Source organism: Myxococcus eversor, assembly GCF_010894455.1.
GTDB classification, from domain to species: Bacteria; Myxococcota; Myxococcia; order Myxococcales; family Myxococcaceae; genus Myxococcus; species Myxococcus eversor.
In genome coordinates this window covers 1-55,905 of the sequence record NZ_JAAIXY010000036.1, presented here as the reverse complement: position 1 = coordinate 55,905, position 55,905 = coordinate 1, and the positions used below count along the sequence as shown (strand labels likewise).

Annotated in this window: 50 protein-coding genes (1 of these 50 only partly in view); 26 read left to right on the top strand and 24 right to left on the bottom strand. The window is 69.1% G+C overall.

Features of this window, described 5'->3' with window-relative positions; translation table 11 throughout:
* Positions 1–592, bottom strand: partial view of an SDR family NAD(P)-dependent oxidoreductase gene (locus tag G4D83_RS43790; protein WP_163870915.1) — the 5' portion only. It extends 170 nt beyond the left edge of the window; the window shows 592 of its 762 coding nt (coding positions 1–592); its start codon is at positions 590–592; its stop codon lies beyond the left edge, outside the window.
* 218 nt (positions 593–810) lie between these two features.
* Between G4D83_RS43790 and G4D83_RS43785 the strand changes: the two genes are divergently transcribed.
* Positions 811–1,206 (top strand): response regulator, encoded by a 396-nt coding sequence (locus tag G4D83_RS43785; protein WP_163870914.1) that lies wholly within the window; start codon positions 811–813, stop codon positions 1,204–1,206.
* A 50-nt stretch (positions 1,207–1,256) separates the two neighbouring features.
* Here G4D83_RS43785 and G4D83_RS43780 read toward each other — a convergent pair whose 3' ends face one another.
* On the bottom strand, positions 1,257–2,759 hold the full coding sequence (locus G4D83_RS43780) for an arylsulfatase (RefSeq protein ID WP_163870913.1): 1,503 nt from the start codon (positions 2,757–2,759) through the stop codon (positions 1,257–1,259).
* A gap of 202 nt (positions 2,760–2,961) precedes the next feature.
* Here G4D83_RS43780 and G4D83_RS43775 point away from each other — a divergent pair, with 202 nt between their 5' ends.
* Both G4D83_RS43775 and G4D83_RS43770 read left to right on the top strand, forming a co-directional pair.
* Positions 2,962–4,386: a hypothetical protein gene (locus G4D83_RS43775; RefSeq protein WP_163870912.1), complete on the top strand. Its 1,425-nt coding sequence runs from the start codon at positions 2,962–2,964 to the stop codon at positions 4,384–4,386.
* Between the two features lie 148 nt (positions 4,387–4,534).
* Complete coding sequence (locus tag G4D83_RS43770; RefSeq protein ID WP_163870911.1) at positions 4,535–5,839, top strand: threonine/serine exporter family protein; 1,305 nt, start codon at positions 4,535–4,537, stop codon at positions 5,837–5,839.
* Positions 5,840–5,882: 43 nt separating this feature from the next.
* Here the strand turns inward: G4D83_RS43770 and G4D83_RS43765 are convergent, their stop codons facing one another.
* The 3 genes from G4D83_RS43765 to G4D83_RS46690 form a co-directional block, all read right to left on the bottom strand.
* Positions 5,883–7,712, bottom strand: coding sequence for a hypothetical protein (locus G4D83_RS43765; protein WP_163870910.1), 1,830 nt, complete (start codon positions 7,710–7,712; stop codon positions 5,883–5,885).
* Positions 7,713–7,808: 96 nt separating this feature from the next.
* A complete protein-coding gene (locus tag G4D83_RS46695; protein WP_240357158.1) occupies positions 7,809–8,108 on the bottom strand; it encodes a universal stress protein in 300 nt (99 codons plus the stop codon).
* Between the two features lie 26 nt (positions 8,109–8,134).
* On the bottom strand, positions 8,135–8,692 hold the full coding sequence (locus G4D83_RS46690; RefSeq protein WP_240357156.1) for a universal stress protein: 558 nt from the start codon (positions 8,690–8,692) through the stop codon (positions 8,135–8,137).
* Between the two features lie 324 nt (positions 8,693–9,016).
* Between G4D83_RS46690 and G4D83_RS43755 the strand changes: the two genes are divergently transcribed.
* Positions 9,017–11,302, top strand: a complete 2,286-nt coding sequence (locus G4D83_RS43755) for a heavy metal translocating P-type ATPase (protein WP_163870909.1) — start codon at positions 9,017–9,019, stop codon at positions 11,300–11,302.
* Positions 11,303–11,334: 32 nt separating this feature from the next.
* On the opposite strand, the gene G4D83_RS43750 is transcribed toward G4D83_RS43755, so the two are convergent.
* Entirely contained in the window at positions 11,335–12,390 is a 1,056-nt protein-coding gene (locus tag G4D83_RS43750; protein ID WP_163870908.1) for a zinc-binding dehydrogenase, read from the bottom strand.
* Between the two features lie 160 nt (positions 12,391–12,550).
* Positions 12,551–13,579 carry a histone deacetylase family protein gene (locus G4D83_RS43745; protein ID WP_163870907.1) on the bottom strand — a complete coding sequence of 343 codons (1,029 nt, stop codon included), beginning with the start codon at positions 13,577–13,579 and terminating at the stop codon, positions 12,551–12,553.
* A gap of 120 nt (positions 13,580–13,699) precedes the next feature.
* On the opposite strand from G4D83_RS43745, the gene G4D83_RS43740 reads away from it, so the two are divergent.
* From G4D83_RS43740 to G4D83_RS43720, 5 genes are all read left to right on the top strand, one after another.
* Positions 13,700–15,757 (top strand): methyl-accepting chemotaxis protein, encoded by a 2,058-nt coding sequence (locus G4D83_RS43740; protein ID WP_163870906.1) that lies wholly within the window; start codon positions 13,700–13,702, stop codon positions 15,755–15,757.
* 43 nt (positions 15,758–15,800) lie between these two features.
* Positions 15,801–17,084 (top strand): MFS transporter, encoded by a 1,284-nt coding sequence (locus tag G4D83_RS43735; RefSeq protein WP_163870905.1) that lies wholly within the window; start codon positions 15,801–15,803, stop codon positions 17,082–17,084.
* A 130-nt stretch (positions 17,085–17,214) separates the two neighbouring features.
* Entirely contained in the window at positions 17,215–17,772 is a 558-nt protein-coding gene (locus G4D83_RS43730; protein WP_163870904.1) for a Sec-independent protein translocase subunit TatA/TatB, read from the top strand.
* Positions 17,773–17,811: 39 nt separating this feature from the next.
* Entirely contained in the window at positions 17,812–19,017 is a 1,206-nt protein-coding gene (gene tatC, locus G4D83_RS43725) for a twin-arginine translocase subunit TatC (RefSeq protein ID WP_163870903.1), read from the top strand.
* A 14-nt stretch (positions 19,018–19,031) separates the two neighbouring features.
* The gene (locus G4D83_RS43720) at positions 19,032–20,123 is read left to right on the top strand and encodes a potassium channel family protein (protein WP_163870902.1); all 1,092 of its coding nucleotides are present in this window, start codon (positions 19,032–19,034) and stop codon (positions 20,121–20,123) included.
* A 206-nt stretch (positions 20,124–20,329) separates the two neighbouring features.
* Here G4D83_RS43720 and G4D83_RS43715 read toward each other — a convergent pair whose 3' ends face one another.
* Together G4D83_RS43715 and G4D83_RS43710 are read right to left on the bottom strand one after the other, a co-directional pair.
* Positions 20,330–21,643, bottom strand: a complete 1,314-nt coding sequence (locus G4D83_RS43715) for an alpha/beta fold hydrolase (protein WP_240357155.1) — start codon at positions 21,641–21,643, stop codon at positions 20,330–20,332.
* A gap of 397 nt (positions 21,644–22,040) precedes the next feature.
* Complete coding sequence (locus tag G4D83_RS43710) at positions 22,041–22,673, bottom strand: glutathione S-transferase family protein (protein WP_163870900.1); 633 nt, start codon at positions 22,671–22,673, stop codon at positions 22,041–22,043.
* Positions 22,674–22,838: 165 nt separating this feature from the next.
* Here G4D83_RS43710 and G4D83_RS43705 point away from each other — a divergent pair, with 165 nt between their 5' ends.
* Complete coding sequence (locus G4D83_RS43705) at positions 22,839–23,723, top strand: bifunctional transcriptional activator/DNA repair enzyme AdaA (protein WP_163870899.1); 885 nt, start codon at positions 22,839–22,841, stop codon at positions 23,721–23,723.
* Between the two features lie 13 nt (positions 23,724–23,736).
* On the opposite strand, the gene G4D83_RS43700 is transcribed toward G4D83_RS43705, so the two are convergent.
* The 10 genes from G4D83_RS43700 to G4D83_RS43655 all read right to left on the bottom strand — a co-directional run bounded on the left by G4D83_RS43700 (position 23,737) and on the right by G4D83_RS43655 (position 32,908).
* Entirely contained in the window at positions 23,737–24,849 is a 1,113-nt protein-coding gene (locus G4D83_RS43700; RefSeq protein ID WP_163870898.1) for a hypothetical protein, read from the bottom strand.
* A 7-nt stretch (positions 24,850–24,856) separates the two neighbouring features.
* Positions 24,857–25,642 (bottom strand): Imm49 family immunity protein, encoded by a 786-nt coding sequence (locus G4D83_RS43695; protein ID WP_163870897.1) that lies wholly within the window; start codon positions 25,640–25,642, stop codon positions 24,857–24,859.
* Complete coding sequence (locus G4D83_RS43690) at positions 25,639–26,238, bottom strand: imm11 family protein (protein ID WP_163870896.1); 600 nt, start codon at positions 26,236–26,238, stop codon at positions 25,639–25,641. The genes G4D83_RS43695 and G4D83_RS43690 overlap by 4 nt, the downstream gene beginning before the upstream one ends.
* Positions 26,235–27,164 carry an AHH domain-containing protein gene (locus tag G4D83_RS43685; RefSeq protein ID WP_163870895.1) on the bottom strand — a complete coding sequence of 310 codons (930 nt, stop codon included), beginning with the start codon at positions 27,162–27,164 and terminating at the stop codon, positions 26,235–26,237. The genes G4D83_RS43690 and G4D83_RS43685 overlap by 4 nt, the downstream gene beginning before the upstream one ends.
* A gap of 36 nt (positions 27,165–27,200) precedes the next feature.
* Positions 27,201–27,665: a DUF4150 domain-containing protein gene (locus G4D83_RS43680; protein WP_163870894.1), complete on the bottom strand. Its 465-nt coding sequence runs from the start codon at positions 27,663–27,665 to the stop codon at positions 27,201–27,203.
* 16 nt (positions 27,666–27,681) lie between these two features.
* Entirely contained in the window at positions 27,682–28,980 is a 1,299-nt protein-coding gene (locus tag G4D83_RS43675) for a TIGR02270 family protein (RefSeq protein ID WP_163870893.1), read from the bottom strand.
* 150 nt (positions 28,981–29,130) lie between these two features.
* Positions 29,131–29,877, bottom strand: a complete 747-nt coding sequence (locus tag G4D83_RS43670) for an SDR family oxidoreductase (RefSeq protein ID WP_163870892.1) — start codon at positions 29,875–29,877, stop codon at positions 29,131–29,133.
* A gap of 11 nt (positions 29,878–29,888) precedes the next feature.
* Positions 29,889–30,581: a histidine phosphatase family protein gene (locus G4D83_RS43665; protein ID WP_163870891.1), complete on the bottom strand. Its 693-nt coding sequence runs from the start codon at positions 30,579–30,581 to the stop codon at positions 29,889–29,891.
* Entirely contained in the window at positions 30,581–31,666 is a 1,086-nt protein-coding gene (locus G4D83_RS43660) for a phosphotransferase family protein (protein ID WP_163870890.1), read from the bottom strand. Before G4D83_RS43660 ends, G4D83_RS43665 begins: the two co-directional genes overlap by 1 nt.
* Positions 31,667–31,672: 6 nt before the next feature.
* Positions 31,673–32,908 carry an acyl-CoA dehydrogenase family protein gene (locus G4D83_RS43655; protein ID WP_163870924.1) on the bottom strand — a complete coding sequence of 412 codons (1,236 nt, stop codon included), beginning with the start codon at positions 32,906–32,908 and terminating at the stop codon, positions 31,673–31,675.
* A gap of 81 nt (positions 32,909–32,989) precedes the next feature.
* Between G4D83_RS43655 and G4D83_RS43650 the strand changes: the two genes are divergently transcribed.
* Entirely contained in the window at positions 32,990–33,922 is a 933-nt protein-coding gene (locus G4D83_RS43650) for a LysR substrate-binding domain-containing protein (RefSeq protein ID WP_163870889.1), read from the top strand.
* Positions 33,923–33,968: 46 nt separating this feature from the next.
* On the top strand, positions 33,969–34,814 hold the full coding sequence (locus G4D83_RS43645) for an alpha/beta fold hydrolase (RefSeq protein ID WP_163870888.1): 846 nt from the start codon (positions 33,969–33,971) through the stop codon (positions 34,812–34,814).
* Positions 34,815–34,835: 21 nt separating this feature from the next.
* On the opposite strand, the gene G4D83_RS43640 is transcribed toward G4D83_RS43645, so the two are convergent.
* Positions 34,836–35,684, bottom strand: coding sequence for an aldose epimerase family protein (locus G4D83_RS43640; RefSeq protein WP_163870887.1), 849 nt, complete (start codon positions 35,682–35,684; stop codon positions 34,836–34,838).
* Positions 35,685–35,690: 6 nt separating this feature from the next.
* Positions 35,691–37,346 (bottom strand): L-glutamate gamma-semialdehyde dehydrogenase, encoded by a 1,656-nt coding sequence (gene pruA, locus G4D83_RS43635; RefSeq protein ID WP_163870886.1) that lies wholly within the window; start codon positions 37,344–37,346, stop codon positions 35,691–35,693.
* Between the two features lie 210 nt (positions 37,347–37,556).
* Here pruA and G4D83_RS43630 point away from each other — a divergent pair, with 210 nt between their 5' ends.
* Genes G4D83_RS43630 through uraH form a run of 5 tightly spaced genes read left to right on the top strand, consistent with a single transcriptional unit; the run spans position 37,557 to position 42,257 of the window.
* Entirely contained in the window at positions 37,557–39,002 is a 1,446-nt protein-coding gene (locus G4D83_RS43630; RefSeq protein ID WP_163870885.1) for an FAD/NAD(P)-binding protein, read from the top strand.
* Complete coding sequence (gene allB, locus G4D83_RS43625) at positions 38,999–40,366, top strand: allantoinase AllB (protein ID WP_163870884.1); 1,368 nt, start codon at positions 38,999–39,001, stop codon at positions 40,364–40,366. Before G4D83_RS43630 ends, allB begins: the two co-directional genes overlap by 4 nt.
* Positions 40,367–40,387: 21 nt before the next feature.
* Positions 40,388–41,410, top strand: a complete 1,023-nt coding sequence (gene alc, locus G4D83_RS43620; protein ID WP_163870883.1) for an allantoicase — start codon at positions 40,388–40,390, stop codon at positions 41,408–41,410.
* On the top strand, positions 41,407–41,916 hold the full coding sequence (uraD, locus tag G4D83_RS43615) for a 2-oxo-4-hydroxy-4-carboxy-5-ureidoimidazoline decarboxylase (protein ID WP_163870882.1): 510 nt from the start codon (positions 41,407–41,409) through the stop codon (positions 41,914–41,916). Before alc ends, uraD begins: the two co-directional genes overlap by 4 nt.
* The gene (uraH, locus tag G4D83_RS43610) at positions 41,913–42,257 is read left to right on the top strand and encodes a hydroxyisourate hydrolase (RefSeq protein ID WP_163870881.1); all 345 of its coding nucleotides are present in this window, start codon (positions 41,913–41,915) and stop codon (positions 42,255–42,257) included. Before uraD ends, uraH begins: the two co-directional genes overlap by 4 nt.
* 10 nt (positions 42,258–42,267) lie before the next feature.
* Here the strand turns inward: uraH and G4D83_RS43605 are convergent, their stop codons facing one another.
* Positions 42,268–42,684 (bottom strand): response regulator, encoded by a 417-nt coding sequence (locus G4D83_RS43605; RefSeq protein WP_163870880.1) that lies wholly within the window; start codon positions 42,682–42,684, stop codon positions 42,268–42,270.
* A 531-nt stretch (positions 42,685–43,215) separates the two neighbouring features.
* Here G4D83_RS43605 and G4D83_RS43600 point away from each other — a divergent pair.
* The 7 genes from G4D83_RS43600 to G4D83_RS43570 all read left to right on the top strand — a co-directional run bounded on the left by G4D83_RS43600 (position 43,216) and on the right by G4D83_RS43570 (position 51,140).
* A complete protein-coding gene (locus tag G4D83_RS43600; protein WP_240357157.1) occupies positions 43,216–46,791 on the top strand; it encodes a protein kinase domain-containing protein in 3,576 nt (1,191 codons plus the stop codon).
* A gap of 142 nt (positions 46,792–46,933) precedes the next feature.
* Positions 46,934–47,590 carry a 2-hydroxychromene-2-carboxylate isomerase gene (locus tag G4D83_RS43595; protein WP_163870879.1) on the top strand — a complete coding sequence of 219 codons (657 nt, stop codon included), beginning with the start codon at positions 46,934–46,936 and terminating at the stop codon, positions 47,588–47,590.
* An 87-nt stretch (positions 47,591–47,677) separates the two neighbouring features.
* Entirely contained in the window at positions 47,678–48,325 is a 648-nt protein-coding gene (locus G4D83_RS43590; RefSeq protein ID WP_163870878.1) for a hypothetical protein, read from the top strand.
* 65 nt (positions 48,326–48,390) lie between these two features.
* The gene (locus G4D83_RS43585) at positions 48,391–49,587 is read left to right on the top strand and encodes an acetyl-CoA C-acetyltransferase (protein ID WP_163870877.1); all 1,197 of its coding nucleotides are present in this window, start codon (positions 48,391–48,393) and stop codon (positions 49,585–49,587) included.
* A gap of 32 nt (positions 49,588–49,619) precedes the next feature.
* A complete protein-coding gene (locus G4D83_RS43580; protein WP_141640758.1) occupies positions 49,620–49,835 on the top strand; it encodes a hypothetical protein in 216 nt (71 codons plus the stop codon).
* 218 nt (positions 49,836–50,053) lie between these two features.
* Positions 50,054–50,257: a hypothetical protein gene (locus G4D83_RS43575; RefSeq protein WP_163870876.1), complete on the top strand. Its 204-nt coding sequence runs from the start codon at positions 50,054–50,056 to the stop codon at positions 50,255–50,257.
* Positions 50,258–50,399: 142 nt separating this feature from the next.
* Entirely contained in the window at positions 50,400–51,140 is a 741-nt protein-coding gene (locus tag G4D83_RS43570; protein WP_163870875.1) for a DUF1751 domain-containing protein, read from the top strand.
* 15 nt (positions 51,141–51,155) lie between these two features.
* On the opposite strand, the gene G4D83_RS43565 is transcribed toward G4D83_RS43570, so the two are convergent.
* The gene (locus G4D83_RS43565) at positions 51,156–52,796 is read right to left on the bottom strand and encodes a sigma-54-dependent Fis family transcriptional regulator (protein ID WP_163870874.1); all 1,641 of its coding nucleotides are present in this window, start codon (positions 52,794–52,796) and stop codon (positions 51,156–51,158) included.
* Positions 52,797–52,939: 143 nt separating this feature from the next.
* On the opposite strand from G4D83_RS43565, the gene G4D83_RS43560 reads away from it, so the two are divergent.
* A complete protein-coding gene (locus G4D83_RS43560) occupies positions 52,940–53,809 on the top strand; it encodes a dioxygenase family protein (protein ID WP_163870873.1) in 870 nt (289 codons plus the stop codon).
* 29 nt (positions 53,810–53,838) lie between these two features.
* Complete coding sequence (locus tag G4D83_RS43555; protein WP_163870872.1) at positions 53,839–54,459, top strand: YceI family protein; 621 nt, start codon at positions 53,839–53,841, stop codon at positions 54,457–54,459.
* A 99-nt stretch (positions 54,460–54,558) separates the two neighbouring features.
* Here G4D83_RS43555 and G4D83_RS43550 read toward each other — a convergent pair.
* Positions 54,559–55,905: DUF6982 domain-containing protein (locus tag G4D83_RS43550; RefSeq protein ID WP_420826707.1), on the bottom strand; the 1,347-nt coding region annotated here is incomplete at its 5' end.

Sequence of the window (55,905 nt, the reverse complement as noted above, 5' to 3'; positions counted from 1 at the left end):
AGTGGTTGTCCGCGGTCATCTCGCTCTTCACGAAGCCCGGGTAGATGGTGGTGACGCGCACGCCGGTGCTGCTCAGGTCCACGCGCAGGCTCTCCATGAACGTGGCGAGGAACGCCTTCGAGGCCGAGTACGCCGCATGTCCCGCCAACCCCCGATGGGCCGCGAGGCTGGAGATGCCCACCACATGTCCCCGGCGGCGCTCCACCATTTGCGGCAGCACGGCCGTCAGCGTGGCGGCGGCGCCGGTGACGTTGGTGTCGATGATGGCCCGCACCTTGTCCCATTCCAGGCGCTTGCCATGCGTCACACCGCCGACGCCCGCGTTGGCCACGACGAGGTCCAGGCCACCGCACTCCGAGTCGAGCTCGCGCAGGCGCTCCAGGTGGGCCTCCGTGCGCGTGACATCCAGCTCCAGCGGCTCCACCGTCGCGCCCGCGGCCTGGGCCTCGTCGGCGAGGGCCTGGAGCTGCGGCATCCTGCGCCCGGCGGCGAAGACGCGCAGGCCGCGCTTGGCCAGCCACAGCGCCAACCCTCGTCCCAGGCCGCTCGAGGCGCCCGTCACCAGCGCCGTCCGGTAGCTCATCTCCGCCATGGTGTCTCCTCCTGGCTGCGTCGCTGCTTCTCGCACGGTTGGCGGCGGAATTGGGACACAAAACCATGCGGGGCCTCGTCCGTCCGTCCGCGTCCGGAGCGCCAGGGTGTTGACGAGCATGCACGCGCCGGCCCTTCCGTGCGTGCTTCGCTCGGCGGCCGGCCGATGGCACAGGGCCTGTTCGTCCGCACCTTGTCTCCACGAGGAGGGACGCGCACATGACGCCCTCGAACTGCGTGCTCGCCATCGACGACGACCCCGACATCCTCCTGGCATTCAAGGACGTGTTGGAGCTGGAGGGGCACAGCGTGTTGCTGGCGCACAGCGGGCGTGAGGCGCTGGAGCTGCTGCGCGGGGGCGCACGTCCCTCCGTGATTCTGTTGGACTTGATGATGCCGGACGTCAACGGCTGGGAGTTCCGCGACAGACAGCGCGAGGACGCCTTGCTGGCGCCCATCCCCGTGGTGGTCATCTCCGGGCAGGGCGTGAGCGCTCGCGAGGTCGCCGCGCTCGGCGTGGACGACTACCTGCGCAAGCCCGTGGACGTGGAGCAGCTGCTCGGCGCTGTCTCCCGCTACGTGCTCGACGCGGAGAAGCAGCCCCAGCCCGTGTGAGGCGGAGGCCCGCGCCGCTGGAAGGACGCGGGCCCCACCCACTCAGGCGCTCAGTGCATGCCCGAGGGCGCGCTCTCCAGCTTGGCGACCACCTGGTCCACCGAGAAGCTCGACGGACGCTGGCGCGGCGGGAACTCGCGGAAGCTCGAGAGGAACCGGGCCACGGCCTGCTGCGCCGGCACGAAGTAGAAGGCGTGGTCGATGAGCCAGGTCTGGTAGCCGACGGCGTCCTGCGAGCGCTCCAGCGGGTCGGCGCGCAGGTCGAACGCGAGCGGGGCGCGGCGGATGGTGAAGGGCTCGCCCCAGGCCTCGATGCCCTTGGCGTTCTGTTCCGCGAAGACGAGCTTCATGCGCCCGTGGCGCACGGCGACCAGCTCCCCGTCGTCGCCGAAGTAGAAGAACTCCGTGCGCGCCGAGGGCCCCTTGCTGGACAACAGCTCCGTCTGGTCGTAGCCATCCAGGTGGACCTTGAAGGTCTTGTCGTTGGCCTCGTGGCCGCTCTTGAGCTTGTCCACGATGTCCGGGTCGCCCGCCGCCGCGAGGAACGTGGGCAGCCAGTCCTCGGACGAGAACAGCTCGTTGATTTGCGTGCCGGGCTGAATCACGCCGGGCCAGCGCACGACGCATGGCGCGCGGAATGCGCCCTCCCAGTTGGTGTCCTTCTCGCCGCGGAAGGGCGTCATGCCGCCGTCGGGCCACATGCACGTCATCGCCCCGTTGTCCGTGGTGTAGACGACGATGGTGTCCTCCGACAGCCCCAGCGAGTCGAGCTTGTCGAGGAGCTCCCCGACCATGCCGTCATGCTCCACCATGCCGTCCGGGTAGAGGCCGAGCCCCGTCTTGCCCCGCGACTCCGGCTTCAGGTGCGTGTGCACGTGCATGCGCGTGGTGTTGAACCACATGAAGAACGGCTGGGAGGACTTCTTCGCGTCCTCCAGATAGTCCATGGCGGAGGAGAGGAACTCCTCGTCCACCGTCTCCATCCGCTTCTTCGTCAGCGGGCCGGTGTCCTCCACCTTCTGTCCGCCCTTGCCGTCCGACTTGCAGCGCAGCACGCCGCGCGGACCGAAGCGCTTCCTGAAGGCCGGGTCCTTGGGGTAGTCCGGGTTCTCGGGCTCCTCCTCCGCGTTGAGGTGGTAGAGGTTGCCGAAGAACTCGTCGAAGCCGTGGACGGTGGGCAGGTACTCGTCGCGGTCTCCCAGGTGGTTCTTGCCGAACTGCGCGGTCCGGTAGCCCTGGGCCTTGAGGAGGTCCGCGATGGTCGGGTCCTCGGGCTGGAGGCCGACCTTGGCGCCCGGCATGCCGACCTTGGTGAGGCCGGTGCGGAACGGACACTGGCCGGTGATGAAGGCCGCGCGCCCCGCCGTGCAGCTCTGCTGCGCGTAGTAGTCGGTGAGCAGCGCGCCTTCCTTCGCCAGCCGGTCGATGTTCGGCGTGCGATAGCCCATCACCCCGAGGTTGTAGGCACTGACGTTCCAGTAGCCGATGTCGTCACCGAAGATGACGATGATGTTGGGTTGCTTCTTCGCTTCCTTCTTCTTCTGGGTCGCCATCGAGTCCCCCGACGTGAATGTGGAATAGGAGTGAGCGTGACGCCCTCGGGGGACAAGGCGGGGCGGACGGGTGGACAGGCCGACGGTGCAGCGGCTCGGTCCGACTTCGTGCGCGGCGGACACCGGGCTCCATTCACGGGGCAATGGTGTGGGGGATGGCCCGTGGCCACCTTGCGGCGTTCCGCGAGTCTCGGGTGGATGGATGCCAGGAGTCAGGCCGTGGGGACTGTTGCTGCTGCTCCTGGTGTCGCCCCTGGCCCGGGCGCAGGACGCGCACTACTGGACGCGGCAGTTCGGCAACCGTGCGTGGCTGCTTGGCGGCGCGTTCATCTCCAATCCAGGGGACATCAGCGCCGTCTATTACAACCCGGGCGCGCTCGCGCTCCTGCGCACGCCGGAGCTGGAGCTGACGGGGACCGTGTTCGAGTCCACGAGCGTCACCGTGCAGAACGGCCAGGGGAACGGGCAGGGCCTCACCGAGTCGAGACTCGATGTGCTGCCGTCGCTCATCGCGGGCTCGTTGCGCTGGGGCTTCCTGGGCAAGTCGCGGCTCGCCTATTCACTGCTGACGCGGCAGGGGTTCACCGCCTCGCTGGAGTCTCACGAGCAGGGCACGGGGATGAACCTGGGCGGGGTGCCGGGGATGGACCAGCTCGCGGCGGACGTGCGGTTGGACCAGGACGTGGGGGAGTACTGGGCGGGGCTGACGTGGTCCTTCCCCTTGGGGAAGCACGTGGGCGTGGGCGTGAGTCCCTTCGCGGCGGTGAGGGACCAGGAGACGAACATCCAGGTGCTCGCGCAGGGCTCGGGCTCCGGAGGCAGCGCGCTGCTGTCCACGCTGGGGCGGGACTTCCACCTGCGACACGTGCGGCTGCTCGCGAAGCTGGGCGTGAGCTACCAGCGCGAGCACCTGTCCGCGGGCCTCACGGTGACGACTCCGAGCGTGGCGCTGTGGGGAGAGGGCGAGTCGAACTTCGAGCGAGCGATTCTGGAGCGGGGCTTCGGGCTGTCGTCGCTGCCCGCGTCGGCCTTCGACTTCCAGGATGGACTGGAGGCGAGGTTTCACTCGAGCTGGGCGGTGGCGCTCGGCGTGGGTGGGACGCTGGGGAGCTCCTCCGTGTATCTCGCGGCGGAGGGCTTCGCCCGGGTGAAGCCCTTCACGCTGGTCGATGCCAGCCCGTTCTCCCCTCGTGACTCCCAGGAGGTCATCGACCCGGACGTCGACTTCGCGCTCGCGCCGCTGGTCAACGTGGCGCTGGGCGTGGAGCAGCGGCTGGGTTCCCGCCTGCGCGCGTACCTGAGCGCCCACACCGACTTCAGCGGCGAGACGGAGACGTCGAACATGAACGCGCTGCTGTCGGGCTGGGACCTCTACCATGTCGCCACCGGCCTGCACTTCACCGTGGGCCGCTCGCGTTTCACGTTGGGCGGCAACGTGGCCTTCGGGCAGCAGACCACCGAGCGGCTCGCCGACGCGGTGGAGCGCGCGGGCCTCCAGCCGCTGTCCGCGAGCCAGAAGATCCGTTTCCTCCAGCTCAGCCTCATCATCGGCGCCAGCTTCGCGCTGGTGGAGAAGGACCAGACTGCCGACGAGGACACCGCCGACGAGGCGCCCGAGATGCGGTGACGCTGCTCGGTGCGGGGAACACGGCGTCGCCCCGGAGGGCTGGTTTCCGCGCGCGCGACGGGTCCCCACCTCCAGGTTCGGGCGGTCCGCGTCCGTCGCGTGGAGACGGACTCCGTCGGAAGGGCAGGTCGCCAGGAGGGCGGCGCGCATGAGCGAGGCAACGGAGCCCGGGGCGCTGCTCGACGAGGACGCGACAGTGGCCCTGCTGCTCGACCTGGCGAGGGCGCTGCACCTGTCGTACGTGCCGTCCTTTGGCGTGGAGAACCGCGTGAGGAAGGCGGCCCGGGCCTGGGGGTTGGAGGTGGACGTGTTCACCCTCCAGACGCTGGCGGTGACGGAGGTGCGCTCGGGCGCGGCGCGCCGGGTCGACTTCCACCGGCTGCCCTTCAATCCACATTGGAACCTGACGCGCGCCGCCTCGCTGCTCCTGCTGTCGGAGTCGATTTCGCGGGGGAAGCGCACGGTGGCCGAGGCCCGCGCCGAGCTGGACGGCATCATGGCGCCGCATCGGCTGCATCCCGAGTGGCTCGTCTACCTCGCGTATGGCGTGTATGGCGCCGCGGTCGCCGCGCGCGTCGGTGGGGGCTGGTGGGAGCTGGTGGCGGCGCTCGCGGTGGGGGTGCTCGCGGGAGGCATTCACTTCGGCACGCTCAAGTCCGAACGGGTGGACCTGCAGAAGAGCTTCCTCGCGGCGTTCCTGGGGACGTTGCTCGCCTTCGGACTGACCTTCGTCCTTCCGTCGTTCGATGCGGCGCGAGCCCTCTTCGGAGGCATCACGCTGCTCGTGCCGGCGATGGTGGTGACGCTGGGCTCGGCGGAGCTGGTGGGCGAGTCGGTGGAGGCGGGGTTGTCGCGGCTCACCTATGGACTGCTGCGCTTCCTCATGCTGGGCGTGGGCATCGCCGCCGCGGGCACGCTCTGGGGCTTGTTCGGGCCGCTCCCGCTTCAGACCCATGCGAACGCGCTGCCGCATGCGGTGGTGGTGGTCATCATCGCCGTGGGTGGGCTGGCGTTGACGGTGTGCATGTCCGCGAGGCGCCGAGATACGCCGTGGATCGTGGGCGCCGTGTTGCTGGCGTGGGGTGTCCAGGAGCTCACCAAGGGGGTGCTCGGCGACAAGGGCAGCCCGCTCATCTCCGCCTTCGTCCTGGGCGTGGCGGGACAGCTCTACAGCCGGCTGCCGGGGCGGCTCCCGTCGACGCTCATCATGCCCGGACTGCTCCAGCTCGCGCCGGGCTTCGTCGGCACGAGGGCCATCCTGGCGCTGCTCGGTGTCCAGGGGCAGGGCGACGACGCGCGTGTGTTCGAGCTGCTGCTCGTGGCGTTGCAGCTCGTGATGGGATTGTTGTTCGCCTTCATGCTCGGGCTGTCGCATGACGCCCGGGAGAGCACCCGGGAGCGCACGGAAGACTCCCAGCGCGCGAAGTTGGCGAAGCCGTCCCGCAACGAGTGACCGCGTCCCGCCGGAGCGGGCGTCAGGCCCTGCCTCGCGCGCCTCAGCGAGCTGGCGCCGAGAGGCGCTCCTCGTACCAGCGCCGTGCGTGCTTGAGCCGCACGTGGGTGCCACCGGGCTTGACTTCGATGGCACCACTGAGGACGCCCACCTTCGCGTAGATGAGCGCGTGCGTGGTTCCTCGTGCCGTCTCCATGCGGCCCTCCAGCTCGAGCCCGTCCGCCTTCGCATGCAGCTCGCGGACCTGTAATCCCGCGTCGCTCATCCGCGCCTGCCCGGTGACGCTCAAGTCCCTGGCCTCCAGCAACGGCGAGAGGAACCCGGGCAGCTTCTTCTCGGCCGTGAGCATCGCGACGAACGGGTCCGCGTTGGAGAAGCGCGCGGAGAAGTGTGCCTCCAGCTCCGCGGGGTCGATGGTCAACCGCGCATGGGGCAGGTCGAAGCGCCCACTCCATCCGCGAATCGTGGTGTGTGGCGGATCCGCCGAGACGTGGTTCAGATGAAGCGCCGAGCCATCCAGGCCCAGGCTCTTGCCATGCAAGCTCAGGCGCCGCGCGTCGACCTCGACGGACGCCTTGCCGAGCACGAGGGTCTCCGCCCACCGCCCTTCCACCAGGTCCGTCTGGAGGTCCAGTCGCAACCGCCGCGGCGTCTTCTGCCCGGCGGAGCTGTCTGACGCCTCCAGCGTGGCGTGACCCGACTCCACGCGGAAGGTCTTCCCCATCCACGCGTTGAGCACCCGCAGGTCCACGGGCCGACTCCGCGCCACGTGCAGTTCGTGCGTCACCTGCGTCCCCGTGTCGGGGTCATGCATCTTCGCATTCAGCGTGAGAGAGACCTCCGGAACCTCCAGCACACGCCCGGCCTTGCCCTCCACGTGGACGGGCGCGAAGCGCACCCGCAGCACGCCGCGCGTCCCGGAGTCCCCGTCCTCCGTCACCTCGCCATGAACACTCCAGGGGGCACGCACACGCGCGGGGCCCACTCGCAGCTCCAGCGGAGCCCCGCTCGCATCCACGCGACTGCCCGCGGCCAGCTGTCCTCCTCGAATGAACACCTCCGCGTCGAGCTGACCGGCGCCTTCACCCAACAAGTCAGGGTGCTCCCGGGACACCAGCGCCCCGAGCCACGCGAGGTCGAGCACCTCCATCTTCACGCCCAGCCGCCCGTCGAACTTCTCCACCCGGCGCTTCTCCTCCCCCTCGGGCCGGACGGCATCGAGGGCCAGTTCGTGGGAGACCTCACGCACGCGCGCCACCGCCCGCCCTTCCAACTCCAGTGTTCCATCGGAGAGGCGGAGCGACTCCAGCGTCACGGTGAGCCGCTGTCCCGCGACCACGCGCACCGAGCCCTTCACCTGTCCCGGGCCCACATAACGCACCGGCTTCAACATCAGCTCGCGCAGGTCTTCCAACGTGACGTCGCGCAGCTCGATGTCCCACGGGTGCGCGCGTGGGTGTCTGGCCGGCGACTGTTCCAACGCGGGCATGCGCTCCGCCCGCACGCTCACACCTCGGGCTCGAACTCCCTCCGCGCGCACCCGACGGGACAGGAGCGCGAAGAGGGATGTGTCGGCGTCCACGTGCTCCGCGTCGATGCGCCACGCCGCGCGCGCATCCCGCTGCCGCACGAAGAAGCCTCGAAGGTGCACGGGTCCAGGCCACAGCCACCAGCCGCTGTGCCAGTCCACCTGCGTCCTCGGCGTGGCCCTGGCGAGCAGCGTGGGCACCAGGCCGACATTGAGCGCCAGGTTCAGCAGCGCTTCGAAGGCCAGCACCACCACGAGTCCCCACTTGAGGACCCGACGCCATCCGCCACGCCGCGCGCGGAACCAAGGAGGCGCGCGCGACGCCTGGGGCGCTTCGACGGACATGAAGCCCTCCCGGGCACGGCGGGTCCGTCAGGAGGTAGCCACGCGCGGGCTTCCAGGCATCGCACCCGGGGGCAGCGTCATGTCGACACCTTCGGATTACGCGCGTGGCATTTGCACCGTCACGGCGGGTCGAGCACTTCGCGCCATGACCCGCCGCGCCACCGAACCGAGCACCAGCCGACCCACGCCACCACGGCCATGCGTCCCCAGGCAGAGCAGATCCACGTCATGCCGCTCGGCGGCCTGGGCGATGACTTCCGCCACGTCATCCCCGGTCAGCACGGACGGTTCGACCTTGTGCTTTCCGTCCTGTTCCGCGCGGGGCACGCGAAGCTCCAACTGGCGCCGCGCCGCCTGGAGCTCCCGGGGTGTCGCTCCATCGGGTTCGACATGCAGCAGGTGGACCGTACCCCCGGGTGGGGTCAGCGCGAAGGCACTGGCACGCTCACCACCGACATCGCCGCCAGCCGCCGGGTGTCATGCGACACACTCCACAGTCGCGCGAGTGGCTTGCGGTGACGAGCGCCGACCACCAGCAGATCGACCTGTTCCTCGGCGGCCAGGGCGACCAGGGTGTCCGTGGCTCGGCCCGCGCCTGGTTCCAGCCGCACGCGTACCGTCAGACTCTCCGAGCGCAATGGCTCCAGGAGCGCGGACACCTCTCGCTCCAAGGCCTCGCGCGGGTCGGCGGACACGTCCCTGTAATCGTAGGGCCGCACCAGGTTCAACCCCCGCCGCTCGGTGTCGGAGGAAACCCAGAAGATGTGGCCGCCAACCACGTCCAGGGGGCCGACCTTCGCCAGGGCCCTCACCCAGTCGCGCGCGACCTCGAAGGACCGTGAGCGGTCCACGCCCAGCATCACGCGCAGGGGGCGCTGGCCGCGCGCCCACGCCTCCAGCCCCGCGCCTCCCGCGCGGCATCCCAGATGCCCTGCCCGAGGGTCCGCGTCATGTTGCTGGACAGGACGTGGACGAGACACAGCGAGGCGTTCATCCGCGAGGCGAGGAGGGCCGCTGTCTCGCAGGCTCGTCGCGAGGCATCCGAGCAGTCCGTGGTGCACGCAATGGCCATGGGGCCTCCCTGCGACAGCTCCTTGAGGCCAGTGACGGTCGTCGGCGCCATGCCATGGGTGAGAGAGGCGCTCGGCGTGCGTCGGTCCGCCTGCCCGGCACGGACGGACTCGCTCCAGCGGGGGCCCGGTCTGGCTTGAAGGAGATTGGGCGGCTCCCCGAGACAACCTCCTCGGGGGGACTATGTTTCGTGGAGGGGGAAGGGACGGCGCGGACGAGTGGTGACGCTTCGCATGCGGTTCTCCTGGCTCAAGAGCGCGGGGTTGCTGGCGGTATCCGCGGCGGGACTGGTGGTGGGAGGCCTTGCCTGGCTTCTTGGCGCCCCTCACGTCGCGGACGTCTCCTGGGCCGCGGGCACCGCGCCCGTGATGCTCGTCGTGGCGGCGTCCATCATCCAGTCCCTGCGCCGCGGCGCGATGGGGGTGGATATCGTCGCCCTGCTCGCGATGGCGGGCGCCCTGGGGCTCGGTCAGTACCTCGCGGGCGTCATCATCGCCCTCATGTACGCGAGCGGTGGTGCCCTGGAGGACTCCGCGCGCGCCCGTGCGAAGCGCGAGCTGTCCTCGCTGCTTGGACGGGCTCCCAAGGTCGCCACCCGATATGCGGAGGGCGGGCTCGTCCAGGTACCCGTGGAGGCGCTGAGGCCCGGCGACCTGTTGCTCATCAAGGGAGGCGAGGTGGTCCCCGTGGATGGCCTCGTGGTCTCCGCCGAGGCGGTGCTGGACGAGTCAGCACTCACGGGCGAGTCGCTCCCTGTCTCGCACCCCACGGGGCAGCGGGTGCGAAGCGGCCCCCTCAACGCGGGGCCGCCCTTCGAATTACGGGCCCTCTCCACGGCCGACGACAGTACCTATGCGGGCGTGGTGCGCCTGGTGCGGTCCGCGCAGGCCTCCAAGGCGCCCTTCGTTCGAATCGCCGACCGCTATGCGCTGCTCTTCGTCCCGCTCACCCTGGCCCTGGCTGGCGCGGCGTGGCTGTTGTCAGGCGACCCGGTGCGGGCGCTCGCCGTGCTCGTGGTGGCGACTCCCTGCCCCCTCATCATCGCCGCGCCGGTGGCCATCGTGTCTGGAATCTCGCGCGCGGCCCGCCGCGGGGTGCTCATCAAGGATGGCGCGGCCCTGGAGGCGCTTGCCCGGGCGCATACCTTGCTGTTCGACAAGACAGGCACCCTGACGTCGGGACAGGCGCGGCTCACCGCCATCGAGACCGATGGCCTCCAAGACCCCGAGGAGCTGCTGCGGCTGAGCGCTTCGCTGGAGCAGGCGTCCCAGCATGTCGTCGCCAGTTCCATCGTCACCTCCGCGCGTGAGCGGGGGCTGTCCCTCACCCTTCCCACCGGGGTGGAGGAGCAGCCCGGGGCGGGGATGCGCGGCGAGGTGGAGGGGCATCTGTTGAGGCTCGGCTCACCCGCCTGGGCTGGGGGCTCGGAAGTGCTCACGCCCTGGGCGCGTGCGGTGCTGCGGCGCATGGGGGATGAGGGCACTTCGGGTGTATTCGTCTCCGTGGACGGGCGGCTGGCTGGCGCCCTGCTTCTGGCGGACGAGATTCGCCTGGAGGCACCGAGGGCGCTGCGCCTGTTGAGACGGGCCGGCGTGAAGCGCTTCGTCATGGTGACCGGAGATAGAGCGGAGGTGGCGGAGGCGATTGGCGCCGCGCTGGGCGTGGACGCCGTGTTCTGTGAGCAGAGCCCCGAGGAGAAGGTGCGGACAGTCCTTTCCGAACGCGCCTCGGGCATCACCCTCATGGTGGGGGATGGCATCAACGATGCGCCCGCGCTGGCGGCCGCGGACGTGGGCGTTTCGATGGGGGCGCGCGGCTCGGGCGCGGCCGCCGAGGCCGCGGACGTGGTGCTGCTGGTGGACAGGCTGGACCGTCTCGTGGAGGCGATGCTCGTGGCACGCCGCGCTCGCTCCATCGCGTTGCAGAGCGTCGTGGTCGGGATGGGCTTGTCCCTGGTGGCCATGGGATTCGCGGCGGCCGGCATGCTGGGGCCGGTCGCGGGAGCGTTGCTTCAGGAGGGAATCGACGTCGCCGTCATTCTCAATGCCCTGCGGGCCTTGGGAGGCAAGGGCCTGTCCGCCGTGCGCCACGGCCTGTCGGAGCAAGAGGTGGGGCACCTGAGGCGTGAACACGTGGAGCTGCGTCCCGTGCTCGAGCGGGTCCAATCGCTGGCGGACCGGCTGGACGCGCTGGGCGCTCCCCAACAGAAGTCCGAACTGCTGGAACTGGATGGTCTGCTGCGAGAGCGGCTGTTGCCTCATGAGCGCAGAGATGACACCGAGCTTTATCCCCCGCTGGCGCGACTGCTGGGGGGCGAGGACCCGTTGGGCCCGATGAGTCGCACCCACCGGGAAATCACTCACCTGGGCCGCCTCTATCATCGCCGCGTGGAGGGACTGGGCGACCAGGGGCTGGATGCCCTGGAGCAGCGCGAGTTGCGCGGGCTCCTCTACGGTTTGGGCGCCATCCTCCAACTCCACTTCGCTCAAGAGGAGGAGCTCTTCGACGCGGTCTCCTGAGGACCTCGCGCTCCTTGGGTGGGCCCTGTCCCTCACGGGCGGATGGCGACCTTGATGACGCCGTCCGCGCGCTGGCCGAAGAGCTCGTACGCGTCGTGGATGTCCTTCAGCGCGAAGCGGTGCGTGAGCAGAGGCGTGAGGTCCACCCGCCCCGCCTGGATGATGGCCATCAACCGCCGCATGCGCTCCTTGCCTCCCGGGCAGAGCGTGGTGACGATGCGGTGGTCTCCGAGCCCCGCGGCGAAGGCGTCGTAGGGCAGTTGAAGCTTGCCGGAGTACACGCCCAGGCTGGAGAGCGTGCCGCCCGGACGCAGTGCGCGCAGGGCCGTCTCGAATGTCTGCGGGGTCCCCAGGGCTTCGATGGCCACGTCAGCCCCGCCGCCGGTCAACCGCCTCACTTCGGCCACCACGTCCTGGTTTCGATGGTCGAGCACCACGTCCACGCCCAGCTTGCGGGCGAAGGCCAGCCGGGACTCATCCCCATCGACGCCGATGACCAGCGCGGCGCCCATCAACCGGGCCCCCAGAGAGGCGCACAACCCGATGGGCCCCTGGGCGAGGACGACCACCGCGTCGCCGATTCGCACCCCGCCCGACTCGGCGCCGCTGAATCCCGTGGAGGCGATGTCCGCCAGCAGCAGCACCTGCTCGTCCGAAAGCCCCGCGGGCACCGGCGCGAGGTTGGCCTGCGCGAAGGGAATCCTGACGTACTCGGCCTGCGCGCCGGGCAGGGTATTGCCCAGACGCCAGCCTCCCATCGCCTCGTACCCCGAGCCGTGTCCGCATTGGGACAGGTGACCCGACAGGCATGCATGGCACTGGCCGCACGGCGTGATTGCGCCCACGAGGACGCGGTCCCCTGGCTGGTAGCCCTCGACGCCCGGGCCCAGTTCGTCGATGACACCCACCAGTTCGTGGCCGATGGTGAGGCCCGGCTTCACCGGGTACTCACCCCGGATGATGTGCAGGTCGGTTCCACAAATCGTCGTCAGGGTGACCCTGACGATGGCTTCTCCGACGCCCGCGCGTGGCTTCTCCACCTCTTCCAGCCCGAACCGCTGGCTCCCTCGAAAGACGGTTGCCTGCATCTCCCCTCCGTGGCCACGCATCTGGAATGCGCTTCCCAGCCAACTTCGGGACCCCGTCCTTCTCCTGCAAACGCGCCTGCCGGGATGTTCCCTGGCATGACTGACGGAGCGGCGGCTGCATGCTCCAAGGCGTGGAGGGATGTCCTCGGGGGAGCCGGGACTACGACACCGCGCTCCAGTAAGGCTTCATCGCCCGCCGGCTCGCGGCCAGCGCCTCCTTCGCGTCCGTGTGGACGTCGCCGGTGGGGAAGCTGTCGGAGCGTCCGGCGAGCACCTCGATGCAGGCATGCACGGACTGGGACAGGCCCTCCAGCGAGTAGCCCCCTTCGAGCAGCAGCACCAGCTTGCCGTCACAGACGCGCTCGGCGAGCGCGCGCATCGCGGAGCACATCGCGGCGAAGCCCCGCTCCGTGACGTCCATGCCGCCGATGGGGTCGTGCTGATGCGGGTCGAAGCCCGCGGACACCAGCACCAACTGGGGACGGTATGCCTCGGCCACCGGCAGGAGCAGCTCCTCGAAGAGCATCCCGTAGTCCGCGTCCGAGTTGCCGCCCGGAAGGCCCACGTTCACCGTGTAGCCCTCGCCCGCGCCCAGGCCCACCTCGGGCGTGGCGCCGGTGCCCGGGTAGTAGGGGAACTGGTGCACCGACTGGTACATCACGTCGCGGCGCCCCCAGAAGGCAGCCTGGGTGCCGTTGCCGTGGTGCACGTCCCAGTCGAGGACGAGGACGCGCTCAGCGCCGAGCCGACGTCCCGCCTCCGCCGCGATGGCCGCGTTGTTGAGGAGGCAGAAGCCCATGGCGCGGTCCGGCTCCGCATGGTGTCCGGGAGGACGCACCAGCGCGAAGGCGTTGCGAGCCTGTCCCGCCATGACGGCCTCCACGGCCTGCACCGAGGCGCCCGCGGCCAGCCTCGCCGCGTCCACGCTGTCCGCGGAGACGTGGGTGTCCGCGTCAATCTGGGCCCGCTGCCCGCTGAGTTCGCGCAGGCGCGCGAGCAGCTCCGGGGTGTGCACCGCCGCCAGCTCCGCGTCCGTCGCCGAGCGGGGAGACGCCATCACCGTGCCCCGCACCGGCGCGCGCGCCAGCACCCCGAGGATTCGCCGCAGGCGCTCGGGGGATTCGGGGTGGCCCTCTCCCGGGTCGTGCTGGAGGAAGAGGGGGTCGGTCAAGAGCAGGGTGGGCTTCATCGGGTATGACCTTACGCATCCTGACGTGGGGAAGTCAGGCTCCCGCCAGGCGGAGAGGCGGACGAGGGCTCCACGCCGGTCCTTGCCCTGTCGGTGTTTCCATTCCTACAGTGCCCCGCCTTGGCTCCGCGCTTCAAGAAACCCGGACTGCGCAGCATCCTGCTCGGCTCCTTCGCCGTGGTGCTGGCCCTCATCCTGGGGACGCTCTTCTTCGTCGTCCCCGCCCGGGTGGAGGACTTCCTGGAGACGCGCCTGACGAAGCACGGCGACGACAGGGCGGTCCAGGCCGCGCGCGACCTGGCGAACCAGTCCGTCTCCATGCTCCCGCCGCTCTTGGAGACGCTGCACGGCGGCGACGACGACTTCGCGCTCATCGCCGTGCTCGGCGCGGATGGCCGGATGCAGGCCGTCCACCCGCCTGGCGCGGAGACGTGGCTGCAGAAGAACCTCCGGGAGAAGCTGGAGGGGAGTCCTGGCGCGCCGCTGGATGGCGTCATCTTCGACAATGGCAACCGGGCGATTGTCCGCCCCGTGGTGCTTCGCGAGGGCCCGGGTCAGGTGCTGGTGGCGGTGAACTTCTCGTCCCTGGACGAGGTCGTCACCTCGCTGCGCCACGTCGTGCTGCTGGCGTTCGGCATCGGCCTGGCGCTGTTCCTCGTGGTGGCCTTCTTCATCTCCCGCGCGTTCATCCTCGTCCCGCTGGACGCGATGATGACCATGGCGCGGAGGCTCGCGGAGGCGGACCTCACCGGCCGCGTGGACGTGGGCTCGCGCGACGAGCTGGGCCTCTTGGCGGAGGCGCTCAACCGCATCGCCCAGAGCTGGCGCGACACGCTGGGCCGGGTGCGCGGCGTGTCGGACGTCGTCGCGGGCGTCATCGAGCAGATCCACCGCACGGGCACCACCGTGTCGTCCGGCGCCAGCACCGTCCAGGCCCGCGTGGAGGAGACGTCCTCCTCCATGGTGGAGATGATGGCCTCGCTGCGCGGAATCGCGGAGAACGTGGAGGTCCTCTACCAGAGCGCGGAGGAGAGCAGCTCCTCCATCATGGAGATGGCCGCCACCAACGACGAGGTGGCGGAGAACGTCACCGCGATGGCCGCCAGCGTGGAGGAGACCACCAGCGCGATTGAGGAGATGACCTTCTCCATCAAGGAGGTCGCCAAGAACATCCAGGAGCTGTCCGCCTCCACGGAGGAGACGTCCTCGGCCATCAGCCAGATGGATGCGGCCATCGGTCAGGTGGAGGCGAACGCGAAGGAGACGGCGCGCCTGTCCGAGCAGGTCTTCGACGACGCCCAGACGGGCGTGGAGGCGCTGCGCAAGACGCTCACCGGCATCGACCGCATCAAGGACACCAGCCGCGCGACGGCGGACGTCATCGACAGCCTGGGCCGGCGCATCTCCGAGATTGGCAACATCCTCAACGTCATCGACGACGTGGCCGAGCAGACCAACCTGCTCGCCCTCAACGCCGCCATCATCGCCGCGCAGGCCGGAGACCACGGCAAGGGCTTCGCCGTCGTGGCCGAGGAGATCAAAGACCTGGCCGAGCGCACCGGCGCGTCCACCAAGGAAATCGCGGAGCTCATCCGCAGCATCCAGGAGGAGAGCCGCAACGCCGTGGTGGTGATGAACCAGGGCGCGCGCAACGTGGACGAGGGCGTGCAACTGGGTCGAGAGGCGGAAGGGGCGCTGCGCAAAATCAACGACAGCACCCAGAAGTCCACGCAGATGGTGAAGGCCATTGCCCGCGCCACCGTGGAGCAGGCGCGGGGCAGCAAGCAGGTGACCGCCTCGATTCACCGCATCAGCGAGACGGTGCAGCAGATTTCCAAGGCCTCCAACGAGCAGGCCAAGGGCGGCGAGCAGATCATGAAGAGCGCGGAGAAGATGAAGGCGCTCACCGCCCACGTGCAGCGCAGCAGCCAGGAGCAGGCGCACGGCAGCAAGCAGATCACCCGCTCGATTGAGAGCATCAACGAGATGGTGACCCACCTGAACCGCGCCCAGAAGGAGCAGACCAAGGGCAGCGAGCAGGTCCTCAAGGCCGTGGAGACCATCAAGGGCGTGTCCGAGCACCAGACACGCTCCGTCAAGCAGCTCGAGGAGGCCATCGACAACCTCCAGCGGCAGGCGGAAATCCTTCGGGGCGAAGTGCGGCGCTTCCGCGTGTAGTTGTCGTGCGCGCCGCCCGCGAATGGCTTAGGACAGGGTCGGCATGCCGACAGAGCGACAGGTGTCCGAGCGCTGGGTGGTCTTCCTGATTGGCGCGGTCCAGTTCGTCAACATCCTGGACTTCGTGATGGTGATGCCGCTGGGCCCGGACTTCGGGAAGGGCCTGGGCATCGCCTCCTCCCATATCGGCACCATTGGCGGGGCCTACACCGCGGCGGCCAGCGTGGCGGGGCTCGCGGGTGGGTACTTCCTGGACCGGTTCGACCGGCGCAAGGCGCTGGCGGTGTCCATGCTGGGCCTGGTCATCGCCACGGCGGCGGGAGGACTCGCCACGGGGTTGTCCACGCTGCTCCTGGCGCGCGTCGTCGCGGGCATCTTCGGTGGGCCCGCCACGTCGCTGTCGCTGTCCATCATCGCGGACCTGATTCCGGTGGAGCGGCGGGGCAGGGCGCTGGGCGCGGTGATGGGGGCCTTCTCCGTCGCCTCGGTGGCGGGCGTGCCCATGGCGTTGAAGCTGGCCGAGCACGGCGGCTGGCGGCTGCCCTTCTTCGTGGTGGCGGGCCTGGGCCTGCTGGTGGCGCTGGGCGCCATCTTCTTCCTGCCGCCGGTGCGAGCGCACCTGATGGGCGGCCGCGGTCCGGTGCACACGGTGGGCGTGCTGGAGCTGCTGGGCCGCCGCGAGGTGCAGCTGTCGTACCTCATGACGGCGGTGGTGATGATGGCGGGCTTCGTCCTCATCCCCAACATCTCCGCCTACCTCCAGCAGAACCTGGGCTACCCCCGGGAATTGCTGTGGCTGCCGTACTTCGTCGGCGGCATCGTGAGCTTCGTCACCTTGAGGCTGTCGGGTCCGCTGGTGGACAGGCTCGGGGCCTTCAAAGTGGGAACGGCGGGCTCGGTGCTGCTCCTGTTCGCCACCTACGTGGGCTTCGTGCACTACCCGCACTGGCTGCCGATTCCGCTGCTCTTCGTGTTGTTCATGACGGCCATGGGCGTGCGCAACGTGTCCTACAACACGCTGACTTCGCGCGTGCCGGACAACCCGGTGCGCGCGCGCTTCATGTCGTTGCAGTCCGCCATCCAGCACATGGCCTCCGCCCTGGGGGCCTTCCTGAGCGCGCAGCTCCTGACGGACCTGCCGGACGGCACGCTGGGGGGAATGGGGCGGGTGGCCGCCGTGTCCATGGGCCTGTCGCTGCTGCTGCCGCCGGTGCTGTGGGTGGTGGAGCGCCAGGTCCGCTCCAAGGAGCAGGCCCGGGCGCTGGCGGTGCCTGCCAGTCAGGGCCTGGCCGTCCCCCTGTCGCCCCAGGCACACCCACACCAGTAGTGTATGGGTCCGCCAGGGGGCCCGGTTGCCCCCCGCCCGCGGTGACGGGCGGATGTCAGGATGTGTCGAGCGGTTGCGCCAGGGGGCCCGGGGCGCGATAAACCGGGCTGCTTCGGGAGCCCGTCAGGACATGTTCAACATCGGCGCAGGCGAAATGGTGCTCATCGCGGTGGCCGCGCTGCTCATCCTCGGGCCGCAGCGGTTGCCCGAGCTGGCGCGAGCCATCGGCAAGTTCATGCGGGAGTTCCGTCGCCAGACGGACGAGGTCCGCAACGTGGTGGAGCGTGAGTTCTACACCATGGACCACGAGCTGAACCGGGAGCCCACCCCTCCGGTGCGCCCGGGGACGGCCTTCGCGAACTCGCCCGCCCCCCAGGCCCTGCCGCCCGACGCCTCGGACGCGCTGCCCCCCGCCGCCGTCTCCGAGTCCACCGAGCCCACGCCGGAGGCCCAGCACCCGCGCGCCCCGCTGGGCATGGACGCGCCGGAGCCCGCGCCCTCCGCCGAGCCTGACGCGGTGGCCTCTGCTCCGTCCGAGCTCCCCGAACCCGCAGCGCCTGAAGCGCCCGCGGAGCCGCCTTCCTCCACCTCGTCATCCACCGCCGCCGAGGGTGTGGGCGCGGATGGCCTGCCCCGACTCGCGCCGCTGCCTGGAACGGTGGCGCGTAACGCGCCGAAACGGAGCTGACCCCTGAGTTCCCAGACTGCCGCTGACTCCGACCTGCGGATGAGCTTGATGGAGCACCTGTCGGAGCTCCGCGGTCGACTCTTCAAGTGCACCCTGGCCGTCCTCATCCTGGGGACGGTGTCGCTGCTGTTCGCCAAGCCCATCTTCGGCGTGCTGATGCGGCCGGTGCTGGACGCGCTCCCGGAGGGCAACCGCGCCCTCATCTACACGTCCGGCATCGAGGAGCTGAACGTCCTGATGAAGGTGGGCGTGTACTGCGGCATCTTCCTCACCACGCCCGTCATCCTCTGGCAGATCTGGGGCTTCGTCTCGCCCGGCCTGTTCCCGGAGGAGCGGCGCTACGCGGCGCCCTTCGTCATCTTCGGCTCGCTCGCCTTCATCGCGGGCGCGTGCTTCTGCTACTTCGCGGTGCTGCCCTCCATGTTCAAGTTCCTCCTCAACGAGGAGGAGACGCTCGCGCTGGAGCAGCGGCTGGACACGGCCCGGCTGCGCGCGGATGACGCCCTGCGCTTCTTGCGCGTGGGCGACGCGGAGCGGGCGGGGGCGCTGGCGAAGGAGACGAGCGCCTCGCTGCGCGCGGATGGTGAAGGCCAGTCGCCGGAGCCCGCGCGGGCGCCCTCTCAGTCCGTGGAGCTGAAGTCCCGGCTGGACGGGCTGGGCAAGCTGGTGGACGCGGCGGCGGACGGCTTTGGTGTCCAGTCGCGCGGCGTGTTGCGGCAGGCGGTGGAGAAGAAGGTGGCGGCGGTGACGGCCTACGCGAAGCAGGACTACGCGGCGGCGTCGGTGGCCATGGACGAGGCGGCGAGCCTGCTGGCGGGCGTGGCCCCCACGCGCACCGAGGAGCTGTCCGGCCTGTGGAAGCTGGAGAAGGAGCTGGCCGCGGGCGAGGCGCGGCACGAGGCGGAGCGGTGGACGCGGCCCATGCTGACGATGCACGAGCAGCTCTCGCTGGTGCTGCTGCTCATCCTGGCCTTCGGCATCATCTTCGAGCTGCCACTGGTGATGGCGCTGCTCGGCGTGGTGGGCGTGGTGCGGTCGAGTTGGCTGTTCAAGTACCAGCGCCACGCCTTCGTGGTGTGCCTCATCGCGGCGGCCATCATCACCCCGACGGGGGACGTGGTGAACCTGTCGCTGATGGCGGGGCCCATGTTGCTCTGCTACGAGCTGGGCGTGCTGCTGGTGTGGCTGGTGGAGCGGCGTCGGGCCCGGAACGCGGCCGAGACGGGCATCACCCCGGTGTCGTAGTAGGGTCAGCGACCATGGTGGGTTCCCGCCGGCACTTCCGGGCCAACGTCCGATATCTGCGCGCGCTGCTGCGCCGCTTCCGCACGACGATGGTGCTGGCCGTGGCGCTGTTCGTGGTGGGGCCGATGATGTTCCATTGGCGCTACCGGGGAGCGGACGGGGACCCGATTTCGTTCGGCGAGGCCCTGCACCACGTCTACTTCCTGCTCTATGGCCAGCCGTCGCTGCCGTACGTGCACGACTGGCTCATCGAGCTGCTGAACGTGGTGATTCCCCCGGTGGGAATCGCCCTGGTGGCGGACGGCGTCGTGCGCTTCGCGTACCTCTTCTTCGCCCGGCACAAGAACGACAAGGAGTGGATTGAAGTGGTCACCGAGACGATGAAGGGCCACGTCGTGGTGTGCGGGGCGGGGCGGGTGGGCTACCGCGTGGTGGCGCAGCTGAGGGAGATGGAGAAGGACGTGGTGGTGGTGGAGAAGCGCGAGGACGCCGCCTTCGTCTCCGCGCTGCGGGACGAGAATGTGCCGCTGCTGATCGACGACACGCGCAGCCCGCTGTGCCTGCCGCGCACCAACGTGAAGGAGGCGTCCGCCATCGTCTGTGCGACGGATGATGACCTGGCCAACCTCAACATCGCGCTGGATGCGCGGAGGATGAACCCGAACATCCGCGTCGTCATCCGGCTGTTCGACGAGGACCTGAGCGGCAAGGTGCGCGACACCTTCAAGGCGGAGGCGCTCTCCAGCTCGTCGCTCGCCGCGCCCGCCATGGCGTTGGCGGCCTTGGACCCGCGCATCATCCACTCGTTCCACCTGGGCAAGCACCTGATGGTGGTGTCCAACTTCGAGGCGCGCGAGGGGCTGCCCGGGCTGACCATCTCCGACATCCGGGACAGGTTCGGCGGGCTGGCGCTGTCGCTCCTGCGTGGCAGTCATGAGCGGTTGCACCCGGTGGGCGAGGAGGTCATCCGCCCCGGTGACATCCTGGCCATCCAGGCGTCGTATCCGGAGTACCGGCGTCTGCGCGCCTTCGCGTGCGAGGCGGAGCCGCCCATCTGGTCGCACCAGGACCCGCCGCCGCTGCCCGGGCAGCGCAAGGTGGGCTGAGTCCCGGCGTCACACCGTCCTTGGGCGGGTGGCGCTGGTGGAGGCGAGCGCGGAGCCTCGGGGCTCCAGCGCCGAGGGCAGCATGGCGAGATGGGCTGAGGCCCATCGTCACACCGTCCTCGCGGAAATGGTGCGTGCGGCACTGGTGGCTGCGAGCGCAGGGTCGCCGGGCTCCAGCGCCGAGCAAGATGGGCTGCATCCCTGCCTCACACCGGCCGCGCGGAAGCGGGGCGGGTGGCGCTGGTAGACGCAAGCGCGGGGCCTCCCGGCTCCAGAGCGGAGGGCAGCGCGAGGGCTCGTGTGAGCAGGGCCGCGAGTGGCTCCCACTCAACGAGGAAGCCGTCGTGCCCGTACAGGCTGGACAGCTCCGCGTGCTCCGCATGGCGTCCGAGCGTGCGCAGGCGCTGGGCAATGGCCGCCATGTGCTCGGGGAAGAAGAGCTGATCCCTGTCGATGCCCACGCACAGCGCGCTCGCGCGGATTCGCTCCAGTCCGCCATGAGGCGCGCGCGAGAGGTCGTGGTGGTCCATGGCTCCGAGCTGCACGAGGTACGCGCGCGCATCGAAGCGGGCCTCCAGCTTGCGCCCCTGATGCTCCAGGTAGCTCTGCACGGGGTAGAGCGCGCGGGAGGACCACGTCGGCGGCCGCTGCTGACTGGCTTCGAGTCCAGGCTCGGCGCGGTACGTGAGCATCGCGAGCTGTCGCGCGAGCTCGAGTCCGCGATGCGGTGCCTCGGGAAAGCCTGGGTCGAGGAGCAGTGCCTGCCGTGCGACGTGGTTGAGTCCCACCACCCACGACGACGCGGCCTCGGCCGTGGCGATGGGGGCCATGCGCGCGAAGCGCTCCGGAGCGAGCGCGGCGAGGCAGAGGACAATCATTCCGCCCAGCGAGCCGCCGGTGACGAGGTCCACCTCCTGGATGCCCAACGCGTCGAGCGCGAGGAGGATGCTTCGAGCCTGGTCCCACGGGGTGACGGTGGCGGGAAGGTGCTGCTCATCCTGGCGGAGGTCGCCCTTGGCGAGCGTGGGCGGAGGCCCGAAGCGCGTGTCGTCCGTGCGACGGGGAAATCCTTCATCGGCGGGGCCCGAGGTGCCGTAGCAGGAGCCGAGGTTGTTGAAGCACAAGAGCCGCACGCGAGTCGGGTCCAGCGCGCGCCCCGGGCCGATGACGGGCTCCCACCAGCCGCCTTCACCTCCAGCGCGCATGTCTCCGGTGAGCGCGTGCACGAGCAGCACGGTGGGCACGCGCGAGGAGGGGCGGGTGTCGCTTCGACGGCGGGTGCGCTCGACGGCGTGGTGTTGCTCGGCGAGGGTGCGACGGACGACGCGCGGCGTGGTGCCCCGGGCTTCTTCATCCGGGAGGAGCCGGGCGCGAGCGTGGAGCCACGGCAGGTCGTCCTCGGGGCCCCACCACCAGCCGCGCACGAGGTGGGGAGCGATGCGCGCACCTGCTTCCAGCGTCAGGTCCGGCGGTGTCACTTCGAAGAGGCGCGGCGTGGGCGCGCAGGTGAGGGAGGCCAAGGGGAGACTCCGGGCAAGCGGGTGGCGTCGCGGGCGCATGGGGGCGTCCGGGTGGGAACCAGGTTCAGCTCGGGCGGAACGGTTTCGCTGCGCTCCTGTGGGAGTGCGCGAGGGCGCTGAAGGAGGGCCAGAAACGACGAAGCCCACCGACCCTCGCGGGGTGGGTGGGCTCGGTGGCTCGCCAGGGTCGGATGGACGTCAGCCGACGCGGGCGGGCGGGAGCCCACCTGTCATCGACATTCGACGCATGGCGAGAAGGGACGTCATCGGCGCTAGGGATAAACGCTCGCCCCACGTGAGTCAAGCTGACCCGCGGTGCCAGGGCGCGGCGTGAGGGGCTTGTGACACTCGCAGCGGCCCCGCGTCACGGGATTCCGCGAGGGCGCGGGAATCCCTCTCACGGGTTCGTCACGTGGGCGTTCGCGGTGTACGGCGCGAGCGCGCCGATGTGGCCGGGACGGGCCTTCACGCGCGCGAGCCAGGCGGACACCGCGGGGAAGTCACCCAGGTCCAGGCCCACGTCGGGAGCGAGGTGGACATAGGCGTACAGGCCGATGTCGGCGACGGTGGGGCGCTCGCCCACGAGGAACGCGTGGTGCTGGAGGTGGCGCTCCAGGGACTTGAGGGCGTTGCGGCCCGCTTCGATGCGCAGGAGGAAGGTCTCCGGGTGGCGAGGGGCGCGGCCGGTGAGCTTCCAGAAGCGGGCGGTGCCGATGTTGGGCTCCACGGCGTTCTGTTCGAAGAAGAGCCACTGGTGGACCTGGGCGCGCTCGAAGGCATCCTGGGGAAGCAGTGGGGTGCCCTCGGCGAGGAAGAGGAGGATGGCGTTGGATTCGGCGAGGAAGCGGCCCGGCTCGGGTTCCAGCACGGGGATGCGGCCATCGGGATTCTTGTGGCGGAGGAAGTCCTCCGTCCGGCTCTCGCCCGCGAAGATGTCCACGGGGACCAGCTCGTAGGGCCGGTCGAGCCAGGAGAGCAGGAGGCGCAGCTTGTAGCCGTTGGCGGAAGGCGCGTAGTCGTAGAGGCGCATGGGGGCTCCGGGGAGGTGGGGTCAGCGTAGGCGCCTGTCTCCAGGCGAGCGACCCGGTCCTTGCGGTCTTGTCGTCACCGGGAAGGGGCGCAAGAACCGGGTTGAAGGGGCGGGACCTCGGGGCCATACCGAGGGGTGGACATACCCTTGAGTCAGGAGCCGGGAATGGCGACCAGCGATTACGCCCGAATCGAGCAGGCGATTCTCTATCTCGATGCGCACGCGCGCGAGCAGCCGTCCCTGGACGACGTCGCGGCGCACGTGGGGCTGAGCCCCTTCCACTTCCAGCGTCTCTTCACCCGCTGGGCGGGCATCAGCCCGAAGCGATTCCTCCAGGTGCACACGCTCAGCTCGGCGCGTCGACTGCTGGCCGAGCGGCGAAGCGTGCTCGACACGTCGTTCGCCGTGGGCCTGTCGGGAGGCGGGCGGTTGCACGAGCTCTTCGTCACGCTGACGGCGATGACACCGGGAGAGTTCAAGCTCGGGGGCGAGGGGCTCACGGTGCACCACGGTGTGCATGTGACGCCCTTCGGTGAGTGCCTGATTGCCGTGTGTGAGCGGGGCATCTGCGGGCTGCACTTCCTCACGGGGGAGTTGGAAGCGGAGGCGCTGGCGGAGCTGAAGGCGCAGTGGCCGAAGGCCACGTTCGTGGAGTCCGCGCAGGAGACCGCGCCCTGGGTGGAGCGCATCTTCCCCGAGGCGCCGCCGAGTGAGCGCACGCCGTTGTCGGTGCTGGTGAAGGGGACGCCGTTCCAGGTGCAGGTGTGGCAGGCGCTGCTGCGCGTGGCGCCGGGAGAGGTGGCGACGTACGAGGACCTGGCGAGGGCCATCGGCAAGCCGAAGGCGGTGCGCGCGGTGGGCACGGCGGTGGGAGGCAACTCCGTGGCATTGCTGATTCCCTGCCACCGCGTGCTGCGGAAGACGGGCGTCTTCGGGGACTACCGCTGGGGGCCCGCGCGCAAGCAGGTGATGCTCGCGTGGGAGTCCCTGCGATACGGGGCGGAGAACGAGGATGGCGACGTGAGAGATGCCCAGGTGGGGCTGGGTTGAGTCGGCTGCGTCGCTACGAGCGACTCATGCCGCGAGGGGCCCGTTTCGGTCCACGGACCAGGATGGCGGAGACCTTCCCCGAATCCGCAATCCCGCAGACCAGGGCGCGCTCGTGGGTGGAGTCCGGGGACATCAATCCGTGGATCGCCAGCCCTGTCCCCACGACGCCATTGGCGGCTCCCACCTCGCCAATCGACTCGCTCGGTGCCAGGACGCTGCTTGCGTCGAAGTCGAGCTGCTGCCCGAGCAGGACCTGGGCGTTGCCCCAGACGTGCGCCTTCCACTCCTCGCCATTGAGGTCGAGCACCAGCTCTCCCCGAAACGGGAGCCCTGTGTCATCGGCGGCGAGGGCCTCTTGAATGGCCTCCGCTAGCAATCGTCCGCGCTTCGCCAGGCTGGAGACGTCGCTGGCAGGTGGCGACTTCACGACGACGGAGGCGATGTGACAGCCATCGCCTGTGTCGCGCGGGTGCGCCGCTTCCACCATGAGGCAGGCCCCGGCCTGCCCAGGCAGGAGCCCCGTGGGGGCCTCGGCACTCTTCAATCGGCGGTGCCGGGCCAGCCATTGGAGGGTGAGCCCATCCAGATACGAATCGGCTCCCGCGAGCACCACCCGACCCACCTCCCGGTGGGAGCCCAGGAGCGTCGCCGCGCGCTGGAGCCCTTCCGCGAAGCCGGAGTGGCCTGACGCAAGCGCTTCCGTGTGTGCGAATGGGAGCGAGCTTGTCATCAATTGTTGGAGGGGCCTGACGAAGTACTGGCCCAACGCATCAGGCTTCTCGTGGATGGCCCACCGGAACCGCTCGGGGTCCAGCATGGGCGTCAGGGCCATCAGCGCGGTTCCTCGCCAGCGCTCGGGAGCCATGGGTGTTGGGGTCCCTTCATGGAGCAGGTCCTCCAGTGCTCCCGCGGCGAGTCGCACCCATGCTCCGGCCTGGAAGAACCCCTCGGCGAACCCGGAGACCGGGTGGCCTCGGGCCGGGGTGACGTCGCCGTCTCCACTGGACACGAGGAGCCCTGGAAGCTCGCATGCGCGCGTCAGCCCGGCGCGGATGGCCGAGCAGCTCCCGGTGCGGCCATAGCCCACCGAGGTCACCATCCCGAGTCCCGTCACGGCCAGTCGCATGGTGTCTCTAGCCAAGGTCGACGAACGAGGGGATGTGCCGCCAGGCATCGGGAGAGGGAAGTGGGGTCGACTCCACTCGGCGAGCCAGGGAGGGCGCGAATGGGTAGTCACGGGCCACCTTCAGCTTCGCCCGCTCCGCGAACCGCAACACTGCCAACAGCTCCACCCACAGGTGGAACACAGTGGCCACGTCGTTCGGAGAGGTCTGCTCCTGCTCGAGCTTCTTCTCGTTCTCGCGGCGATGGTCGCCAATCCATCGCTCCAGGGCCTCATCGAAGATCTGCTGGTCCGAGTGGAGCAGGGCCCGGCACAGCTCCAGGCGGAAATCCGCGCCACCTGCGAGTACCTGTTCGTAACGCTTCAACAGTGCGTCCAGGTGACTGCGTTCCCGCTCAAGGACGAAGCCATCCATCAGCAAGCGCATGTAGAGGAAGTCTTCCTCATACTCTTCGTCGGGATTCCAGGTCGCACGCGAAGCTTGAGCAATGGCTTGAGCCGCCTTCACATCGGCGCAAGCGACGGCGTCGAAGAAGGGCTCGCAGCGGCTGGTGACCTTGTTCTCGACGGGAAGGCCTTCCAGGTAGAAGACGAAGGCATGAGCGCTTCGTGAGAGGTGGTTGACGAACCCCACGACCTGGCCGGACATGAAGAACTCCACGATTCCCAATCGCCTGTAGTAGCCGCAGAAGAAGAGCATCTGTCGCGGCGTCACGTCGCGCGCGAGGACAAAGGGAAGCCCCTGTCCCAGCGAGATGCCCAGGTCCTTGCGCACCAGCCACAGGGGAACGCTCATGCGCTCGAACCGCTCGCTGACTTCGTGGTGGGCACCTGGGGCAGGCTGAAGAGATAGATGTTCGTGGGGTTCACGGCCTTCAGGGCGTCCGCCAGTTGATGGCTGATGACGATCAGCTCGCGCTCATGCTTGAGCCGGAAGATGGCCGGGGTGTCCTGGAGCTTCTCCGGGTCAAGGACGGCTTTCTCAAGCTTGACGACTTCATCACCCTCCCACTCGATTTCACTCGCTTCCAGATTGAGGCAGTCGCGGTTCCCCAGTGGATTGACGATGAAATAGTCGCGGCTTGCCTCTCTGCCCTTGTGATTGAGCATCACGAAGGGGAGGCATTCCATGCTGACGCCGGTGGCCTCGATGATGTCCTTCAGCTTCCGCTCGACCACGAGGATGCTGTCGGTATTGCATACGAGAGATGGCAGCTTGATGCCGCCGTACTCGTCGCTCATTTGCCACGCGGTATTCGCGGGGTAGTCGGCGCCCATTGCAATCCCGCGCGACATTTTATAGCTCTTGCCGCGAATGCTGTCAGGCAGGTCGCCCATCGTGCAATAGGACAGGTCGGTCAGCGGAGCCAGATTCAAGGAGAAGTAGTTCATGAGAGTTTCAGCCCGGGCAAGTCGACAAGCGGTTCTCCAGGGTTGCTCGATCCAAAGTCCGTAATGGCCTTGTAACAATCATTGGAGAGCGTGTGGAGCTTCCTCTTGGAGAGTGGAGTCATCTTCTTGATGTCGCAGTCCTGATTTTCTCCTTTGATTTCCGCAGCTCTCTCTTTGTAGTCGCTCATGATGGCCTTGAGCCGGGTCGCGACCTTGTGGTTGTAGGGAATGTGGTCGAACTTGGGTTTCTGGTCAAACGCGGTCGACCCATCATCCAGTGAGAGATGTCTTGGGAGGTTGAGGATCTTGCCCACCTCGGTGTCCATGGGCAGGAGGATCATGTTGACGTAGTGGTTGACGTTGTAGGGAGCCTTGAGAAGTCCCGCTCGAATGAGATTCACGATCCGCGGATCAGTATCCGCATTCGCGATCGCCGTGTTCAGGGTGCCCTTGGGAATCATGTGGTGGGCATTGTTCCAATAGGGCCAGAACGAGGTGGTGAAGTTCATCCCCGGGCCAATCGGCTTCCCTGCGGCATCCACGGCGCCCACGCGTGTGGGTCCATTGATATCCCAATCGCCCGGCTGTGGCACGGTGAGGTGGTCGCCATAGTCACCGTCCCAGGGATATCGGCCGGAGGGGTTCTCCGGACTGGAGCCGCGCCGGGTGAGGTATCGCGAGGTCGGAATGGGTCCCCCGCCATGGGCTTGAGCGATGCGCGCGTGGCCGTCGGCGGAAACCTTGTAGATGTCACCGCGTCCCTTGTTGCTACGGGAATGCTCGACGGCCTGATAGCGATAAGAGCAGCTGTTCTTCTTGTGGTAGTCCGACTCGTGTCCTGAGAGGCAGGCCCCGCCCTCCAGGGCGTTCCCGATGGGCTTGTGAAGACCCGTGTCCTCGTCCGTCAGGTGATTGTTTTCAGCCATGAGGTCCTCGGCTCACGTCGGTGGAGACATTCGCGGCTACGCCGGCTCGTCACAGCACAGGCAGGGCGGAGCCTCTTCCTTTTTGCCCATGGCGACCACGGGCGGCTGGATGAGAGGGACGGGCGGGGTGTTCTTGTCGTTGTGGAGCATGAGGTCGAGTGCGCGCGCCACGTTCTTGCCTTCGACCTTCACGTCGAAGGAGTAGTTGACGAACTCCGCCTTGCCCTTCGTCTTGCTGGAGGCCACTCCCCCGCCCGCCGTGCCCGCCTCGTCGCCGGTGCTCGTGCTGAAGTTGGAGTCCTTCAGGCAGATGGGATTGCCCTCCACGGAGACGCTCTTGCTTCCCTTCGCGGTGTCGGAGGACTGCGCGACGTTGGGGTAGGGGATGGGAACGGGGCCCGCGGGGCTCGGGGTCTTACAGACGTCGGGCATCGCGATGGTGGTTCCACCCGTGTCCTTGTGGACGACCGAGAGCTTGTTGACGCCGACACTCGTACCCATGTGACACCTCGTGTGCTCAGTGGCTCATCTGCGTCAGGAAGGGACCGGTCCAGAGGGCCCGGCTTCCCAGGGAGCGAAGCTCCGTCAATCGATGCGTCTGGAGGTGCGAGAAATCGAGCACCTCCACCGCGTGTCGTCCCTGGGTCCGGATGGCCAGCTCCAGCGCCAGGGGCGCACGTCGTCGCGTCACGGCGCTGCTCAAGGAATCCACCAGGGCTTCCGCCGTGAACGGGCGTCCCGCGAGGTACCGTGCATCCTTCCCGAATCGAGGACGCTTCTCGGCCCACCAGGTCTCGATGGCTTCAGGGCGTGGCAGCTCCAAGTGGGCATCCCGGGGCTCTTTGTCCGAGGCGTCCTCCTCCTCGTCCGGCTCCTCCCGCTCCTTGCGGAAATGCTCCGTGAGGACCAGCCCGGTGATGGCGCAGAAGGACTCGGCCGCGACGCCCGCGTGTTTCGCGTCCCTCAACCAGGGGAGGCAGGCCTCCACCGCCGCGACCTTGCCGCTGAAGCCCACGGCCCACAGCGCCTCACGGCGAAGCGTCGAGACATCGAGCAACCGCAGCATTCGTGTCAGATGCGCGGGTTCGCCTCCCATCGACATCGCCAGGCGTGCGAGGTCTCCACCCTCGTCCCTCGCGTCGCTCCAATCGAGACACGCCAGGAACGCCTCGCGGCTGTTGCGGACCAGTCCCCAGCGCAGGCCCGCGGCGCGGACAGCGGCGCTGGGCGAGCCGAGTGCCTTTCGAAGGAGCCTCGGGTCTTCCGGAAGGTTCACCGCACAAGCCGCGCGGAGCGCAGCCGCTTGAACCCTGGGCACTTCGTGCTGGCACAGCCGGAGGAGGGGCTCGGGAGGAAGTCCCCGCCGGAAGGAGAGCACTTCGAGCAACGTGGCCTGCAAGTCCGGGTCATCCATCGCGAGCAGCGGCAGGAGCTGCTTCGACAACCCGGGGCGCTCGCTGAGCGACAGGGCGCGTGCCATGGCGCCGCGCAGTTCATCCGGTGCTTCCTGGAACGTCCGCATCACGAGGTCGGCGTATCCGTCCATGGCGAGGAGCGTGTGGCTCGCGACGCGAAGCTTCTCGGAGTCCTCTTCTCCCAGCGCGGGAATCAGGAGTCGCTCGGCTACACGTGGGCCACCGAGCACGAGGGCCCGAAGGTGCGCCCGCAGTCGGAGTTCATTGCCTCCCGCGACGTCCGCCAGCGTATGGCGCGAGGAAGACAGGTTGCCTTCCCACTGCGTCCACAAGAAGCAGGCTTCTTCGAAGTGGGTTTCGAGTACGTCCCAGCGGAGCTGTTCATCCGGGCGATCCCACATGTCTGGCCACGATAGGGGCACAGCGCTCCCGGCGGCCACCCACGACTGTGATTCAGGGCGCCAGGTGGCGCATGTGGTTGCTTGCCGTCTACGGGATTTCCGAGGGGCGTGCATGCCCCTCCCTGCGAGATGCGGACCTGAAGCCTCCGCTCAGGAGATCCGCGCGACGAGCTTGAGCGGCAGGTTGCGCAGGAAGAACCCCACCACGGTCCACGGCCAGCCGGGGACGTAGGCGCTTACCGGCTCGCGCTCAATCGCCTTCACCAGCGCACGTGAGCCCGTCGCCGAGTCCACGGCGAACGGCAGGTTCTTCGCCCCCGCGTTCAGCTCCGTGTGGATGTAGCCGGGGTAAATCGTCGACACCTTGATGGGCGTGTTCATCAGCTCCGCGCGGATGCCCTCCGTCAGCGTCGCGAGGCCCGCCTTCGTCGCCGCGTACACCGTGAGATGGCGAGGCAACCCCCGCATCGCGCTCATGGATGAAATGGTGACGAGGTGTCCCTGGCCCTGCTTGCGAAGGATGCCCACGGCCGCCTCGCACTGCGCCACAGCGGCCACGAAGTTCGTCTGCGCCGTCTTCGCGTTGGTGGCGAAGTTGCCGGTGCCAATCCGTTTCCCCACGCCGATGCCCGCGTTGATGATGATGCGGTCCAGGCTGCCGAGGTCCTTGGCGAACGCCTCGAAGACCTCGAACACCTGCTCGTGCTCATTCACGTCCAGCGCGCGCACGAAGATGTGCAGGTCCGGATGCTTCGCCAGCAACTCCGAACGCAGCGACTCCAGCCGGTCCGTGCGCCGGGCGCACAGCGCGAGGTTCCGCCCCCTCGCCGCGAACTCACGAGCCATGCCCTCACCCAGTCCGGAGCTCGCGCCGGTAATCAGGATGTTCTTGCGCATGGCCGTGTTCCTCAGCGGTAGGTGATGAGAGCGCTCTGAGCGCCCTCGAAGTGGGCGTGCTCGTTGAGCGTGGACATGTAGCGGCCCCGGTCACTGTAGATGACCTTCGTGACGCCACAGTTGGCGAGCGTCCAGTTCAACCGGAACGCGTGCTCGTCTGGAATCTGGAGCAGGTGCTGGCAGATGGCCGTGACAGGGCCGCCCGAAGTGAACACCAGCGCCGTCTTCGACGGCCCCAGGCCTTGGATGAGCGCGTCCAGCGCTCGCACACAGCGCTCCCGGAACACCGGCCAGGGCTCCGTGTACTCCGCGTCGTGTTTCCCGGCGACCCAGCGCGCCACGGCCTGGGTGAACAACTCCTGGAACGCACGGCGCGGGTCCTTCGCGCCCATCAGGTCTTCCGCCAAGGCCGCGTGATTCGCATAGCGCGGCGTGTGCCGGGTCACGAGCTCGTCATGGTCGAACTCGTTGAAGCCCGGTGTGCGAGCAGGCAGCAGGCTCGTGCCCATCGCGGTGAGGCACGTCTCCGCCGTCTGCTGGTGACGCGTGAGCGTGCCGGCGACGACCGCGTCCAGGGTGGGCAACCGCGTCTTGAGCGCCTCGCCGAGCACCCGGGCCTGGATGAAGCCCGTCTCGGAGAGCTGGTCATAGTTCCGCGCGCCGAAGGACGCCTGTCCATGGCGGATGAGATACACCACGCCCATCAGCGACCGCCCTTCCGGATGAGGCGCCTGCAGCGCCAGTCGAAGTACGTCACCAGCGACCAGAAGTTCTTGAACGCCGGGTTGCGCGTCTGCTTGTGGTGATAGCGGTAGTAGATCTGCTGGATGATGCCGGCCAGCCGGAAGATTCCGAAGACCTCGTAGAAGGTCCAGTTGGCGGGCTTCAGGCCGGAGCGCTGGAGGTAGTAGTCGACGACCTCCTGGCGGCGCAGCATGCCGGGCACGTGTGTGGGCTGACGCCGCGTGGCTCGCATGAAGAAGTCGTCATCGGCCTGGACCCAGTAGGCCAGCGCGCTGCCCAGGTCCATCAGCGGGTCGCCCAGCGTGGCCATCTCCCAGTCGAGCACGCCGATGACATGGGTGGGGTCACCCGGGTCCAACACCACGTTGTCGAAGCGCCAGTCATTGTGGATGACGCAGGTGGCGACATCGTCGGGGATGTGGTCCTTGAGCCAGGCGCGCACGTACTTGAAGCTCGGCACGTTCCACGTCCGGGCCTTCTCATAGCGGTCCGACCAGCCTTCCACCTGGCGCCTCGGGTAGCCGGCTCCCTTGCCGAGCGACGACAGCCCCGCGGCCTGGGCGTCCACGGCATGCAGCTCCAGCAGCCGGTCCACGACATTGAGGCAGAGCTTGCGAGTCTCCGCGGGGCCGAGGTTCATGCCCCGGGGCATGTTGGCGCGCGGGATGATGCCCTCGATGCGCTCCATGACGTAGAAGTCCGCGCCGATGACGGCGGGGTCCTGGCACAGCCCCACCATCTCCGGCACCCAGGGGTAGGCGGGCTTGAGGGCCTTCTGCACGCGGTACTCGCGTGACATGTCGTGCGCGGACTTCGCCTTCGTTCCGGACGGCGGCCGGCGAAGGATGAGGTCGCGGTTCGGATACTTGAGGCGGTAGGTCCAGTTGGACGCGCCGCCCGAGAACTGCGTCACCGTGGGTGAGCCCTCGAGCGTCGAAATCTGGTGTTTGAGCCAGGCATCGACGGCGGCGACGTTCAACTCCTCACCGGCTCGGATGGAGCCGGGCGTGTCGAGCGAAGTGGAAGGCGTGGCGTTCGTGGCCATGGTGGGTCACTTCCTGGAGAAGCCGCGCTTGGCCAGCTCGATGCGGGCGATGACGCCCTTGTGCACCTCGTCCGGGCCGTCCGCGAGCCGCAGCGTGCGCGCCTGTCCGAAGAAGCCCGCGAGCGCCGTGTCGTTGGAGACGCCCGCGCCGCCGTGAAGCTGGATGGCGTCGTCGACGATGCGCTGGAGCATGCTCGGGGCGACGACCTTGATGGCGGAAATCTCGGTCATCGCGCCGATGGGGCCCACCTGGTCCATCTTCCACGCCGCGTAGAGCGTGAGCAGGCGGGCCTGGTCGATGGCGATGCGGGCCTCGGCCACGCGCTCGCGGTTGCCGCCCAGGTTCATGATGGGCTTGCCGAAGGCCGTGCGGTTCATTCCCCGGTCAATCATCAGCTCCAGCGCCCGCTCCGCCGCGCCCACGCAGCGCATGCAGTGGTGGATGCGGCCGGGGCCCAGTCGGCCCTGGGCAATCTCGAAGCCCATGCCCGGGCCACCGATGATGTTGGAGACGGGCACTCGCACGTTGTCGAAGTGGACCTCGCCGTGGCCGTGGGGCGCGTCGTACTCGCCGAAGACGGGCAGCATGCGCTTGATGGTGATGCCCGGCGCGTCCAGGGGCGCGAGCACCATGGAGTGCTGGTGATGACGGTCGCCCCCGGTGTCGGGCGTGCGCGCCATGAAGATGGTGACCTTGGCCTTGGGGTGTCCCAAGCCGGTGGACCACCACTTGGTGCCGTTGAGGATGACCTCGTCGCCCTCGACGACGGCGGTGGCCTCCATGTTGGTGGCGTCCGACGAGGCCACGCCCGGCTCCGTCATGCAGAACACCGAGCGGATGTCACCCGCGAGCAGCGGCTTGAGCCAGCGCTCCTGCTGGGCGGGGGTGCCGTACTTCCACAGCACCTCCATGTTGCCGGTGTCGGGGGCGTTGCAGTTGAAGACCTCGGGGGCCATCAGGCTGCGCCCGGTCTCCTCGGCGATGGGCGCGTATTCGAGCGTGGAGAGGCCCGGGGCGAGCTTCTCGTCCGGGAGGAAGAGGTTCCACAGCCCCTGCTCCTTGGCGCGGGCCTTGAGGTCCTCCATGACGGAGGACACCGGCCACGTCTTCCAGTCGCCGCCTCGGGAGGCTTCCATGACCTCCTGGTAGTAGCGCTCCTCGGAGGGCTCGATGTGCTCGCGCATGAACCGCTTCACGCGCTCCAGGTAGTCCTTGGCTCTGGCGCTGGGCTCGAAGTCCACGGTGATGCCTCCTCCACGAGAGGCGTCCATCCTTGGCACCCGGCTCTTGTTGAATCCACTGAATGTTGGTCATGTGTCGTCATGAGCCTGGTTCATGACTCTGCCCGGCGGCCCGGGGCTCCCGACCTCAACCTCTTCAGGGTGTTCGACGTCGTCTACCGGGAGCGCAACCTGACGCGCGCGGCCGAAGTCCTTTTCCTCAGTCAGTCGGCGGTGAGCCATGCGCTGACCCGTCTGCGAGAGCAACTGGGTGCCCCGCTGTTCGTCCGGGAGGGGCGCGGGGTGGCGCCCACGCCGCTGGCTGAACGACTGGCGCCGGAGATTCGCGAGGCGCTCGCCCTGTTGCAGCAGGCCGTGCACCACACCCGCGGTTTCGAGCCCGTGCGGGATGTGGGCACCTTCACGCTGGCGATGAGCGACATGCTGGAGCCGTCCATCGTTCCTCGGCTCGTGGCTCGGCTTCGGGAGCGAAGTCCGGAGGCGCGCATCAGCAGCGTGCGACTGGAGCGGACGCGACTGGAGCGGGACCTCGCGTCGGGACGGTTGGATCTGGCCATCGACGTGGAGCAACCCACCAGCGCGGAGCTGCGGCACACGGCCTTCACTCATGACGCGTTCTGTGTGGTGAGTCGTAAGCGCAGGCGGCTGGACGTGGCGGCGTACATGGGAGCGCGCCATGTCACGGTATCGTCGCGGCGCACGGGGCTGGCGGTGGAGGACCTGGTGCTCAGTCGTCTGGGATATCAGCGCGAGGTGACGGTGCGTTGCCGGCACTACGAGACGGCCTGCCGCATCGTGTCTGGTTCAGACTTGATGCTGACGATGCCCCGGCGCCGCGCGGAGGAGATCAACGCGGAGTTGGACAACCACCTGTTGCCCATGCCGCTCGCGCTGCCCCGGCTTGAGCTGCACCTGTACTGGCATCGCTCCGAGGACAGCGAGCCGCGCAGTCAGTGGTTGCGCTCGGAGCTGCAGTTCCTGGCGAAGGGACTGATGGGCGCCTCGCGAAGATAGTGCTTCCGGGTGTCTGAACTCCCGCGCGTTGGTCTAGGTTCAGTCCATGCACGACGCGGCCTTCACGACAGAGTTCTTCACCCCGTCGGGGGTGCGTCTTCGCCAGAGGAACTCTCGCCCAGGCGCCTTCAACTGGCTGCTGCTCCCCGGCGGGCCTGGGATTGGCTCGGAGAGCCTGCTCGGGCTCGCGGACGTCCTGGATGTTCCCGGCACGTGCTGGATGGTGGACCTGCCGGGAGATGGGTCGAACGTCTCGCCCCCGGGCTCCCCCGAGGTCCCCTTCGACGTGTGGCCCCGCGTTCTCGTCGAGGCCGCCCGCGCGCTCCCGAACTGCGTCTACCTGGGACACTCCACCGGAGGCATGTATCTGCTGTCCGTGCCGGAACTGGAGACGTTGCTCGTGGGAATGGTGCTCGTGAGCACGGCACCCGACGCGGGCTGGCGTGCGCCGTTCTTCGCGATGACCCAACGGCATCCCCTTCCCGAAGTCGACGCCGCGAGCCAGCGCTATGACGCCGAGCGCACGAACGAGCGGCTCCGCGACATCGCGGTGGCATCAGCGGAGTGGAACTTCACGGCAGAGGGCCTCGACACGGGACGCGAGCTGCTGCGGCGGATGCCCTACAACCGCGCGGCCGTCGACTGGTCCGACCGCGCCTTCGATGAGACGTACGTCCACACGTGGTGGCCGCGCTCCCTGCCCACGCTCATCATCAGCGGCGCCGAGGACCGCATCGTCCAGCAGACGCCGTGGTCGCAGCCCGCCTTCCAGGGGCCGCACATCCTCCACAGGACGGTGGAGGGCGCGGCGCATTTCCCCTGGGTGGAGCGCCCGGAGGCCGTGGCCTCCGCCATGCGCGAGTTCGCCTCCCGGCTGACGCCACGTCCGTGAGCACTCAACGTCGGGCCTGCTTCACGCCTCGATGTCGAACGCGAGTGACGCCCGCTCACCGGGCTCCACATGCAGCAGTCCCTCGCCAGTAGCCAACGCCCCAGCAGCGGCCGTCCACGGCTCCACGCAGACGAAGTCCTTGCCGCGCAGGGTCCACACCACCAGCACCTTGAACTCCGGGCTCCACGACAGGTGCACCGGCCGCAGACCCGGTCCGCGTCCCAGCACCGTCCCAGGGCCGGAGTGGTCTCTCAGGTGCAAGTCCACCTCGTCCTGCGTCAGGTCGAGCCCCGTGAAGGGCACCTCGCGCTTGTTCCGGTTGTCCCACGCGTGCGTCGCGTCCGTCTCCACCGTGGCCACGGCCTTCGCCGCGTCGGGCACCCGGAAGTACGGATGGAAGCCCAGGTGCAGGGGCAGGGGGCGCGTGTCGCGATTCTCCACGTCGAAGTCCAACGTGAGCCGCGTGCCCACCAGCGAGAAGGTGAGCTGCGCGTCGAATTGCCACGGGAACTGGCGCAGCGTCTCCTCGGTGGAGGACAGCCCCACCACCAGCAGCGAGTCCTCCGCCTGGCGCACGGTCCACGGCAGCCGCCGCGCGAAGCCGTGCTGCGACATCGTGAAGGACTTGCGGTCCGCCGGGTACGTGTCACCCGGAAGGGGCCCGGCGATGGGGAACAGCACGGGGATGCCACCGCGCACGTTCTTCGCCGGGTCCGCCACGGTGGCCTCGTCGAGGTACAGCACCTCGTCGCCGTCCACCGTCATCCTCGAGACGAGGGCCCCGCGTGAAGGAATCACCTCCACGCGGCACCCACCGTCCACCAACGCGTACGTCTCCAACCCTGCGATACCGGGGAACGCTCGGCTCATACGAGCCTAGATACCCCCATCGTGGGGGTCGCTGTCCATGAACGGATACGGCACCTTCGCGGGCGAGACAAAGGTCTCCTTCACCGTGCGAGGGCTGGTCCACCGGATGAGGTTGAGCAGCGAGCCCGCCTTGTCGTTGGTGCCCGACGCCCGCGAGCCGCCGAAGGGCTGCTGGCCCACCACCGCGCCCGTGGGCTTGTCGTTGATGTAGATGTTTCCCGCCGCGTGACGCAGCTCGCTCATCGCCGTGTCGATGGCCTTCCTGTCACGGCCGAAGATGGCGCCCGTCAGCGCGTACGTCGCGCTCTGGTCCACCTCGCGCAGCGTCTCCACGTACTTCGCGTCGGGATACACGTACACGCCCACCAGCGGCGCGAAGACCTCCTCGCGCATGATGCGGTGACGCGGGTTGGTGAGCTGCACCAGCGTGGGCTTCACGAACCAGCCTTCCTTCCGGTCCGCCTCTCCGCCCGCGACGATGCTGGCCTCGCCGTCCTGCTTCGCCAGGTCGATGTACGAGGAGACCTTCTTGAAGGACTTCTCGTCGATGACCGCGCCCATGAAGTTGCGGAAGTCCGTCACGTCGCCCATCCGGATGTCACCGATGAGCGCCTGGAGGCGGGACTTCAGCTTGGGCCACATGGACTCGGGGACGTAGACGCGGCTGGCCGCCGAACACTTCTGGCCCTGGTACTCGAAGCCGCCGCGGACGATGGCCACCGCGAGCGCCTCCACGTCGTCCGCAGCCGACGCGTGCGCCACGATGAAGTCCTTGCCGCCCGTCTCACCCACCAGCCGGGGGTACTGCTTGTACCGGCCGATGTTCTCTCCCACCGTCTTCCACATGGAGTTGAACGTCGGCGTGGAGCCGGTGAAGTGGATGCCGCCCAGGTGGGGGCTGGCCAGCGTCGGGTTGCCAATGGTGGGCCCGTCGCCGTTGAGCATGTTGATGACGCCGTCGGGCAGGCCCGCCTCACGGAGCAGCTCCATGAAGTACCAGGCGCTCAGCGCCGCCGTGGAGGACGGCTTGAACAGCACCACGTTGCCCATGATGGCCGGCGCGGTGCAGAGGTTCATCGCGATGGACGTGAAGTTGAACGGCGCCACCGCGAACACGAAGCCGTCCAGCGGGCGGTAGTCCAACATGTTCCACGTCTGCGGCGAGGACTCCGGCTGGATGGCCAGGATCTGCTCGGCGAAGTGGACGTTGTAGCGCAGGAAGTCGATGGCCTCGCACGCCGCGTCGATTTCCGCCTGGTGGGCCGTCTTGGACTGACCCAGCATGGTGGACGCGTTGATGAGCGGGCGGTAGCGCGTGGCGAGCAGCTCCGCGGCGCGCAGGAAGATGGCGGCGCGCGAGGCGAACGGCGTCCGCGCCCAGTCCTCCTTCACGGCCAGGGCGGCCTGGATGGCCTGCTCGACATGGCTGGCGTCCGCCTCGTGCAGCGTGGCCAGCACGTGCGAGTGCCGGTGCGGCATGCGGACGGTGTCCGTCTTGCCGCTGCGCACCTGCTTGCCGCCGATGATGAGCGGGATGTCGATCTGCTCACCAGCCATGCGCTTGAGCGCGGCCTGGAGCTCGCGGCGCTCGGGAGCACCGGGCGCGTAGGGCAGGATGGGCTCGTTTCGGGGAGCCGGGACGCGGGGGATGGCGTTGATCACGCGGTGGACCTCGGGACAGGGCGAAAAGGGCGGGGAGCATGAACCAACCGACTCCACCGGGGAAGCGTGGAAGCAGGCCGTCGTCTGCACCCGGACACCCGCTGTCAACCCCCAGCCTGGCCGGGTATTTCCCACCACCCCGCCCGGAGGCTCATACCGTGCGAGGGGGGCACATTGACCGGGCGACACAGCGCGCGGTTACGATGGGGCATGCGCATCCCGCCCCCGAGCCCCGCGATGCCGCCCGTCCCTGGCCTCACCGCCCTGGAAGAGGCGCTCCGGAAGGACCTCGAGCGGCTGGAGTATCCCCGCCGCTCCTGGGTGCTCCCCCGCCGCACCCGCGCCGGCGAGCCCGTGCTGGATGTCCTCATCATCGGCGGAGGACAGAGCGGCCTCACCGCCGCCTTCGGGCTGATGCGCGAGAAGGTGACGAACCTGCTCGTCGTCGATGACGGAGAGCAGGACCTCGCGGGGCCCTGGAAGACCTTCGCGCGCATGCACACGCTGCGCACGCCCAAGCACCTCACCGGCCCCGACCACAACCTGCCCAACCTCTGCTTCCAGTCCTGGTTCGAGGCCCAGTATGGCGAGGCCGCCTGGACGTCCCTGGAGCGCATCCCCAAGGAGCTGTGGGCGGACTTCCTCGGCTGGTACCGGCGCACGCTGGGCATCCCCGTGCGCTGCCGCTCGCGCGCGGGCGCGCTGACCTGGAGCGCGGAGGACGACTGCTTCCAGGTGCCGCTGGAGGACGTGCGCACGGGACAGAGCGAGGTCCTCCACGCCCGCAAAATCGTGCTCGCTACGGGCATCGACGGCTCGGGACGCTGGGAAGTCCCAGCGGTGGTGGCGGGGCTGCCTCGCGAGCTGTACGCGCAGACGCGCGAGGACATCGACTTCGAGGCGCTGCGGGGGCGCAGCATCGGCGTGCTCGGCGCGGGGGCCTCCGCGTTCGACAACGCCTCCGTCGCGCTGGAGCACGGCGCGGGCGAGGTGCGTCTCTTCTACCGGCGCAAGACGCTGCCCACCGTCAACCCGTACCGCTGGGCGGAGTTCGTCGGCTTCCTCAAGCACCACGCGGACCTGCCGGACGCGGACAAGTGGCGCTTCATCCACCGCATCTTCGAGATGGGGCAGTTGCCTCCCGCCGACACGTACCGCCGTGCACGCGCGTATCCGCAGTTCCACCTGCACGCGGAGAGCCCGTGGGTGGGCGCCGAGGCCGTGGACGGACGGGTCCGCATCACCACGCCGCAGGGGCACTACACCTTCGACAAGCTCATCGTCGGCAGCGGCACGGTGACGGACCTCTCGCTGCGTCCAGAGCTGGCGAACCTGCATCAGGACATCGCACTCTGGAAGGACCGCTTCACGCCGCCCTCGGGCCAGTCGCACACGGACCTGCTGCGCCATCCGTACCTGGGGCCCGGCTTCGAGTTGCAGGAGAAGCACCCGGGCCGCGCGCCGCATCTGTCGTCCATCTTCAACTACACCTTCGGGTGCCTGCTCTCGCTGGGCTTCGGTGGCGCGAGCATCTCTGGCATGAAGTACAGCCTGCCTCGACTGACGGCGGGCGTGACGCGGCAGCTCTACGTGGATGACCGGGACGCATTCTTCAGCGCCCTGGAGTGCTTCGACGAGAAGGAATTCGAGCCATGAGCAGTGGTGAGTTCGGGCTGCGCAGCCGTCGCGTCCTCGCGGCGGGTGGTTTGCGCGAGGCCGTGGTGGTGGTGAAGGACGGGCGGGTGGTGAAGGTGGCGGGGCCCAGTGAGGCGCTCGGGGCCCTGACGGTGACGGACGTGGGCAACCACGTGGTGATGCCTGGCGTGGTGGACTGCCACGCGCACATCAACGAGCCCGGCCGCACGGAGTGGGAGGGCTTCGAGACGGCCACGCGCGCGGCGGCGGCCGGCGGCATCACCACCGTCGTGGACATGCCGCTCAACTCGCTGCCGCCCACCACCACGTTGGAGGCGCTGAAGCTCAAGGCGAGCGCCGCCAGCGAGTCCAGTCAGGTGGACCACGGCTTCTGGGGCGGGGTGATTCCGGGCAACGCGGACGAGTTGGAAGCGCTCATCGACGCGGGTGTCGCGGGCTTCAAGTGCTTCTTGTGCCCCTCGGGCGTGGACGAGTTTCCCCCGGCGGACCGCGCGGTGCTCGACGTGGCGATGCCGATTCTCGCGCGGCGGGGCATTCCGCTCATTGTCCACGCGGAGCTGGAGTCTCCGCTGGAGGCCGCGGACGCGGGCGGCCCGCGCACGTACCGCGCCTATCTGGAGTCCCGGCCTCGCCGCTGGGAGCAGGACGCCATCCGGATGATGATGGAGCTGGCGCGTCAGCACCGCTGCCGGGTCCACATCGTCCATCTGTCGTCGGCGGATGCGCTGCCGTTGCTGGCAGACGCGCGCCGGGAGGGACTGGATGTCTCGGTGGAGACGTGTCCGCACTACCTCAGCTTCACCGCCGAGGAAATCGAGGATGGGGCCACCCACTTCAAGTGCGCGCCCCCCATCCGCGAGGCTGAGAATCGCGAGCGGCTCTGGGCCGGGCTGGCGCGGGGCGACATCGAGTTGGTCGTGTCGGACCACTCGCCCTGCACGCCGGCGCTGAAGCTCCTGGAGCGCGGTGACTTCGGCGCGGCGTGGGGCGGCATCGCGTCGCTCCAGCTCAGCCTGTCTGCCGTGTGGACCGAGGCGGCCAGGCGTGGCCACGGTCTGGAGACGCTGGTCCGCTGGATGTGTGAAGCCCCGGCTCGGCTGGTGGGACTGCACGGCACCAAGGGGACGCTGTCACCCGGCGCTGACGCGGACCTGGTGGTGTTCGACCCCGAGGCCACATTCACCGTGGAGCCCAAGCGGCTCCAGCACCGTCACCCGCTGACGCCGTACGCGGGCCGCACGCTCTCGGGCGTGGTGGAGACGACGTTCCTTCGCGGGACGAAAATCTACGAGCGCGGGCAGCCCTTCCCGCGTCCGAGTGGAACCTGGGTGCGCCGCCCGTCCTCGGCGCGCATCGCCGTTTGAAGCCTTTGGAGATTACACACCATGCATGCACCGGAAGAGGGGAAGCTGCGCGTCGGCTTCACCGAGCTCATCGACCTGGCCGCGGAGAAGGTCGGCGGCAAGGCCCTGCTGGCCAGTGACGAGTTCTTCGCCGGCAAGGAGAACCTGCTCAAGCCCGGCCGAGGCGTCTTCATCCCCGACAAGTACACCGAGCAGGGCAAGTGGATGGACGGCTGGGAGTCGCGCCGCAAGCGCGTTCCCGGTCACGACTGGTGCATCCTCCAGCTCGGGCTGCCCGGCGTGTTGCGCGGCGTGGATGTCGACACCAACCACTTCGTGGGCAACTTCCCCGAGTACGCCTCGGTGGACGCGCTGGAGGTAGAAGGCTCGCCCTCCGCCGAGTCGCTGGTGGACGCGAAGTGGACGCGCATCCTCCCGCAGCTGCGGCTGCAGGGCGGTTCGCGCAACCTCTTCCCCATCCTCAGTGAGCAGCGCTGGACGCACCTGCGCCTCAACATCTACCCGGACGGTGGCGTGGCGCGCTTCCGCGTCCACGGCGAGGTGAGGCCGGACCTGTCGCGGCTGACGCATGCGAATGGCTCGGTGGACCTGGCGGCGGCGGAGAATGGCGGCACGGTGTCCGCGTGCAACGACGCCTTCTTCGGCCCGAAGGACAACCTCATCCTCCCGGGCCGTGCCGCCAACATGGGCGAGGGATGGGAGACGCGCCGCAAGCGCCTGCTGCCGGGCTTCGACTGGATTGTGGTGAAGCTGGCCGTCCCCGGCTCCGTGGAGCGCGTGGAGGTGGACACCGCGCACTACAAGGGCAACTTCCCGGAGAGCGCGTCCCTGGAGGGAATCTCCCTGCGTGAGCCGGTGGTGGACTTCGCCAACGCGCATGACCTCGCGTGGACGGAGCTCTTGCCGCGCACGAAGCTCCAGGCGGACCATCGCCACTACTTCGAGTCCGAGCTGAAGGCGAAGGGCCCCTTCACCCACGTGCGGCTGAAAATCTTCCCCGACGGTGGTGTCAGCCGGTTGCGCGTCCACGGGCGGCCGGCATGAGCGCGCTGACTCGGCTCAACACGCTGGCTCCCGAGGCGGCCAAGGAGGAGCTCTTGCGCTGCTGTGGCTCCGCGCGCTGGGTGGAGGCCATGGTGCGCGCGCGGCCCTACCGGGACGTGGAGCACGTGTTGGCGGAGGCCGGGTGGCTCTGGGAGCAGACGGGGCCGGATGACTGGCACGAGGCCTTCAAGCACCACCCGCGCATCGGCGGCGTGGACGCGCTGCGCGCGAAGTTCGCGTCCACCGCCACCTGGTCCTCGCAGGAGCAGGGCGGGGTGAGCGGCGCCGCCGAGGCGGTGCTCCAGGGTCTGGCCGACGGCAACAAGGCCTACGAGGAGCGCTTCGGCTTCATCTTCCTCGTCTGCGCCACGGGCAAGAGCGCGGATGAGATGTTGGGGCTGCTGCGCGCGCGCCTGGGCAACGCACCGGACGACGAGCTGCGCATCGCCGCTGGCGAGCAGGCGAAAATCACCCGCATCCGATTGGAGAAGCTGCTGGCGTCATGAGCACTCTTTCCACCCACGTTCTCGATACGAACCGCGGCCGTCCGGCCTCCGGTGTTCCCATTGCATTGGAGGTCCAGGTGGCCGCGGGCGAGTGGAAGGAGCTGGCTCGCGGCGTCACCAACGACGATGGCCGCGTGCGCGACTTCCTGCCGGCCGGCGCTCGCGTCGAGCCCGGCGTGTACCGGATGTCCTTCGACACCGGGACGTACTTCCGGGGGCTCGGCGTGAAGGGCTTCTACCCGTCGGTGTCGGTGGTGTTCGAGCTGGCCGCGCCCGACGAGCACTACCACGTGCCCCTGCTGCTCAGCCCCTTCGGCTACTCGACGTACCGGGGGAGCTGAACCCCGGGCCTCAGGCCTTGTTGGTGGGCCGCGGGGAGGGCGCCGCCGGGGGAGGGGGGCTGCTTCCGCGCTGGAGCAGGGCGTGGATTTCGGCGATGAGCTGGGGCGGCTTCACGGGCTTGACGAGATACGCGTCGGGCACGGGCAGGCTCGGGTCGCTGTCCGAGCGGGGCGCGTAGCCACTGACGAAGACGACGGGGATGTGCTGGAGCGTGGGCTCCTGGCGGCAGCGACGGCACAGCTCGTAGCCGTCCATGCCCTCCATGTTCACGTCCGAGAGGAGCAGATCCGGCGGCTGGCTCAGGGCCTGGGCCAGCCCCGCCTCGCCGTTCGCCGCCACGGTGCAGTCGAAGTCCCCGGACAGCAGGAGGCGGAGTGTCTCGCGCATCGTCCAGGAGTTTTCGACGATGAGGACCTTGGGCTTCACGATGCTCGGGCGCCTCCGGTGAAGGTGAAGCCCGACGGGATGCGGCCTCACCCTGGAGCATCCCCGCTCGACGCCCGCCGTAGCAAGGGGTCCGCCCCCACCCCTAGACCGAGGTACAGGAGAGGAGCCGCCTCTCCGAGCGCCTGGAGCGGCGCGTCGGGGCAACCTGCTCGGGCGTGCATGCCTCACCCCGCTTCACGCGCGCACGCCGTGAGAGGGTGTCCCGCATGGGGTGGGGATTGGATGAGTGCCCACCATGCTTCATGCCCGCGCGTCGTGTGGGTGTCGCCTGCCCGACGAGACCTGGGGTTCCCTCCCTTCCAACGGAGTGTGTCCGATACATGGAAACGTGATATTCCATCGACTTCTGGATTCTGCCGACCTTCTGGTCCCACCTTCGTGAGCGACGAAGAGAAGACAACCGTTCTAGATGAGCGCAGCCGTCCTCCGAGTTCATGGGGGGACCGCATCCGCACGCCCGTCACCCTGCCCGGTGACGCCGCTGGAGTGCGCCGCTCGCTGGAAGTGGGGATGGTGGTGACGGGGCGCTACCGGGTGGAGGGCCTGCTGGGCGAGGGCGGCATGGGCCGCATCTGGCTGGCGGAGGACCTGCACGAGAAGCGGCGTGTGGCGCTCAAGGAGATGCAGGTCCCCGCGGGGCTGACGGCGGGGAAGACGGAGGAGCTGGTGCTGATGTTCCGGCACGAGTTCTTCGCGATGAAGAAGCTCCAGCACCCGGGCACGCTGAAGGTGTTCGACTGGGGCATGACGGAGGCCGGCAACCGCTTCATCACGATGGAGGTGGTGGACGGTCAGGACCTGAGCACGCTGGCTCGGGAGGCGCCGCTGGACACGCGCACGCTGTATCGCGTGCTGCTGCAGATGGCGCAGGTGCTCGCGTTCATCCACTCGCGCCTGTATGTGCACTGCGACATCAAGGCGAGCAACGTTCGCATCACCAGCTCCGGCGCAGTGAAGCTGATGGACTTCGGGGTGATGCATCAGTTGGGCACCCCGAGCCCCGGCAAGCTCAAGGGCACGCTGGAGTACCTGGCCCCCGAGTGGCAGCGCGGCGCGAGCATCGACGGGCGCGCGGACCTCTACTCGCTGGGTGTCATGGCGTACTACCTGGTGACGCGCCGGCTGCCCTTCAAACGCAACACGCCGGCGGCGCTGCTGGCGGACCACCTGACGCGTCCGCCGCCCCGACCCTCCACGCTGGGGCCGGTGGACCCCCAGTTGGAGGAGATCATCCTGCTGCTGCTCGCCAAGGACCCGCGCGAGCGCTTCCAGGACGCGAGCGAGCTGATGGAGGCGCTCTGCCACGCCAGTGGGGAGCCGATGCCAGAGGAGCCGCTGTCGGCGCGCTCCAGCTACCTGCACGTGCCGGAGGTCGTCGGGCGCGCGGCGGAGCTGGAGGCGCTGATGAACGGGCTGGCCGAGGCGGACTGGGGCCAGTCTCGCGCGGTGCTCCTGGGTGCTCCCGCCGGCGTGGGCAAGACGCGGCTGCTCCAGGAGTTCGAGCTGCAGGCGAAGCTCGCGGAGCTGCCCTTTGGCCGTGGGCAGTGCCGGGCGGAGGGACAGGCGCCACTGACTCCGATTGCGCAGGCGCTGCGCGCGCTGATGCCGCACACGCCCACGGAGGTGATGGAGCGGCTGTCCCCGCGGCTGTCGCGGCTGCTGCCCTCGCTGTCGGCGGAGTCCGAGGGCGTGGCGCAGGTTCCCGGCGAGGAGAAGCTGGGGTTCTTCGGGGCGCTGGCGGAGTGGGTCCAGTCGCTCGGCAAGCGGATGACGTTCGTGCTGTGCTTCGAGGACCTCCACTGGGCGGACACCGCCTCGCTGGAGGTGCTCAACGTGCTGATTCGCGCGCTGCAGGGCACGCGCGGCATGGTGGTGGGCACGTTCCGTTCGGGTGAGCTGAGCCGGCTGAGCCTCGCGTTCCAGACGGTGGACGAGAAGCTCACCTGGCGCATGGACCTGGAGCCGCTGGCCGCCGAGCACGTGGGCACGCTGGTGGGACTGGCGCTGCCGGGCCTGGAGGTCCCCGAGGGCTTCGTCGCGCGCCTTCATGCGACGACGGGCGGCAATGCCTTCTTCGCCACCGAGTGTCTGCGCGCGCTGGTGGAGGAGGGCGCGCTGACGCGCGTGGGCGGCCGGTGGACGGCGGAGGAGGGATTGGACACGCGGGCCTTGCCCGTGAGCATCCATGCGGCGGTGCTCGAGCGCCTGTCGTCCGCGCCGGTGGAGCAGGTGTCGCTCCTGCGCAGGCTGGCTCCGGCGGGGCGAAGCCTGGAGCTGCCCATGGTGCGGGCGCTGGCGGAGCTGCCGGAGTCGGAGCTGTTCGCCGTGCTGGACGGCATCGTCGAGCGGCAGTTCCTCCAGGAGGAGGAGGGCCGGTACGTCTTCACGCACGACACCGTGCACCAGGCCATCTACGACAGCACGCAGGACGATGAGCGGCGGGCGGCGCATGGGCGCGTGGCGCTGGCGCTCCAGACGCTCTACTACCAGCGGCCGGACCTGTCGCGCACGGTGGGCTGGCACTACCTGCGCTCGTCGGAGCCGGAGCTGGCCATTGGCCCGTTGCTGGACGCGGGCCGCGCGGCCATGGAGGCGCAGGCGCTGCTGGAGGCGACGCTGCTCTTGAAGGAGGCGTCGACGCTGCTGGAGGCCGCGCCGGACTTCCCTGGCCGCGACAGGCTGCTCTTGCGCATCTGGGTGACGCTGGTGGAGGTGGGCTACGCGAGCGACCCACCCAGCTCGCTGGCCTTCGCGGAAAAGCTCTTCGCACACTGGGCGGCCACCGTGGACCTGGCCGAGGGCCGCAGGCTCGCGCTGGCGCAACTGGACGCGGCGTGCGCGGCGCCGGAGGAGGAGAGGCCCGCGCGGCTGCGGGAGCTGTTCCGCGAGCGCGCGGCGGATGCGCAGTCGTCGCCCGAGGACATCTTCTGGAAGCAGGCGGAGCTGCGCATCCTCCAGGCCATGGCGCTGGCGATTGTGGGGCGCACGAAGGACCTGGACGTGTTGCTGGAGCGCGTGCGGGAGGAGCAGCCAGAGGTGTCGCCGTTCCGGGCGGGCGCGCTGCTGGCTCCGGCGGTGCTCAGCGCGTACACGGGCCGCTCGGCGGGCGTGGTGGAGGCGCAGTTCGAGCAGCTCTCCCGGCTGCGCGGGATGCGCGAGGTGATGGGCCGACTGCCGCGACGCCTGGCCTGGGCGTTGGGCATGGGCGGCTACATGATGAACATGAACCTGGCGCTGCGCGGCGAGCCGTTGGATGCGCAGGCGACGCGGGACGGCTATGCGGTGGCGGAGGCCCACGGCTTCACCGACGTGCGCGCGTTCCACCTGTTCTCGGTGGTGACTCGCGCGGCGTTCACGGGGGACGGCGCGGCCTTCGTCCCGGCCTTCACCGAGAAGACGGACCTGGTGCGCAGGTTGGGCAACCCTCGGCTGATGGAGCGCAACCTGGCCATCTTCACGCCGCCCTACTACCTGGAGCGCGGCGAGCACGAGCATGTGGCCGCCGTGGTGGCGCGCGCGGAGGCGCTGGCGCGGGTGCTCCCGGAGGACCGGTGGCTGCAGTGCCACGTGCAGACGTATCAGGCGTGCCGGGACGTGTTGTTCGAGGACGCGGAGGCGGCGCGGGAATCGCTGCCCCGGGCCCTGGCGGCGGCGCGCGAGGGCGGCATCCGGATGGAGACGCTGCTGTGCGTGTACCAGTCTCGCTTCGAGCGGGAGCAGGGGCACCTGGAGGCCGCGCACGAGGCGGCGCAACTGGCGCTCACGCGCGCGGTGGACCCGGTGCTGGCGAATCCCTGGGATGAGGTGCTGGCGCGTCGTGCGCTGGCCGCGCTGCTGCCGGGCGAAGCGGGGCTCGTGCACCTTCGTCGCGCGCTCGCGCTGGCGGAGCTGACGGGCAACGTGCTGCAGGCGGGACTGGTGCATCTGGCGCTCGCGGAGCGGTCGTCCTCGGCCGACGCGGCCGTCGTGGAGCTGGGGGCGGCGGAGGCGGCCTTCACCGAGGCGCGTGCGTCGAATCTCCTGGCGCAGGCGACGTCGCTGCGGGGCGCGCTTCAGCGCAGCGCGGAGTCCCTGCAGAGCGCCTGAGAGAGGTCCTCTGTGTCGAGCGGCGCACGTGGAGCCGTTCCACCGGAGCGCGGTATGCGGAGACCCGGTGGCTTTCCAGGGGGCGCGTCGTCCGCGAGGCTCCCCCGCGAACGCGGCGCTTGAGGGCGCTAGAGTTCCACCCATGGCCCTTGCTCCCCTGCGCTTCTGTTTCGACTACCTCTCCCCCTACGCCTATCTCGCGTGGACGCGCATGCCCGCGCTCGCCGCCCGCCATGGCCGCGTGGTGGAGCCCGTGCCGGTGTTGCTCGCGGGCGTGCTCAACGCCACCGGAAACATCGGCCCCGCCGAGGTCCCCGCGAAGCGTGGCTACATCTTCAAGCACACCTTCCGCATCGCCCATGAGCTGGGCGTGCCCTTCGGTCCTCCCCCCGCGCACCCCTTCGTCCCGCTGCTCCCCCTGCGCGTGACGGCCGCCGTGGACGACCTGGAGGCGCGGAGCCGGCTGGTGTCCGCCCTCTACGCGGAGGTCTGGGGAGGCGGGAAGGGCGCCGAGACGCCCGAGCAGGTGACCGTGGCCATCCAGGCCGCCGGGCTGGATGCGCCCGCGCTGCTCGCCGCGGCCCAACGGCAGGACATCAAGGACCGCCTGCGCCGCAACACGGAAGAGGCCATCGCCGCGGGCGCGTTCGGCGTGCCCACCGTCTTCGCGGACGGGGAGCTGTTCTTCGGCGTGGACTCACTGGGCCACCTGGAGCGCTTCCTCCGGGGCGAGGACCCGTTGGCCTCCGTGGACCTGGCCCGGTGGAGGGACTTGCCGGCCACCGCATCCCGGCGCTGAAGGGGGCCCTGGGAGCGCCGGTTTCCGCTAGGGTGCCCCGGGTGGATGGGCCGCCGGTCGCCCGCCACGTTCCCAGGTGCTCACCGCATGAACGTTCTCGCCGAGCTGGGCATCGTCGTCGCTGGCCTCGTGCTCGCCATCGTCCTCCTGGCGCTCAACTTCTGGCGCGCCATCCTCTTCCTGTTCCCCCACAGCGTCCGAGTCGAGCCGGAGGCCCCGGCGGACCAGATGGACATCCCCCTGGAACTGGCCCAACTGGCCATCGAACTCCAGGGGTTGGGTTTCGTGGCGCTCGGCAGTCACGAGGAGAAGCCGCGCCTCCAGCGCGCCACGCTCTCCTACGACTGGGCCCACCCCGTCGAGCGCGTCTTCGCCACCATCTACCAGGCGGCGGACGGCGAGCCCCGGCTCTACTTCCTCACCCCCCTGACGCCGGAAGGCTTCGTCATCACCGCCGGTTATCGCCGCCCCGCCCTGGACGTCCCCGGGGTGTACCGCAGCGGTTCACTGGCGGACGCTTCGCCCGAACGCCTGCTGCGCGCCCACCTGCGCCGCATGGAAGGCGTCACCCCGGCCGGGGACTTCTCCTGGGAAGGTCGGGTGGAGGCCGGGCGTTCCTGGTATCGCGGGCTCGGCCGGAAGGAGATACGCCGGCAGAACCTGCAAGGGCTGTTGTGGACGGTGATGGCGCTTGCCATCGTCGCCAGCGCCTTCCTGGGGCGGCGCGCGTCCTGAATCCCCGCCACCCCGTCACTGCGCGCGTGCACCGCGCGCCCCTTGAGAGTAGGTAGACGAGCACCATGAAGAGCGTGTCCAAGACCGAGGAAATCTTCTTTCTTTCCGGCAAGCGCACCCCGTTCGGCACCTACGGCGGCAGCCTGAAGGACCTCAGCGCCACCGACCTCGCCGTGGAATCGGCGAAGGCCGCCTTCGCCCAGGCGAAGGTGTCCCCGGAGCTGGTGCAGCACGTCGTGTACGGCAACGTGGTGCAGACGAGCGCGGATGCCATCTACCTGCCCCGCCACGTGGGCCTGCGCACGGGCGTCCCCATCTCCGTGCCCGCCCTGGGCGTCAACCGGCTGTGTGGCTCTGGCTTCCAGGCCTTCACCACCGCCGCGGAGCTGATGCTCACCGAGCAGGCGAGCTGCGTGCTCGCCGGCGGCACCGAGTCCATGAGCCAGGCGCCCCACGTCATCCGGGGCGCGCGCTGGGGCCTGCCCCTGGGCAAGGGCAACCTGGAGGACATGCTCTGGACGGCGCTGACGGACAGCTACACCGGCCAGCCCATGGCCATGACGGCCGAGCAGCTCGCGATGGACTACTCGCTCACGCAGGAGCAGGTGGACGAGTACGCGGTGCTCACCCAGAAGCGCTTCGCCGCGGCCCAGGAGGCGGGCCGCTTCCAGGACGAAATCGCGCCCGTCACGCTCAAGGGCAAGAAGGGCGACACCGTCTTCGCCAAGGACGAGCACAACCGTCCAGAGACGACGGTGGAGGGGCTGCGCAAGCTGCCCAAGGTCTTCAAGAAGGACGGCGTGGTGCATGCGGGCGCCGCCAGCGGCATCTGCGACGGCGCGGGCAGCATGGTGATGGCCACGCGGAGCTTCGTGGAGAAGCACGGCCTGAAGCCCATCGCCCGGCTGGTGAACTGGGGCGTGTCCGGGTGCGACCCGAAAATCATGGGCATCGGCCCCGCGCCCGCCATCCGCCAGTTGCTGGAGCGCGCGCAGGCGAAGCTCGCCGACGTGGACCTGTTCGAGGTGAACGAGGCCTTCGCGCCGCAGTACCTGGCGGTGGAGAAGGAGCTGGGCCTGCCGCGCGAGCAGACCAACGTCAACGGCGGCGCCATCGCCGTGGGTCACCCCCTGGGCGCTTCCGGCGCGCGCATCACCACCACGCTCGTCTATGAGCTCAAGCGGCGCGGTGGACGCTATGGTATCGGCTCCGCCTGCATCGGCGGCGGCCAGGGCATCGCGGTGCTGGTCGAGGCGCTCTGATGCCTGCACACGACTTCCAACCGGGACGCGAGATGAGCAACGAGGTGGACGCGAAGACGGCCCGCGAGCGGGCCAAGGCCATCGCCGAGCAGCGCCGCGCGGAGCGTCGCAACCGCAAGCGCAAGTGCGTGGTGTGCGGCGTGGAGGAGAGCGACAAGACGCCGCTCACCGCCCACCCGGAAGGCATTGGACCGGCCTGCAAGGACGAGGTGTCCTGTCAGAGCCGCAGGGCCGCCGCCGGGCGGTGAACTTCCTGGGCCTCGCGTCAGTGGACGCGCGAGGCTCCTGGCCCGCGGAGCGCGGATGTCGGCTGCGCAACTGTGGGAGATGTGCCCCTGGACGTGGGGCCGGGCCTGGGTGGCCCGGATTCGCCCGAGGCCGGTAAATCGGGCCCGTTTCTTGATAGCGGAATCGTCTCGGGGTAAACGTCCAGAATCTCAGCTTAAGATTTGAGACGAGGGTCGGAATGGGCGTTACGAGCTTCACGGGAGTCAAGGTGTTCTCCACCACGCTCGCGCGTGATCGCGAGAACATGGGTGAGAACATCACCAAGTGGCTCAAGGAGAATTTGAACAACGTCGACGTGGTGGACAAGGTGGTGACCCAGTCCTCGGACAAGGAGTTCCACTGTCTGACCATCACGATTTTCTACCGCGCGAAGGCCGCCTGATTCGTCGGCCAGCAACGCGCGGAGTCGATGTTCGAGGGCGCTCTCCCGGGACCGGGTGGGGCGCCCTTCGTCGTTTGGGGTTGCGAAGCGGCGGGGGTTCCACCACCTTTGGTCGGCTGTTGAGCCCGTAGTGGAGGATTGAATGCGACCGACGCGCAGCTTCGGCGGCAGAGGTGGCGGAGGCTGGGGCCTGCCCGGTCTGGAGTCCATGTCGTCCAAGCTGGCTGTGGGGCTGGTCGCGGGGTCCGTCCTGTACCTGCTGCTGCGCTACCAGGGCGCGGCCAACAGCGTGTTGCTGCTGCTGTCGCCCAACACCGTCTTCGGCAACTTCTTTCTCTGGCAGCCCTTCACCTACGCCTTCATCGAGAGCGAGCCCATCAGCATCCTCTTCGGAGCGCTGCTGTTGTGGAGCATCGGCGGCTCGCTGGAGAGTTCCTGGGGCTCGAAGCGGCTGCTCATGGTGGCGGTGGGGTGCACGGCGCTCGCGGGCTTCGTGCTCGGCGTGGTGGGCCTCTTCATGCCGCTGCCCATGGGTTACCAGGGCGGCTGGGTGATGGGCACGGTGCTCTGGGTCGCCTACGGCCTTTCGATGGGGCGCGGGCAGACGAACTTCTGGGGCATCCCCCTGTCGGGCAACGCGTTCGCCGGCATTGGCGCGGGCTTCGTGGTGCTGCGCATCCTCACCGCGGGCCTGGCCAGCCAGTTGCCGCACGTCATCGCGATGGTGCTGGTGTTCGCCTACGTGCGCGGCGCCAGCCCCAAGCGGTTGATGCTGCACCTGCAGCACTGGCGCTTGCAGCGTCAGCTGAGGGGCAGGTCCAAGCACCTGAACGTGGTGCCCAAGAACAAGGACCGGCCGGACCGAGATCAGTTCCTCAACTGAGGCGGGAGCACGACTTCAGTGGGCCGCCTCCGGGTGGCCGTACTGCTTCAGCTTCCGGTAGAGCGTGGCCACGCCGATGTCGAGCTGCTCGGCGGTGCGCGCGCGGTTGCCCGAGTTCTGCGCCAGCACCGCGAGGATGTAGTCCTTCTCCATGTCCTCCAGCCGGCGCGGGTTGCCGGAGGGGACGAGGCTGGGCGGCGCGGCGCGGACCTCCTCGGGCAGGTCATCCCGCTCCACGCGGCTGCCCTCGCACAGGGCCACCGCGCGCTCCAGTGCGTTGCCCAGCTCGCGCACGTTGCCCGGCCAGTCGTAGCGCAGGAGCTGGTCCGCCGCGTCGGGCGCGAGGCCGGACACCTTGCGACCCAGGCGCTCCGCGGCCTCGGCGAGCAGCAGCCGGGCCAGGGGGAGGATGTCCTCGCGGCGCTCTCGCAGCGGGGGGATGCGCAGCTCGATGACGCGCAGGCGGTAGTAGAGGTCCTGGCGGAAGCGGCCCGCGCGCACCTCCTCGCTCAACTCGCGGTTGGTGGCGGCCACCACGCGCACGTCCACCTTGCGGCTGGTGTTCTCGCCCACGCGCCGGACCTCCTTCTCCTGGAGCGCGCGCAGGAGCTTCGCCTGCATGGAGGCCGGCACCTCGCCGACTTCGTCGAGGAAGAGGGTGCCGCCGTGCGCGGCCTCGAAGAGTCCGGGCCTGTCGTGCGTCGCGCCGGTGAAGGCGCCGCGCGCGTGGCCGAACAGCTCGCTCTCCAGCAGGCTCTCCGTGACGGCCGCGCAGTTGACGGCGATGAAGGCCTTGTGCGCGCGCGTGGACTCGTCGTGGATGAGGCGGGCGATGCGCTCCTTGCCCACGCCGCTCTCGCCGGTGACGAGCACCGTGGAGTCGACCTTCGCCGCGCGGCGCCCCAGGTTGATGACGCGCAGCATGGCCTCCGCGCGCGCCACCATGCCCGCGGGGTCCTCCGTCACGCCCACGCGCGCCAGCGACTGTCGCTTCGCGCGCAGCTTGCGCTCCGCCTGCTTGAGCGCGTCCGTCACCTGGCCGAGCACGCCCTCCATGCACTGCGTCTCGTAGAAGCGCAGCACCTCCTTGCACTCGGTGCTCCACTCCTCGGAGGGACGGCCGACGATGTGGCACGCCGCGTCCCCCTGGCCCACGCAGCGCATCTCCGTGCAGTAGATTTCCCGCCCGTTGACGTAGCTCATGTAGCCGGACGCGAAGCCGGTGAGGCTCCAGCACACCGGATGGTCCGCGCGGCCCAGATGCAGCAGGTGCTGCTCGGCCTCATACGAGTCGCGCCACTGCGCCTCGGCGAAGGGCTCCGGGCCCTCCTCGGGCTTGCGCTCCACGCGCTCCACCCGCACCTGGCCCTGCAGCGTGTGAAGCCGTCCGCCCGCGCGACGCCACAGCGACTCATCCTTCCACGGCACCGCGCCCTTCATCGCCTCCGCCGTGCGCCAGCCGTGCGCGTAGCCCAGCCGCGTGAAGATGCCGCGCGCGGCTGTCACCCCCATCAGACTCACCAGCTCCTTGCGCAACAGCCCCAGCGCCACCGGGTCCATGAGCAGCACCCGCTGCCCCGCGAAGTGGATGAGTCCGCCCCCCGGCTCGAAGGACAGCAGCTCCCCCAATTCCAACCCGTCGAATGGCCCCGGCACGGTGTCCTGCTCCCTTCCAAAGTGATGTCTCTCTCTATCGTTTTGAGAGGCCCCGTGCACGTCAGGATGTTGGAAGTTCGTCATTTCAATGGGTTGGAATGAGCTGAGCCCTGGTCCTGGGGTTGCAGTAGAAGGCGCCCATCATGGGAGACGGACTGGACAGGCGGGAGGTCTTGCAGGGCGCGGCGGCGGCCGGCGTGGCGGGCGTCCTGAATGCTGGCACGAAGGGCGGGCGGGCTCCGGCGCTCTTCGTGTCACACGGCTCGCCCATGGTGGCGCTGGACGCGGACGCATATCCGCGCGCGCTGAAGACCTTTGGCGAGAGCGCGGCGACGGTGAAGGCCCTGGTGGTGGTGTCCGCGCACTGGGAGACGCCCGGCGAGGTGCGCGTCACCGCGAGCGCGAAGCCTCCGCTCGTCTACGACTTCTACGGCTTTCCTGAAGCGATGTACCGGCTGCGGTACGCGGCGCCAGGCGCGCCGGACGTGGCCTCCGACGTGGTGGCCAAGCTGGGCGCGGCGGGGCTGAAGGCCGTCGCGGATACCGAGCGCGGCCTCGACCACGGTGCGTGGGTACCGCTGCTTCATACGTTTCCACAGGCAACGTTGCCGGTGGTGCAGGTGTCGATGCCGCTGGGCGCGAGCGCGGCGGACGTGGCGAAGATGGGCGAGGCGTTGCGTCCCTTGCGCGCGGAAGGCGTGCTGTTGATGGGAAGTGGTGGCATCGTCCACAACCTGCGCCGCGTGAATTTTCATGAAAAGGATGCGTCCCCGGAGCCGTGGGCGCGGGCCTTCGACACCTGGGTGGCGCGGAAGCTGGAGGCGCGGGATTTCGTGGGCCTCCAGTCATGGTTGGATGCACCGAATGCGCAGCTCGCGCATCCGAGAGCCGAGCATTTGTTGCCGCTGTACTTCGTCCTCGGAGCCGCCCTCCCCGAAGACCGTCTCACTTCAGTTTTCGAGGGCTTCCATCACGGAACCTTGTCCATGCGCAGCTTCGCGCTGCGCGCCTGAACCCGTAGTTCATCGAGGAGCACACCCCTATGAAGACGACCCTGAAGAGCGCGATTGCCCTGCTGGTGGCCCTGCCGTCCCTCGCGATGGCTTCCACGTGGGATATTGACTCGGCCCACTCCGGCGCCGATTTCTCCGTGAAGCACATGATGGTGACGAACGTGAAGGGCGCCTTCAGCAACGTGAAGGGCACCATCAACCTGGACGACAAGGACGTCACCAAGTCCACCGTCGACGCGACCATCGACGCGACGACCATCAACACGGGCGTCGCCAAGCGTGACGAGCACCTGAAGGCGCCGGACTTCTTCGACACGGCCAAGTACCCGACCATCACCTTCAAGTCGACGAAGGTAGAGGCGGCGGGCGAGGGCAAGCTGAAGGTCACCGGCAACCTGACCATGCACGGCGTCACCAAGCCCGTGGTCCTGGACGTCACGGGCCCGGCGAAGGAGGCCAAGGACCCCTGGGGCAACATCCGCACGGGCGTGTCGGCCACGACGAAGCTGAACCGCAAGGACTTCGGCCTCTCGTACAACCAGGCGCTGGAGACGGGCGGCGTGGCGGTCGGTGAGGAAGTCACCGTCAACCTGGACCTGTCCCTGACGAAGAAGGCCGACGCCGCGGCTCCGGCCCCGGCGAAGAAGTAGTCGTCGCTTCGGTCATCGACGCTGAATGAAAGAGGGGCTCCCACGGTGATGTGGGAGCCCCTCTGTCGTTTCAGGGTGTGCCGCGTGCCCTTGGGTCGCTCAGCCTTCGGCGACGGCCTGCACGCTGGAGCGGTAGATGAAGATGCGGGCGGTGTTGGTGCGCTGGTCCGCGGGGACGACGAAGAAGCCGGGCGTCGTGCCCTTGAAGTCCTGCGAGAAGCCAGCGACCTGGCGTCCGTCGTTGAAGGTGACGCGAATCTTCTGGCCCTCGGCCTGCGGCTGACGTGCGCCGGCGGCGAGCATGAAGAAGATGGCCTTCACACGCTTGCCGGGAATCTGCTCCGGCGCGTAGCCGCTCTGCTGTTCCAGGGAGATGACCTCGTCGAGCAGGTCCGCGTCGCGGATGGTGCCGCGCTTCACCTGGCCTTCGACGGTGTGGATGATGACGCGATGCTCACCCTCGATGAACGAGGTGATGGAGTCGGTGTGCATCGGAGGGACGACCGCGAAGAGCGGCTCCCGTGAGGCGGCGAGCGACTGCGGGCGCTCGGCCACGGGGGGCGTTGCCAGCGGGGCGCGCGCGGAGGGGAGCGCGGTGGCCGCGTGGGAACTCGGGCGGGCCGCTGGATCGGGGAGCCTGAGCGCGGCGCTCATCACGGCGGCGGCCATGGCGGTGGCGGCGAGTAGAGGATTGACCTCCGGAGGCTCGACGGCCTCTTCCACCAGCTCGATTTCGGCCAGCTCCTGTTCCTGCTCGAGCTCGGCGGGCACTTCCTCCGTCTCGAGCGGCGCGAGCGACGTATCGAACTCGGGCTCGGCGGTGGAGAAGTCGGTCACCGGGGCGCCGAACGGCTGACTGTCCTGGGCCTGCCAGGGGGCGCTCGGCGGGGCGGGGGACTCCTCGGACCAGGACACGTCCTCGGCCTGGACGGGCTCGGCCTCGACCATGGGCTCCACGTCGACGGGGGCTTCGCTCCACTCGGACTGCTGGGGCGGGGTCTCCGTGGGCTCGCTGTCCCAGGTGGCCGTGGCGGAGTCGGATGACGCGCTCCACTCGGTCTGGGGGGCGGGCTGCTGCTCGGACCACTCGGCGGTGGGCTCGGGTTCCGCGGATACCCACTCGGGTTGCAGCTCGACGGGCGCGGCCTCGGCCGTGTTCCAGGCAGACTCGGCCTGCGGAGCGGGCGCGCCCCACTCGGGAGTGGCGGGCTGCTCGGTCGTGGAGGACCACTCGGCCTGGACGGCGTCGGCGGGGAGCTCCTCGGTGGTGGCGGACCATTCCGGCTGCGCGATGGCCGCGCTCTCCGGGGAGGAGGACCACTCAGCCTGCGCGGCTTCGGGAGCGAGCGCTTCCGTTGTCGCCCATTCGGGCTGTGCGGTGGCGGCTTCGCCCGTCGACCACTCGGTCTGGACGGCGTCGGCGGGGAGTTCCTCGCGGGTGGCGGA

What these genes read in the sequence shown, in the direction of transcription:
- G4D83_RS43785 (WP_163870914.1), top strand. Translation starts at nt 811, where the DNA reads ATGACGCCCTCGAACTGCGTGCTCGCCATCGACGACGACCCCGACATC.
- G4D83_RS43780 (WP_163870913.1), bottom strand. Translation starts at nt 2,759, where the DNA reads ATGGCGACCCAGAAGAAGAAGGAAGCGAAGAAGCAACCCAACATCATC.
- G4D83_RS43775 (WP_163870912.1), top strand. Translation starts at nt 2,962, where the DNA reads ATGCCAGGAGTCAGGCCGTGGGGACTGTTGCTGCTGCTCCTGGTGTCG.
- G4D83_RS43770 (WP_163870911.1), top strand. Translation starts at nt 4,535, where the DNA reads ATGAGCGAGGCAACGGAGCCCGGGGCGCTGCTCGACGAGGACGCGACA.
- G4D83_RS43765 (WP_163870910.1), bottom strand. Translation starts at nt 7,712, where the DNA reads ATGTCCGTCGAAGCGCCCCAGGCGTCGCGCGCGCCTCCTTGGTTCCGC.
- G4D83_RS43755 (WP_163870909.1), top strand. Translation starts at nt 9,017, where the DNA reads ATGCGGTTCTCCTGGCTCAAGAGCGCGGGGTTGCTGGCGGTATCCGCG.
- G4D83_RS43750 (WP_163870908.1), bottom strand. Translation starts at nt 12,390, where the DNA reads ATGCAGGCAACCGTCTTTCGAGGGAGCCAGCGGTTCGGGCTGGAAGAG.
- G4D83_RS43745 (WP_163870907.1), bottom strand. Translation starts at nt 13,579, where the DNA reads ATGAAGCCCACCCTGCTCTTGACCGACCCCCTCTTCCTCCAGCACGAC.
- G4D83_RS43735 (WP_163870905.1), top strand. Translation starts at nt 15,801, where the DNA reads ATGCCGACAGAGCGACAGGTGTCCGAGCGCTGGGTGGTCTTCCTGATT.
- G4D83_RS43730 (WP_163870904.1), top strand. Translation starts at nt 17,215, where the DNA reads ATGTTCAACATCGGCGCAGGCGAAATGGTGCTCATCGCGGTGGCCGCG.
- tatC (WP_163870903.1), top strand. Translation starts at nt 17,812, where the DNA reads ATGAGCTTGATGGAGCACCTGTCGGAGCTCCGCGGTCGACTCTTCAAG.
- G4D83_RS43720 (WP_163870902.1), top strand. Translation starts at nt 19,032, where the DNA reads ATGGTGGGTTCCCGCCGGCACTTCCGGGCCAACGTCCGATATCTGCGC.
- G4D83_RS43710 (WP_163870900.1), bottom strand. Translation starts at nt 22,673, where the DNA reads ATGCGCCTCTACGACTACGCGCCTTCCGCCAACGGCTACAAGCTGCGC.
- G4D83_RS43705 (WP_163870899.1), top strand. Translation starts at nt 22,839, where the DNA reads ATGGCGACCAGCGATTACGCCCGAATCGAGCAGGCGATTCTCTATCTC.
- G4D83_RS43700 (WP_163870898.1), bottom strand. Translation starts at nt 24,849, where the DNA reads ATGCGACTGGCCGTGACGGGACTCGGGATGGTGACCTCGGTGGGCTAT.
- G4D83_RS43695 (WP_163870897.1), bottom strand. Translation starts at nt 25,642, where the DNA reads ATGAGCGTTCCCCTGTGGCTGGTGCGCAAGGACCTGGGCATCTCGCTG.
- G4D83_RS43690 (WP_163870896.1), bottom strand. Translation starts at nt 26,238, where the DNA reads ATGAACTACTTCTCCTTGAATCTGGCTCCGCTGACCGACCTGTCCTAT.
- G4D83_RS43685 (WP_163870895.1), bottom strand. Translation starts at nt 27,164, where the DNA reads ATGGCTGAAAACAATCACCTGACGGACGAGGACACGGGTCTTCACAAG.
- G4D83_RS43680 (WP_163870894.1), bottom strand. Translation starts at nt 27,665, where the DNA reads ATGGGTACGAGTGTCGGCGTCAACAAGCTCTCGGTCGTCCACAAGGAC.
- G4D83_RS43675 (WP_163870893.1), bottom strand. Translation starts at nt 28,980, where the DNA reads ATGTGGGATCGCCCGGATGAACAGCTCCGCTGGGACGTACTCGAAACC.
- G4D83_RS43670 (WP_163870892.1), bottom strand. Translation starts at nt 29,877, where the DNA reads ATGCGCAAGAACATCCTGATTACCGGCGCGAGCTCCGGACTGGGTGAG.
- G4D83_RS43665 (WP_163870891.1), bottom strand. Translation starts at nt 30,581, where the DNA reads ATGGGCGTGGTGTATCTCATCCGCCATGGACAGGCGTCCTTCGGCGCG.
- G4D83_RS43660 (WP_163870890.1), bottom strand. Translation starts at nt 31,666, where the DNA reads ATGGCCACGAACGCCACGCCTTCCACTTCGCTCGACACGCCCGGCTCC.
- G4D83_RS43650 (WP_163870889.1), top strand. Translation starts at nt 32,990, where the DNA reads ATGAGCCTGGTTCATGACTCTGCCCGGCGGCCCGGGGCTCCCGACCTC.
- G4D83_RS43645 (WP_163870888.1), top strand. Translation starts at nt 33,969, where the DNA reads ATGCACGACGCGGCCTTCACGACAGAGTTCTTCACCCCGTCGGGGGTG.
- G4D83_RS43640 (WP_163870887.1), bottom strand. Translation starts at nt 35,684, where the DNA reads ATGAGCCGAGCGTTCCCCGGTATCGCAGGGTTGGAGACGTACGCGTTG.
- G4D83_RS43630 (WP_163870885.1), top strand. Translation starts at nt 37,557, where the DNA reads ATGCGCATCCCGCCCCCGAGCCCCGCGATGCCGCCCGTCCCTGGCCTC.
- allB (WP_163870884.1), top strand. Translation starts at nt 38,999, where the DNA reads ATGAGCAGTGGTGAGTTCGGGCTGCGCAGCCGTCGCGTCCTCGCGGCG.
- alc (WP_163870883.1), top strand. Translation starts at nt 40,388, where the DNA reads ATGCATGCACCGGAAGAGGGGAAGCTGCGCGTCGGCTTCACCGAGCTC.
- uraD (WP_163870882.1), top strand. Translation starts at nt 41,407, where the DNA reads ATGAGCGCGCTGACTCGGCTCAACACGCTGGCTCCCGAGGCGGCCAAG.
- uraH (WP_163870881.1), top strand. Translation starts at nt 41,913, where the DNA reads ATGAGCACTCTTTCCACCCACGTTCTCGATACGAACCGCGGCCGTCCG.
- G4D83_RS43600 (WP_240357157.1), top strand. Translation starts at nt 43,216, where the DNA reads ATGGTGGTGACGGGGCGCTACCGGGTGGAGGGCCTGCTGGGCGAGGGC.
- G4D83_RS43595 (WP_163870879.1), top strand. Translation starts at nt 46,934, where the DNA reads ATGGCCCTTGCTCCCCTGCGCTTCTGTTTCGACTACCTCTCCCCCTAC.
- G4D83_RS43590 (WP_163870878.1), top strand. Translation starts at nt 47,678, where the DNA reads ATGAACGTTCTCGCCGAGCTGGGCATCGTCGTCGCTGGCCTCGTGCTC.
- G4D83_RS43585 (WP_163870877.1), top strand. Translation starts at nt 48,391, where the DNA reads ATGAAGAGCGTGTCCAAGACCGAGGAAATCTTCTTTCTTTCCGGCAAG.
- G4D83_RS43580 (WP_141640758.1), top strand. Translation starts at nt 49,620, where the DNA reads ATGAGCAACGAGGTGGACGCGAAGACGGCCCGCGAGCGGGCCAAGGCC.
- G4D83_RS43575 (WP_163870876.1), top strand. Translation starts at nt 50,054, where the DNA reads ATGGGCGTTACGAGCTTCACGGGAGTCAAGGTGTTCTCCACCACGCTC.
- G4D83_RS43570 (WP_163870875.1), top strand. Translation starts at nt 50,400, where the DNA reads ATGCGACCGACGCGCAGCTTCGGCGGCAGAGGTGGCGGAGGCTGGGGC.
- G4D83_RS43560 (WP_163870873.1), top strand. Translation starts at nt 52,940, where the DNA reads ATGGGAGACGGACTGGACAGGCGGGAGGTCTTGCAGGGCGCGGCGGCG.
- G4D83_RS43555 (WP_163870872.1), top strand. Translation starts at nt 53,839, where the DNA reads ATGAAGACGACCCTGAAGAGCGCGATTGCCCTGCTGGTGGCCCTGCCG.